A 56,199-nucleotide genomic window follows, 5' to 3' on the forward strand; every position below is an offset into this window, starting at 1 on the left:
GCCATCACGATGCCCCAGCCGTGGGCGCCCTCCCCGCCGGCGTTGATCGCGGTGAAGACGAGCGCCGGCGCGACCATGCCGGCGAACGCGGCGATCGCGGGGACGGCGGCGGCGCGGCGGTCGCGGAGCTCGCCGAGCTCGAGCTCGCGCCGGATCTCGAGGCCGACGACGTAGAAGAAGAGCGCCATCAGGCCGTCGTTGACCCAGTGCCGGAGGTCCTCGTCGACGCCGGTCCCGGAGAGCTCGATCCGCAGGTGCGCTCCCCACAGGTCGTCGTAGGCGTCCGAGAGCGGGGAGTTCGCCCAGACGAGGGCGACGATCGTCGCGACGAGCAGGAGGCCCGCGCTTCCGGTCTCGGTCGCGAGGAACTGCCGGAGCGTCCGCGAGCCGCGGTCGGTCCACGGCGTGCGGGCCGGTGGGCCCGACGCCGGGGCGGCGACGGGTGGCGAGTGCTCGGAGGTCATGGGGTTCCCGGGGTCGACGACGTGTGTCGACGACCAGGCTTCCCGTCACACCGTGGCCCATCGTAGAGGGCCATGCCTCGAGGGGCCCCGGCGCGACGGTCGCCGACGGCCCGCTCGACCCGGGTGGGAGCGGTCGTGCACCGTCCGCACAGCGCTTCTCGCGCCGGATAGGGTCGGCCGAAACGTCCGCCGTGTGGGGCGGAACGCATCGAGGAGCAGCACGTTGCCGCAGGAATCGCAGGTGGTCGACTGGCCGGGCCGGAAGATGGTCGATCGCGCGGGCGCGCGCATCGGCGTGGTCCAGGACGTCTTCGCGGACGAACGCACCGGCGAGGCCGCGTGGGCGACCGTGAAGACCGGCCGGTTCGGCGGGACCACGCGCCTGATCCCGATCGACCGCGCGCGGGCGGTGAAGAAGACCGTCGAGGTCCCGTTCACCGTCGACCAGGTCGAGTCGGCGCCCGACGTCGGCGGGGACGGCGAGATGTCGCTCCAGGAGGAGCGCGCGCTGCTCGACCACTACGCGCCGCCGGCCGAGGCCGCGGCGGCGGCCCCGTCGGCGATCGCCGACGACGCGCCGGGGTCGGCGGTGGCCGAGGACGCCCCGGACGACACCGCCGAGGACGAGCCGGACGCCGCGCCGGCGGACGCCCCCGCGTCGACCGCGCCGGCCGATCCCGCGCCGGCGGACCCCTCCGCCGAGCCCGAGGATCCCGCCGACGACGTGGACGCGGGCGCCTCCCCCACGGACGCCGACACCCCGGTGGCCGCGGTCGCGACGGCTCCGCCGGAGGACGACGCGCCTGCGGACGAGGTCCCGCCCACGGCCGACGCGCCGGTCACGGCCGACGCACCGGTGGCCGTCCCGGTGGCCGCGGCGACCGAGCCCGAAGCGGAACCCGCGCCGGAGGCAGAACCCGAGCGCGCCCCGGAGCCGGACCCCGAGCCCGAGCCCGAACCGGAGCCCGAGCCTGCAGCGGCGTCGGCGACCGGGGCACCCTCGGACGACGAGGCGGCGGCCACGGCGCCCCTGGACCCGAACGACCTGTTCGCCGGGGCGCACGGCGCCTCGGCCCTCGGACGCTCGGAACCCGCGCTCGAGCGGCGGACCGCCGTCCCCGAGGCCCCGCCCCGCGAGCCCGCGACCGAACCGACGGCCCCCGAGGCGCCCGCCGCCGAGGTCGAGGAGCCGGCCGCCGAGGCCGAGACGCCGGCCGCCGAACCCGAGGTCGCGTCCGTCGACCCGGCGCTGGAGGACGAGCCCACGGGCGACGACGACGCACCCGCCCCGGGCATCGCGTCCTCGTCGTTCGACCCGCCCGGCGCGGCCGCCGGCCCGGACGCCGACGACGATCCCGCCGACGACGATTCGTGGAGCACCGGGACGACCGACGCCGACCCGCCGTCCACCGGCACGGACGACCCGGCCGCCCCGGACGAGCCGGCCGGTTCCGCGACGCCGGGGTTCCCGGACCTCCTGCCGTCGCGCGGTGACGCGTCCTCCGACGCCCCCGCCCCGCCGGCGGACGAGACGTCCGGCGAGCCCACGGAGACCCCGCACGCGGCGGACATGCCGTCCGACGGGACGCCCGAGGTCCCCGAGGCGGCCGACGAGGACCCGATCCTCGCCGCTCTCGTGGGTCGCGACCCCGGCGCGGACTCCCCGGCCGCGGACGACGGGACCGACGACGAGCCCGTGACCGGCACCCCCGCGCCCGACGGCGCGGCGGACGAGTCCGACGCGAGCCCGGCGCCCGAGCCGATCGAGGCGATCGAGCCCGACGAGGACCCGGAGGAGGAGGAGCCCGAGGAGACCGCGGGAGGACCGGAGCCGATCGAGGCCCTCGAGCGCGACGAGACGGGCACGGATCCCGCACCGGCGGACGAGGAGCCCGAGGTCGCCGAGGAGCCCGAGGAGCCCGAGGACTCCGACGCCTCCGCGGCCGACGACGGGACCGGCACGCCGGAGCCCGAGCCGGACGAGATACCGGACCCCGAGTCCGAGTCCGAGTCCGAGCCGGACGTGACACCGGACCCCGAGTCCGAATCCGAGCCGGAGCCGGCGACGGACCCCGAGCCCGAGCCGGACCAGGCCGAGGAGCCCGAGCCGGCCCCGGAGCCCGCGGCCACCGCGACACCGCGCGCCGCGACGTCCGCGCCGCGGGACGCCCCGGCCGGCGGGACGACGCCCGGGGCGCAGGAGCAGGACGGCGGGACGTCCTTCCGCCCGGTCGGCCTGGCGATCGGCGCCGCCGGCCTCGGGTTCCGCGTCGCCCGCGGGATCCTCCGCGCGCGCCGCGGCCGCAAGGACTGAGCGACTCCCGGTGGGGCGCCGACGACGGCGCCCCACCCCCGCCGAGGCACCGCCGGATGGACGGACCACCCCCGACGCGCCAGGTTGCCCCGTACACGCATCTGATGCCCCCGAGGCGTCGTACCCTGAGGTCGAGACGCGCCACCCGGCGCCGGCGCCGCGCCGCGGCGCAGACCCTCTCGGAGGCACCCATGGGATCCGGACTGCTGCAGCCCACACACATCATCGTCCTGCTCGTCATCGCGCTGCTCGTGCTCGGGCCGAAGCGCCTGCCCGAGGTCGGCAAGTCGCTCGGCGAGGGCCTGAAGAGCTTCAAGTCGTCGCTCGACGGCCACGACGACGAGCCCCAGGTCCGCCGCGCGAGCGCCGAGCCGACGCCCGCGCCGACCGAGGCGACCGCCGCCCCGGCGCGCACCGAGGACTGAGTCCCGGCGACGCCCCGCGCCCCGCGAGCGCCGGGGCGCCATCGCTGAAGCGCGGCTCTGCGGGCCCGAAACGGCCCTCTTAGCCCGGGCTCAGCGTCCCCTCACCGGCGGCCCCTAGCGTCGTCAGGCGCCCGCGCCCCCCAGCGCACGGCGACCCGACCCGGGAGGCCCCATGCCCGTACACCGCAGGATCACCGCGCTCCTGGCCACGCTGACCACGCTGGCCGGCGGGTCGTTCGTGACGAGCGCCGCCGCCGACACCGACGGCGACGCCGGCGAGCGCGGCGCCAGGACCACGCTCCAGAGCGCGCCGCGCGACCACGCGAACGCCCACGTCCACCACGCTCGGACGCTCGCCGGCGCCCTGGGCGTCAGCGACCGGCACCTCGCCGTGGTCCTGCGCGAGCTCCGCGCCGAACGGCCGGCGTCGGACCTCGTCGGTGCCCGCCCGGCGGTCCGCTCCGCCGCCGAGCGCGCGCGGGAGCGCGCGGCCTACGCCGCGGCCCTGGCGGCGAAGGTGGGCGTCCCCGTCGACGTCGCCGTCGCGGCGCTCGACGGGACGTCGCGCCCCGCTCCCGCCGGCGGACCGCAGGGGCCTCCGACCGCCCTGCCCGTGCCCGCGACCCCTCCGCCGGGTACCTGACAGGAGATGCTCCGCCTCGCCGGCCCGATCGACACGCTGCTGGACCGGACGATCGCCCCCGGCTACACCCGGCTCGGCCTCGCCGTCCGCCGGCGGTTGCCGACCTGGCCGTCGGAGCTGCCGCGGATGGAGGGTCGGACCGTCCTGATCACCGGCCCGACCTCCGGGATCGGCGAGGCCGCGGCGCTCGATCTCGCGCTGCTGGGCGCCCGCGTCGTGCTCCTCGCCCGCAACGTCGACAAGGCGGCCGCGACCCGGGAGCGGATCGCCGCCGCCGTCCACGCCGCCGACGCGTCCCGCACCGCCGACCTCGCGGTCGTCCGCTGCGACGTCTCGTCGCTGCGGTCGGTGCGGGAGGCCGTCGCCACGCTCGAGGAGCGCGAGCCCCACATCGACGTCCTGATCCACAACGCCGGGGCGATGCCCGCGGAACGGACGGTCACGGACGAGGGGTTCGAGCTGGCGTTCGCGACGAACGTCCTCGGGCCGTTCCTCCTCACCGCGCTGCTCGAGCCGCGCCTGAAGGCCGACGCGCCGACCCGCGTCATCACGGTCTCCTCGGGCGGCATGTACGGCCAGAAGCTCGACGCGGAGGACCCGCAGCACGCGCACCGGAAGTACTCGCCCGCCGCCGTCTACGCGCGCAACAAGCGGGCGCAGGTGGTGCTGAACGAGCAGTGGGCACAGCGGCTGGCCGGCACCGGGGTCGTCGTCCACACGATGCACCCGGGCTGGGCGGACACCCCCGGCGTCGAGGAGTCCCTCCCCGGCTTCCACCGCGTGACGAAGCGGGTGCTGCGCTCGTCCGCCGAGGGTGCGGACACGATCGTCTGGCTCGCCGCGGCCGACGGGGCGCTCAGGGACTCGGGCGGCTTCTGGCACGACCGCAGCGAGCGCCCGACCCACTACGGCCCGTGGACGCACGAGACCCCGGACGCACGCCGGCGGATCTGGGAGACGTGCGCCGAGCTGGCGGGCGTCGAGGTCGCTGTCCCGGCGTAGCGTCAGTCGACGCCCGGCGCGTCGCCCTGCAGCGACCGGATCCCGGCGTCGACGAACCGCAGCGCGCGGTCGAGGAGCTGCAGGACCACGGGCTCGCCCGGCGCCTCGCAGACCGCGGCCTTCGACATCTGGCCCTTCGTGTCGTGCTCCGCGCCGAGGATGCCGAAGATCGCGAAGGTCGCCGCGGCCGCCATCCGCGGCTCGAGGTCGTCCGGCGACGCGCCCAGGTCCTCCGCGATCGAGGCGGCGATCAGCTCCTCGCCGAACGCGCGGAACCGCTGCTCGACCGCCTTCAGCCCGTCGTCGGAGTCGACCACCCGGCGCTGCATCCGCATCTCGGCGTCGCGCTCCGCCCAGCGCGGCAGCTCGGTGCGGATCCATCCGCGCAGCGCGTCGGCGGTCGTCTCCGCCGTCGTCCGGGAGCGCAGGCGGTCGGCCAGGCGGGCGAACGAGTCCTCCTGGTCCGGGAAGACGAGGTCCTCCTTCGCCGGGAAGTACGCCGACACGGTGCGCGGCGAGACGTCGGCCGCGGCGGCGATCGCGGGGATCGTCGTCTCGTGGAAGCCGTCCCGGTCGAAGAGCTCGAGCGCGGCACGGGCGATCGTCTCGCGCGTTCGCTGCTTCTTGCGCTCGCGGAGCCCGGGCTCGGGAGTCGAACCCGCCGCGGTCGCGGTGCCGTTCACCATGCCGTGACAGTAGCGCCTGTCACACGGTCATGCTGCAGGAGCCGCAAGTTCGCGCTTCCTGCATTTCTGCAAGACATGCAATTTTGCAGTGGCGGTGCTATCTTGCGACGCGGCGCCGGTCCCCCTGCGCCGGACCGACCCGTTCAGGAGCCCCCATGTCCTCCCTGTTGGCGCGCTATTCGCGCTCCCTGATCCACCACTGGAAGCGAACGCTCGGTGTCGCGTTCCTGGTGCTCGTCCTCCTCGGCGTCGCCTCCGGCGTCGCCGGCGGCCCGTCGGCCGACAACAACAAGATCCCCGGCGCCGAGTCGCAGAAGGCGATCGACCTCTTCCAGGCGCACGGCCAGGCGAACCTCGCCGGTGCCGACGCCGACGTCGTCTTCCAGGCGAAGTCGGGCAAGCTGACCGACCCGAAGGCCCGCGCCGACATCGAGAAGACCCTCGCCGCGGTCCGCAAGGTCGATCACGTCGCGAAGGCCGACTCGCCGTTCGCCAAGGGCGGCCTGGTGTCGAAGGACGGCACGATCGCCCAGGCGAAGGTGCAGTACGACGTCGAGGCGATCAAGCTCGACAAGAAGGACGGCACGAAGCTCGAGGACGCGCTGAAGACGGTGAAGGACCCAGCCGTCCAGATCTCCTCGCGTGGCCAGGTGGTGGACCTCGCGGCCGAAGAGAGCTTCCCGGTCGGTGAGCTCGCGGGCGTCGCCATCGCGATGGTCCTCCTGACGGTCCTGTTCGGCTCGAAGGCCGCGATGGGCGCCACGCTGCTCGGCGCGGTCGCCGGGGTGATCTTCGGCCAGGTGCTGATCGCCGCACTGGCCAAGCCGCTCGGACTGCCGAGCTTCGCGAGCCAGATCGCCCTGATGCTCGGCCTCGGCGCCGGCATCGACTACGCGCTCCTGATCGTCGGCAGATACCGGGAGCAGCTCGCGGCGGGCGACTCCAAACGCGACGCGGCGGCGAAGGCGGCGGCGACCTCCGGCGCGTCCGTCGTGGCCGCCGGCGCGATCGTCATCGTCGCGATCCTCGGCCTCTACGCCACCGGCATCCCGCTGATCGGCGCCATGGGTCTCGGCACCGCGCTCGGCGTCCTCGCCGTCGTCCTCGCCGCGCTGTTCGTGCTGCCGGGCATGCTCGGCGCGTGGGGCGAGAAGCTGCGCCCGCGGAAGATCGAGCACGTCCAGCCGTCGCCGTTCTTCGCCCGCTGGGGCGAGAGGATCACCCGTCGCCCGTGGCTGTCGATCGGCGCCGGCGTCGTGATCCTGCTCGTCTTCGCCGCGCCGCTGACGCAGATGCGCCTCGGTCAGCCCGACGACGGCAACAAGGGCGCCGACAAGACGCAGCGGATCGCCTACGACGCACAGGCGAAGGCGTTCGGCAAGGGGTCCAACGGCACGTTCCTCCTCGCCGTCGACATCGGGAACAAGAACGACCCGGCCCTCAAGGACCAGCTCGCGAAGATCGCGTCGGACGTCAAGAAGACGCCGGGCGTGGCGTCCGCGTCCCCCGCCGTGACGAGCCCCGACGGCGAGATCGCCACGATCGGCGCCGTCCCGACGACCGCGCCGCAGGACCAGAAGACCAGCGACCTCCTCTCGACGCTCCGCGACGACGTGCTGCCGCAGGCGACGAAGGGCACGGAGCTGAAGGTCTACGTCGGCGGACAGACGGCCGGGTTCGAGGACTTCTCCGACAAGGTCGCCAGCCGCATCCCGCTGTTCATCGCGCTCGTGATCGGGCTGTCGGTGATCCTCCTGATCGCGGCCTTCCGCTCGCTCTGGATCCCGCTGGTGTCCGCCGTCTTCAACCTGTTGTCGGTCGGCGCGGCCTACGGCGCGGTCGTCGCGGTCTTCCAGCAGGGCTTCGGGTCGAGCCTGATCGGGGTCGAGAACGGGGTGCCGATCATCTCGTTCCTGCCGGTGATGCTGTTCGCGATCCTCTTCGGGCTGAGCATGGACTACAACGTCTTCCTGCTCTCCCGCATCCAGGAGGCCCACCACGAGGGCGAGAAGCCCCGGCAGGCGGTGATCATCGGCCTCTCCCGGATCGGCAAGGTGATCCTCGTGGCCGGCCTCGTGATGGCGTCGGTGTTCCTGTTCTTCGCCACGGCGGACGACGTGATCGCCAAGATGTTCGGCGTCGGGCTCGGCGTGGCGATCCTCGTCGACGTGCTGATCGTCCGGCTCGTCGTCGCCCCGGCGGTCGTGCTCCTGCTCGGCGAGAAGGCCTGGTGGCTGCCGAAGTGGCTGGACCGGATCCTCCCGAACGTGTCGCTCGAGGGGCACCTGGTCAAGAACGAGGACCCGAAGGGCGAGCCGCTCCAGGGCTTCGAGGCGCCGCAGCCCCAGCGGGAGCACGCGGTGGCCGCGGGCGACTGAGCGCCCGGTCGGGCCGACACCCGGGCTCCGCAAGCGGGGCTCGACCCCCACGCAGCACCGCGACCCGGCTCAGGCCGGGTCGCGGTCGTTCCGCACCGGGGCGCGACGGCCCCGCGGAGCGCCAGGACCCGGCCCCCGACGGGATCGTCGCGCTACGTCGCCTCGCGCTCCGGCGCCGTGAACGTCGCGGCGGTGACGACGCACGCGATGCCCAGCAGCAGCAGGTTCCGGAGCGTCGGGCCGTTGTCGTGAGCGACGCTCATGAGGAGCACGAGCGCGACTCCGCAGGCGATCCACGTGATCGCCGCGGGCCACGCGACGGCGGGCCGCCCCGACTTCGCCGCCCACCACAGGACGATCGACAGCACGAGCAGCGCGACGCCCAGGGCGACGATCGCGGTCCACTGCCACGCGTCCGCCGAATCCGTCCACGCGGCGGCCGGACCACCGCACGACTCGTCGCACGCCAGCCCGCCGACGATCCACGCGACCCAGGCGGCGCAGGTCGACCACCCCACCGCGAGGGATGCGGCGATCATCGACGCCAGGCGACCGGGCATCACCGGCCCCCGCGCGTCGCGAACCACCCGGACACGGCCCGGAGGACGTGGGCGGTCACCGCACAGAGGAGCAGCACGGCGGCCAGCGGCCCACCGAGGACCACCGCGATGAACGGCCAGTCCTGCGCGCGGGTGCAGCCGGTCGCACCCGGTCCACCGCACACGCCGTCCGGGTCCGCGGGCTCCCCCGGGAACCACGTCCCGAGGAGCGCGAACACGAGGGCAGCCACGACGACCAGCGCGGTGGCGGCGTAGAGCACGCGCACGGCGTCCCACCGCCCGCTCGACGCAGCGTGCGCACCACGCTCCCGCCACTCGCGCGGGCTCCGGGGTGCCCCGGTGTCCAGACCGGTCACGACACGCCCCCGTCCCCGCCCGGCAGGCCGTCGAGCGCGCCGACGCCGAGCAGCACGACCAGCAGGGCGACGAAGCCGACGCTCGCGGCGGCGACGCAGAGCACGAGCGGCGAGAACCACAGGCCGTGCCGGGCGGCCCGGACGCCGATCGCGGCGATCGCCAGCGCAAGGACCACGAGGACCGCTCCGACCGCGAGGGTCCCGAGCGCCGTGCCCGTGCTCGCGACGACCGGGGATGCAGCCGCGAGGCCCGCCGCCGCGGGCACCACCCCGGTCATCGGATGCTCCCGGTGCGGTCGGAGAAGCGCGCGACGTCGGCCGATGCGCCTGCGGACCGGAGGTCGTCGACCGACGGTCCGTGGTCGCCGACGTCCTCGGAGGAGGTGGGCTTCAGCCGCGCGTAGAGGCCCGCACCGACGAGGAGCAGCGCGCCGAGGACGGCCCACGCGACGACGCGGCCGGCGGTGTCGACGTCGGCGAGGTCGATCAGGGCGATCTTCACGCCGATGCCCGCGAGGAACGAGAGCCCGACCATGCGGACCGGCGCCTCGGCGCGGACCAGGCCGGCGGCGAGGAGGCCGAGTCCGGTCGTGGCCCAGAGCACGTCGCGGGCGACCGCCGAGGCGTCCGCACCGCCGCCGAGGGCGCCGGCGACGTGGCCCGCGAGGATCGAGGAGGCCAGCAGCAGGGCGCCGCCGGCGGTCGCGACGAGCGTGGTCCGGAGTCCGGGGCCCAGCGGGCGCGGACCCGTCTCCTCGTCGGCGTCCGTGTCGGTCGCCGCGTCGCGCTCGTCGGTGTTCGCGTCGCCCGGGCCGCCTGCGTCGGCGTCGAACGCGTGGAGGACCAGCGTGTGCGCGCCGCGGAGCGCGAAGGCCCCGACCGCCGCGGCCGCGGCGACGGCCAGGATCGGCAGGACGAGGTCGCCGACCGTGCCCGCCGGGACGACGTCCCAGGTGGCCTGGGCCGGCGCACCCTCGTCGTGGAGCAGCGCGATCGCCGCCGAGATCGCGAGCACGGCGAGGCCGGCACCGCGGGCCACGAGGTCCGGGGCGCGGCGGTCGAGCAGCAGCAGCCCGGCGGCCTGCGCGGCGAGGACGAGCGACAGGTCGACGCCGTCGAGCGTCACGGCGGTCCAGACGAAGGCGACAGCGAGCGCCGACAGGTCGAGGATCATCCGGGCGTCCTCGCTGCGGGGCGCGATGACGCGGGCGGACACGCCGCAGACGGCGGCCAGGACGGCGCAGGCGACGACGAAGCTGTCGGGCCCTTGGCCGTAGGCGCCCGCGGTCTCGATCAGCGCCAGGCCGGCGTGCAGTCCGAGGCCGCCGATCAGGACCGGCATCTGCTGGCGGGCGGCGTGGCGGGCCAGGAGCGCGAAACCGACGGCGGTGACGGCCCAGCCGAGCAGCTGCAGCAGGCCGGACGCGGCGATCGCGAAGCCGAGGTCGAGGATCAGGACCGACGTCGAGAGGAGGACGAGCTCGACCGGCGTCGCGGTGCGGGCGCTGCGCCGGACCCGCAGGGCGGAGCCGGCGAGCAGCCCCGCCGCGAGGACGAGGGTCACGACCGCCGCGGCGGGCCGGTCGACGAGCGCGTAGCCGCCCGCCAGCGCCGCGGCGGCGCCGGCGTGGACGACGAGCAGCAGCGGCATGGTCCAGCGCTCACGGGCCTCCGGGTTGCGGAGCTCCCAGCCGGCGACCATCGCCAAGCCGGCGCCGAGGGTCGCGAGGATCGCGACGCCCGGGGCGACGAGCGTCCCGGAGGACGGGTCGGTCGACTGCAGGTCGTCGAGCAGGACGACGACGTGCCAGGCGATCTGCGGCAGCGCGAGCGCCGTGGCGGCGGCGGCGAGCCACGTCCAGGGACGGTGGCGCAGCAGCAGGCCCGTGGCGGCCATGGCGAGGACGACGACCGGCAGGACCAGGCCGTCGACCGGCGCGATGATCGGCGCCGCGAGCGCGCCGAGCAGGCCGATGCCGGCCAGCGGCGGGGCGTCCCAGCGGAGCGCGAGGGCCGCGGATGCGACGCCGAGCGCCGCGAGGGCCGGCAGGCCGAGGAGCGTCGGGACGAGCTCGTAGGTCGCGGTCGACACGGCGACCGTGGCGTAGAGCCCGGCCAGGCCGGTGCCCGCCATCGCCCAGGAGGCCTCGCGGGCGACCCCGTTCCGGGCGTTCCGCAGGCCGGCGGCGAGCAGTCCGACCGAGGCGGCGGCGCCGAGCAGGCAGCGCAGCGGCTCGCTCAGCCAGCCGTCGCGGACGCCGAGCCAGAAGAGGGTCCCGAGCGCGAACAGCAGCGCGGCGCCGCCGGCCCAGGCGAGCAGCCGGCCGCCGACGAGGGCCTCGTCGAGCCGGACGCGGACCGGAGCGGGTGGGGCCTCGACGGGGCGTGGGGCGACGAGCGGCCCGTCGACGCGCTCGACGACGGTCGGCCGCGCGACGGGTCGGGGCTCGGGCCGCGGCTCCGGGGCCGGTCGGCGGGGCTGGGAGCCCGCGGTCGGGACGCCGACGTAGGCCTCCACGCGGCTGAGCCGTCGCTGGAGGTCGGCGATCACGTCCGGCGGGACGCTCGGGGCTTCGGGGGTGGCGGTGCGGGACACGGTACGGCCTCTTCGGGACGATCTTCGGGGCCCTGTCGACCCCCGGTCAGGAGCGACCGTAGCAACGCTGCTGACCAAGAGTCAACACTTCTTGACCTCGGGTCTACAAGCTCCTGACCTCCGGTCGACACGGAATCGCCGTCCCCGACGGCGTTTCGCGTCGACCGGAGGTCGACAAGAAGACGTGCGTTCGTCGACCCGCGGTCGACAGGATTCGGCCGTCCTGCGGGGTCGTTCTGTCGACCACGGGTCGACAGCGCTATCCTCGTCGGGTGCCCCTGCCCCGCAAGGACCAGGCCGCCCGCACGAAGGGCGCGCGGTCGTACCGCCGCATGACCGTCGACGACCGTCGCGCGGAGCTCCTGGAGCGCGGCACCGCGCTGTTCACCGAGCACGAGTACGGCGATCTGACGATGTCGAAGATCGCCAAGGCGGCCGGCGTCTCCAAGCCGCTGCTCTACCACTACTTCCCCACGAAGCAGGCGTTCTTCCTCGCGACCGTGTCGGCGGCGACGGAGGAGCTCGCCGGCAAGGTCCGCCCGCGACAGGACATCCCGCTGGGCGACGCCGCGGTCGAGGCGCTCGGCGCCTACCTCGAGTGGATCGACGAGCGCCCGCTGGCGTTCCGCCGCCTGCTGACCGCCGCGGCGGCCGAGCCGGGGGTGCGGGAGATCCTCGCCGGCGTCCGCAACGACACGGTCGCGCGGATCGCCGACTCGCTCGGGCACCCCGACGTCCACGCGGCCCCGCCGGCACTCCGCGCCGCGCTCCACGGCTGGCTGCTGTTCATCGACGGCGCGATCCTCGTGCGCCTGGACCTCGGCGCCCCGACCCGCGAGGCGCTCGTCGAGCAGCTCCTCGGCACGCTCGCCGGCGCGATCCTGGCGGCGGGCGACGAGACGGCCGCGGCGAAGCTGCTCGAGGCCGACCCCGTCGGCGACCTGGCCGGCTGAGCGTGGCCCGCCGCCCCGTCGCGGGCCCGTCCCGGCACGCGGACGCCCGCGCCGCCGGCGCCTGATCGGTGGCGCGGCGCCGGAGCACCCGGGGCACCCGGCCCGTCGATCCCGTCCGCGTGGAGTCGGGGGTCGGCGTCCTCGAGCTGCAGCCCGACCGCGCGCGCCCCGGCGGCCGCCTCCTCCTCATCGACGGGCTCGCCCACGGCTACGTCGATCTCGACGATCCGACGCACCTGGAGCTGGACTACGTCGCCCGGATCGGCGCGGCGCTCGAGGTGCTCGTGCCGCGCGGCGCGGAGGCCGACGTCCTGCACCTCGGCGGCGGCGCGTTCAGCCTCCCCCGGTTCCTCGCCAGCACCCGCCCCGGGGTCCGGCAGACGGTCGTCGAACGCTCCGGCGCGGTCGTCCGGCTCGCCGAGAAGCACCTCCGGCTGCGCCGCGGCCCGGGCCTGAAGGTGCTGCAGGCGGACGGGCGCCGCGTCGTCGGGGAGGGCGCGGACGACGCGTTCGACCTCGTCCTCGGCGACGCCTTCGTCGGCACCGAGACCCCGGAGCCGATGGCCACCGCGGCCTTCGCGGCGCAGGTCGCGCGGGTGCTCCGTCCCGGCGGGCGGTACCTCCTCAACACGGTGGACCAGCCCCCGTGGCCGTTCGCCGCCGAGCAGGCGTCGCACCTCCGCGGCGCCTTCGCCCATGTCCTCGCGTTCGGTGGACGGGACGTCGTCCGCGGTCGGCACGCCGGCAACGTCCTCTTCCTCGCCTCCGACGCGCCCCTCCCCCGCGAGGCGCTCGCCCGCCGGATCGCGGGCGGCGCCCACCCGGCCGAGATCGTGCCGGCCGAGCGGCTCGCCGGCTGGGGCTGAGCGGCAGGCCGGGAGCCGACGCCGGCCCGCCGACCGCGACGGGCCCACCGCGCGGCGGGCGGGCCCGGGTCCCCGGTCCGCTAGGAATGAGCCATGCCGCGAGCGATCCCCCGTGACGAGGCCCTCGAGCTCCTGGAGTCCTGGGTGCAGGAGCCGAGCTCAGCGGGTTCATCACGGCGTGCGCGAAGGTCCGGCCGCAGGGCATCCACGGCCTGAACCCGAAGTCGGTGCGCAAGAAGCTGAAGACCGCGTCCTTCGCCGCGGCGGTCGACCGCGACGACGTGACGCAGGGCGCCGAGGAGATCGGCGTCGACCTCGCCGAGCTGATCACGACGATCGTCGACGCGCTCGAGCCGCTGGCGGACGAGCTGGGGATCGCGGGCCAGGAGGCCGGCTGACGGCGACCCCGGTCGGCCGGCGCGCCCGGCGCCGGCGCCACGCGCGCCGGCCGTCAGCGCGGCGGCAGCGTCTCCGCGATCCAGGCGGCGATCGCCGGGACGTGCTCCGGGGCGATGTGGTGCCCGCCGTCGTGGTCGAGGACCGTCAGGTCGAGCCCACCGGAGGTCACGAGCTCCCGTGCCGCGACCGCGAAGTCGAACCCGATGACCGGGTCCCCGTGCCCGTGGGCGTTCAGCACCCGCGTCGCGCTCCGCGGCGCCAGGTCCGGCGCCCAGCCTCCGACCGTCGGGACGAAGCCGGACATCCCGAGCACACCCGCGACGACCGGGCGCGCCGGCAACCCGCCGTCGGCCGCGAGCGGCCCGAGCCCGGTCGCGTGGCTCATCACCGAGCCCATCGAGAAGCCACCCAGGATCGTCCGCTCCGGCGCGACGCCCGTGCGCTCCCAGAGCGCGTCGTGGAACGCGGCGAGCGCCCGGAAGCTGCCCGCGAACGAGTCGGGGTCGGGGTAGCCGACGCGCGGGACCACGTACCAGTGCTTCCCCGGCCAGCCCTGGACCCGCAGCGGCGCCCCGGGGGTGACGACGTGGAGGCGCCGCTCCGGGTCGAGGACGTCGGCGAGGCCGACGAGGTCGTGCTCGTCCGCACCGCGCCCGTGATGGAGGACCAGGAGGCCGTCGGGGTCGCCGGCGGCGGGGCGCTCGCGGAAGACGAGCTGCGGGGTCTGGGAGTCGGGCACGATCGAAACCGTTCAGGTAGTTGTTTACGCAACTAGCGTAGCGCGTCGCGGGCTGCCCCCGTCGGCGAGGGTGCGGAACCCCCGGCGGAGCGCGCCGCCACGACCCGACCCGGACGGCCCGGGCGCCCGGCGGGCAGGGCGCGATGCGCCATCAGGGCGCCGCGGCGCCCAAAGATGCGGGTGGCCACCTGGATGCGGACACCGCACACGAGGACGAACGTCGCGGTACTCGCGCCGCCGTCGGGGCGGCGCACCACCGGAAGGCACCCATGCCCCGCATCAGCAGGCCCTCACCATCGATGGCCGTCGGCCTCACCGCGTTGTTCGTCGCCCTGGGCGGCACCAGCTACGCCGCGGTCTCGCTCCCGAAGAACAGCGTCGGCAGCAAGCAGATCAAGAGCTCGGCCGTCACCAGCGCGAAGGTCAAGGACGGCTCCCTCCTGACCAAGGACTTCAAGACGGGCCAGCTCCCGAAGGGCGCGACCGGGGCCACGGGAGCAGCGGGCGCCGCAGGCCCGGCCGGCCCGAAGGGCGACACGGGCGCGAAGGGCGACACCGGGGCCAAGGGCGACACCGGCGCGCCCGGCGCGCCCCCGGCCGTCGAGGCCCCGACGACCATCACCGGCTTCACCAACGGCTGGGTCGGCAGCTTCGCGAAGTACTACAAGGACCCCTTCGGCGTCGTCCACCTGGAGGGCCTGATGACGTCGGGCACGCTGAACACGACCGCGTTCGTCCTGCCGGCGGGCTACCGACCCGACATCACGAAGTACTTCGCGCCGCTCGTGACCTCCGCCGGCGACACGCCGATCCTCTCGGAGCTCCGCATCTCGCCGGACGGCTCGGTCGCGCCGGTCAAGGGCAGCAACTTCTACTACTCGCTGGAGGGCGTGACCTTCCGCGCCGCGCCGTAGCCGACGGGTGTCGCGCCGGCCCGGCCGGCGCGACACCGCAGCCCCCACCGGGGCGCTGCGGCCCCGCCGGGCGCCGACCGTCCGCGGCCGACGCCGAGCCGGTCAGACCTGCTCCGGGACCTCGATCTCGCGCTTGAGGATCTTGCCCGTCGGCCCCTTCGGGAGCGCGTCGACGATCCACACGTGGCGCGGGTACTTGTACGCGGCGACCTGGCCCTTGACGTACTCCTGCAGCTCGTCGGGCGTCACCGACTGGCCGTCCTTCAGCCCGACGGCGGCGGCGATCTCCTCGCCGAGCTCCTCGTGCGGGACGCCGATCACGGCGGCCTCGGCGACGGCGGGATGCTCGTAGAGGACCTCCTCGATCTCGCGCGGGTAGACGTTGTAGCCGCCGCGGATGATGAGGTCCTTCTTGCGGTCGACGATGAAGTAGAAGTCGTCCTCGTCGACCTTCGCCATGTCGCCCGTGGAGAACCAGCCGTCCTCGGAGATCGCCTTCGCCGTGGCCTCCGGGTTCTTCCAGTAGCCCTTCATGACGTTCGGGCCCCTGACCTGGAGCTCGCCGACCTCGCCGACGCCGACGACCTCGCCGTCGTCGTTCACGAGCCGCAGCTGCACGTCGTCGACCGCGACGCCGATCGAGCCCGGCTTCAGCGGCAGGTCGACCCGGCTGAACGACGCGACCGGCGAGGTCTCCGACAGGCCATAGCCCTCGAGGATCGGCGAGCCGAAGGCCTCCTTGATGCCCTTGAGGACCTCGACCGGGAGCGCCGAGCCGCCGGACACGAACAGCCGCAGCGAGCTCGTGTCGAACTCGTCGCGCTCGGGGTGGTGCAGGATCGCGCCGTGCATCGTCGGCACGCCCATGAAGATCGTGACCCCGTCGCGCTGGACGACCTCGAGCGCCTGCGTCGGGTCGAACCGGGGCAGCAGCGTGACCTCGGAGCCGGTGGCGACCGACACGTTCAGCGTGCAGGTCTGGCCGAAGACGTGGAAGAACGGCAGGCCGCCGAAGAAGACGTCCTCCTCCGTCGGGTTGAACAGCCCGAGCGACGCCTGCACGTTGGAGCCGATGCTGTGGTGCGTGAGCTCGGCGCCCTTCGGCCGGCCGGTGGTGCCCGACGTGTAGAGGACGACCGCGGTGTCGTCGCCGTCCTTGTGCGCGACTTCCTCGATCGGCGTCGCCTCGCCCACGCGCTTCCCGATGTCCTCCGGCTCGATCAGGAGCACCTGCGCGTCGATCTCGGCCTGCTCGGCACCGCCCTGCGCGGACTCGGCGAACCCGTGCCAGGCCAGGAGCAGCTTCGCGCCGGAGTCGTCGAGGTAGTACGCGACCTCGCGCTTGGAGAGCAGCGGGTTCATGGGCACGACGACCGCGCCCAGGCGCAGCGCCCCGTAGTACGCGAGCGGGAAGTGCGGCGTGTTGGGCAGCATGATCCCGACGCGGTCGCCGGGCTCGACCCCCAGGTCCTTCAGCAGGCCCGCGACGCGCTGGCTGCCGGCCTCGAGCGCCGCGTACGGCACCGCGGCGTCGTCCAGCCGGATCGCGACCCGCTCCGGGAACTTCGCCGCGGTGGTGGTCAGGAGCGTCGCGAGGTTCGCGTTCGAGGAGTCGGCCATGGAGCCATCCTGCCACCCGGGACGGGTCCGTGCACGCGGTTCGTACCGGGGGTCGCGAACCGCTTGGGTGCTGCATCGACGCGCGGGGAGGACCGATGTGCCGGGCGCACACGCGGGAGGACGCCGTCCACGCCGACGTGGCGCCTTGCCACTCGCACGCCGCCCCCGCCGACCACGACTATCCTCGGCCCCGGCCCGACCGCCCGGGCCCCGACCACCGGAGGTCCCCCGTGACGAGCACGCCCGATCCGACCAGCGCCACCGACGGCCGACCGCCGATCCGCACCGACCTGGAGCAGCTGCGCGGCGCGTTCGGCTTCGGGGTCGCCGGCAACTTCGCCGGGCACCTGGAGCAGGCCGGCGAGGCCTCGGACTTCGTCGGCGTCGTCGCCGAGCAGGGCGCCCCGAAGGGCATCTTCCCCTTCTACGTCCCGGGTGGCGACACGTTCCTCGGGGCCTTCCCGCTGTCGTCCGACCGCACGCCGCTGCCCGTCCAGGACGAGCCCGCGAACCTGCAGCTCGAGCCCGAGGTCGGCGTGCTCTTCCGCGCGGTCTACGGCAGCGACGGCGCCGTCGCCGCCCTCGAGCCGTTCGCCCTCGGCGCGTTCAACGACTGCTCGATCCGCCGCCCCGGCGCGACGAAGATCAGCCAGAAGAAGAACTGGGGCGCGGGCTCCAAGGGCGTGGCGGCCGAGCTCTTCGCCGTCGAGGACCTCGACCCCGAGGGCGCCACCCGCGAGTTCCGCCTGGCGAGCTTCCTGCGCCGCGACGGCGAGACGCACCCCTACGGCCAGGACAGCCCGCTGCCGGCGTACTCGTACTACGGCGCGCAGCTCGTCGACTGGATGGTCGAGCGCCTCGCGCACCAGGAGGGCGGCGACGGGACGCCGCTGGAGGACGTCGGGGCCCTGCTCCGCGCCGGACGCCCCGAGCTGCTCCTCGTCGGCATCGGCGCCACCCGCTACACCGAGTACGGCGAGACGACGTTCCTCCGCGAGGGCGACGTCTCCACCGTCGTGGTCTACGACGGCGCGGCCAGCACCCCGGAGCAGGTCCTCGCCGCGGTCGCCGCCGACGACACGTCGACCCTCGCCGGCGCGTCGGTGCTGCGCCAGGAGGTCGTCGCGGGCTGACCGCCCGGCCCGGCGACCGGCTCCACGCCGGTCACCGGTCCGCCCGTCGCGCTCAGCGCGTGACGGTGACCCGTGCGGTGCGGGTCGTCTTCTCGGAGCCCGCCGTCACGACGACGCTCAGGCTCAGCGTCGTCGAGCGACCCTTCGCGATCTTCGTGCCCGACAGGCGCGCGGCCTTCGGGGCGTTCGCGGACAGCTTCACTGTCGCGGTCGACAGCGTGCGGCTTCCGGATTTCAGCGTCACCTTCGCCGTCGCGGCCTTCGTCGCGACCAGCGAGACGGGGACGCCCTTGCGGGCGGCGCGGTTCGTCAGCGTGCTCGGCGCGGCGATCCCGGCGGCGAGCTTCACGGCCGGGGCCGGGCCGGGGACGGTGGTCGTCGGTCCGGCGACGGTCGTCGTCGGGCCGGGGACCGTCACCGTGGTGGCGGGCGTCGTGACCGTCTGCGTCGGGCCGGCCGGCAGCGTGCTCGGCGCCTGGCCGAGCATGATGTCGTAGAGGTCCGTCTGGTCGATGAAGCCGTTGACGTTCGCGGCCTGCGGCCCCTTGGCGGCGACGCGGATCTGCGAGCCGGTGTGGCCCTGCGAGCTGCCGGGGTTGGCCGTCGAGTAGCCGATCGTCATCGGATCGCCGTCGACCGTCTGGACCGTCGCGGTCGCCTTGCCGCCGCTGGTGCCGCCGACGATCTGCGTCGAGTGCGAGTGGTCGCCCGTGACGATGATCAGCGTGTCGGGGTTCGTCTTCTGGAACTCCAGCGCGATCTGCACGGAGCGGTCGAGCTCCGCGAGGTCCCCGATCGCGCCGCAGACGTCCGAGGCGTGCTCCTGCTTGTCGACCATCGCCGACTCGACCTGCAGGAAGAAGCCCTTGTCGTTGTCCTGCTTCAGCAGGTCGATGGCCTTCTGCGTCATGTCGCCGAGGCGCGGCTGGGTGTCGCGGGTCTCGACCTCGCACTTCGTGGTCGCACCGCCCGCACCGGCGGCCGTCGCGACGAGCGGCTTGTAGTACGGCAGCATGTTCTCGCCGGTGGTCGACTTCGGGTCCGCCTGCGTGCCGCCGGAGAACAGGCCGAGCACCGGGCCGTCCTTCAGCGAGGTCACGGCGTCGAGCTGCGCCTTGGTGCCGATGTCGCGGTAGCCGTGCGTGGTCTTCGCGCGGTCGAGCACCGTGCCGCCGGCGTCGGTCGTCTGGACGAAGCGGTTGCGGCCGCCGCCCATCAGCACGTCGATCTTGTTGTCGACGAGCTGCTCGGCGACCGAGCCCTTGCCGGCGGCGGACTTCTTCGCGGGCAGGCAGGCCGCCATGTCCTCGGGGCCCTGGCAGGTCCGCGCGTTGACGTGCGAGCCCGCGGCCGCCGGCGTCGCGTCGGTCAACGCGGAGGTCGTGATGTTGCCGACGCGCTTGCCGTCCTTCTTGAACTTCTCGAGGACGGTCTCGTAGTCCTCGCCGGGCGTGGCGGCGGTCTCGGACGGGCCCTGCGAGAGGCGGCCGTCGACGGTCTTGCGGCCGGTCGACCAACCCGAGGCGGTCGGGGCGGAGTCGGAGACGTACGCGAACGGGTACTGCCCGTTGGCCTTCTTGCCGACCTTCAGCCCGTGCGTCGTCATGTCGCCGACGAACGGCAGCTCGTCGAGGCCCGCGAACGCGCCGTCCGCGCCCTTCTCGTAGTTGCGCGCGGCGGTGATGATCGCCTCGTCGGTGCCGTCGCCGATCAGCAGGATGACGTTCTTCGGCTTCGCCGGGTCGATCTGCTCGGCGAGCGTGGCGGAGTGGTCGCCGTCGCCGGAGGGTGAGACGGCCAGCGCGGTCGCGCCGCCGGCCAGGGCGACGGCCGCCGCGGCGGTCGCGACGAGCGCGCCGCGGGTCTTGGGGAGCTGCATGAGGGTCTTTCGTCGTGGTCGTGGTTCGGGGAGGTCGGTGGTCGACGACCGGTCGTCGACCGGGGCGCCGGCCGCGGGCCGGGGATGCCGGCCACGGGTACGGGCGCCGGCCGCCCGGCGCGGGGCCGCCGCGGCGCCCGGGTCCCCGGACCGGCGGGGCCGGGCAGGGGCAGTCGCGCCGTGCGGGGCCGTCGGCGGGCGGGTCGTCTTCGGAGGGGTGGGACGTGGTCCCGGCGGGAGCCGGGCGGCCGCGTCAGACCGCGAGCGGGTGCGGTGGTGCCCGTCCGGCCGAGCGACCGGCGCGGGCGGGGCCCGGGCGCGGGAGGTCGAAGGCACGACCGGGGCGGGAGGCGACGTCCGTTCGCGACGCGGGACGCCGCAGCGGCGTCCCGGGTCGGCAGGCGAGCGCGAGGATCCAGGAGATCCCGATCGCCGCCACGACCGCCGGGCCGAGCAGCGCGAGCACGGGCGGCGCGGCGTGGAGCAGGTGCGCCAGCCCGTCGTCGTGGCCGTGCGTCGCGCTCTCGCGGACGGCCGCCAGGAGCTCCGGCCCGACGCCGGCGACGACGAGGACCGCGAGGAGCGTCCGCGTCCGCGGTGCGCGCCCGGCCAGTCGCGCCAGCAGCAGGTACAGGGCGGCGACCAGGACGGCGGGCGCGAGGTGCAGGAGCTCGCCCGCCACACCGTCGGCGGCGAGCCGGGGGGCCGAGGCGTGCAGCGCCCCGGTCAGGAGGAGCCCTCCCGCCGCGGCGCCGAGGGCCGCCGGCCACCGGCGGCTGTGGTGCGGATCGGCCACGAGCGCCGAAGATCGCAGCTGCCGCCGGCGCCCGGGTGAACGTCCTGAGACGTTGGAAGGCGCCCGATCAGCGCCGGGGCGCCACGACCGAGGCCCCGGCGTCCCTCAGGTCACGTGGAACGTGTCCGGGTCCGGACCCTGGCGCTCGTCCTGGTTCAGCCCGGTGATCTGGGCCAGGTCCTCCGGCGTCAGCTCGAAGTCGAAGACGTCGAAGTTCTCCTCGACGCGGGAGGCGGTGACCGACTTGGGGAAGATGATGTTCCCCTCCTGCAGCTGCCAGCGCAGGATGGTCTGGGCGGGGGACTTGCCGACGCGCTCGGCGATGCCGGCGATCGTGTCGTCCTTCAGGAGGTCGCCGCCCTGGGCCAGCGGGCTCCAGGCCTCGGTGTGGATGTCCTTCTCGGCGTGGAACGCCTTCAGGTCGACCTGGGTCAGCAGCGGGTGCAGCTCGATCTGGTTGACGGCGGGGACGACGTCCGACTCCGCGAACAGGCGCTCCAGGTGGGGCCGCTGGAAGTTCGAGACGCCGATCGCGCGGGTCCGGCCGCTCTCGAGGAGCTCCTCGAGCGCCTTCCAGGTCTCGACGTAGTCGTCCTGGTCGGGCAGCGGCCAGTGGATGAGGTAGAGGTCGAGGACGTCGAGGCCGAGCTTCTCCATGCTCACGTCGAACGCCTTCAGCGTCTTGTCCCGGCCGTGGTTCGCGTTCCAGAGCTTCGTGGTGACGAACAGCTCGTCGCGCGGGACACCGGAGGCCTGCAGGGCCGCTCCGACCTGGGCCTCGTTCTGGTACGCGGCGGCGGTGTCGATGTGGCGGTACCCGGTGGCGATCGCGTGCTCGACGATGCCCTGGGTGTCCTCCTCGGGGATCTGCCACGTGCCGAACCCCAGCTGCGGGATCGCGACGCCGTTGTTCAGCGTGATGACGGGGACGTCGGTGACCTGCGGCATGCGTGGGGGTCCTTTCTCGGGCTTCGCCGCCGGCACTGCCCGACGACGCTGACCCCGAACGGATACCCGAACGTCCCGCGCGCACCCTGCGGACCGGGGTCCTGGCGTTCTCCCGCGCCGGCGTGCGGCGGGACGCGATCACGATCCCGCCGCCCCGGCAAGCCGATCCTCGTCCCCGTCCGGCGAGCTCCGGGTCGGCTCGCGAGCGCCTCCACTGAGCTCAGTGTCGCCCCCACACCGGCGGGTCGGTCTCGCCGGTGAACGCGCGCAGACGCACATCGGCCTCGGCGGACCGGGCCGGTGCGGACGGGTCCTCCGCCGCGAACAGCCACGCGGCCGATGCGAGCTCGCGCACCCGGAGGCAGACGGCCCAGGACTCGTCCTCCGGTCGGCCGTACCCGCCACGGACGGCGTCCCACCACGCGGGGTCCGCGCCGTAGCGGCGGGGGTGCAGGGCCGCCGGGGCGAGGTCCCACGCCCGCGGCCCGCGACCGATGAGGTCGAAGTCGGCGAGCACGGTCCGCCCGGTGCCGGTCTCCGTGAGGACGTTGCCGGGGTGGGCGTCGCCGTGGACGACGCCGACGGGGGTCGTCGCCGACAGCTCCTCGAGCCGGCGCTCCAGCCCGCGTCGGACGTCGTCGAGCATCGCGATCTCGCCGGCCGAGAAGTGCGGGTTCGCGTGCAGGCCGCCGATGCGCGCGGCGATCAGCTCGAGCGCGCCCCATCCGGGGAGCGGCGCGTCGTAGTCGGCGGTGACGTCGTGGAACGCGCCGATGAGCGCCCCGAAGCCCGCGCCGTCCGTGACCGTCGGGGGATCGTGGGGCACCCAGACCCACGCGGTCGCCCAGTGCCCGCCGACATCGACGGGCTGCTCGACGTCCAGCGGGCGCACGGCGTCGAACCCGCGGCCGTCGAGGAACCGGGCGAGCGCGAGCTCCCGCTCGACGGCCTCCCGCTCGCGTCCCGCGGGCGCGACCCGGACGACGGCGTCGCCGACCCGGTGGCTGGCGTTCGTCCCGAGGCGCAGCAGCTCCGGGACGCCGGAGAGGCCCCAGCGCCCGGCCGCAGCCGCGACCAGCGGCGCGGCGGCCTCCGCGGTCCACGGTCTGCGTCGCGCGTCCATCGGTCGATCATGGCGGACCGGTGCCGCCACCCCGCGATACACCGTCCACCCGGACGGCACCCCCGGGTCGGACCGGGGTCATCCCCCGGTCGGCGACCGGGGCCGGGGCGTATATGGTCCGGCCGGCGTGGCTCCCGTCCCCGACGCCTCCGGCGCCGGGCCCGCCCCCGACCGTGCCGCGCACCGCCATGGAACCCGTCATCTCCCTGAACAACGTCACGAAGCGGTTCGGCCAGAACGTCGCCGTCGACGACGTCACGATCGACGTGCCGAGCGGCCAGTGCTTCGCGTGGCTCGGGCCCAACGGCTGCGGCAAGACCACGCTGATCCGCATGATGCTCGGGCTCGCCCGCATCTCGTCCGGGTCGATCAAGGTCCGCGGCCGCTCGGTCCCGGGCCAGACGCAGGAGGCGCTCGCCCGGGTCGGGGCGATCGTCGAGGAGCCGCGCTTCTACCCGTACCTCTCGGGGCGGAAGAACCTCGAGATCTGGGCCGCGCACCAGGGCGCGGACGCCTACGCGCAGATCGCTCCGTCGCTCGACCGGGTCGGGCTCACCAGCCGCGCGACCGACAAGGTCGGCGGCTACTCGCTCGGCATGCGCCAGCGCCTCGGCGTCGCGCGCGCACTGCTGAACGACCCCGAGCTGCTCGTCCTCGACGAGCCGACCAACGGCCTGGACCCGGCGGGCCTGCAGGAGTTCCGCAACATGATCAAGGAGCTCGTGCGCGAGGGCCGCAGCGTCTTCATCTCGTCGCACATCCTCAGCGAGGTCGAGCTCATGGCCGACCACCTGGCGATCATCGAGAAGGGCAAGATGCTCACGCACGGGTCGCTCGACGACCTCAAGCGCGGGGGCACCCACGCGATCGCGGTCCGCACGACCGATCCCGACGCCGCCGAGCGCCTGCTGGGCGCGCTGCCGTTCTCGCTCGGCGTGTCGCGGCCCGCGCCGGACACCGTGAACGTGAAGGTCCAGGAGATCCAGGACGACATGCTGCTCCACACCGGCCGCGAGCTGTTCCAGAACGGCATCGGCGTGATCGAGCTGCGCAAGGAGGGCGAGACCCTCGAGCGGCGCTTCCTCGAGCTGACCGGCGGACTCGCCGGCGAGCTCGGCGGCCGGATGGGCGACGTGACGCCCGGCGGGGCGAGTACCCCCGGCCCCGCGGCGAGGGAGCAGCGATGATGGTCCCCCTCCTGCGCGCCGAGCTCCGGCGCATCGTCGGCCGCCGCGGCTCCTTCTGGGGCGCCATCGCGTTCTCGCTGCTGATCACGATCATCGCCGTCCTCGCAGCGACCCCGGACCAGGACGACACCGCGGTCGAGATCGCGTCCGCGGCGGGCCGGTACTCGGGCATCCTCGGCATCGTCGTGATGGGCGCCCTCGCAGGCAGCTACGACACGGCCAACGGCACCATGCGGTACCTCGTCCTCACGGGCGTCCCCCGGTGGAAGCTCGCGATCGTCCGCCTGCTCGGCATGATGCTCGCGGTCCTGCCGATGGCGGTGATGATCCTCGTGATCGCCGTCGCCTGGGGGTCCTCCGAGGGCGGGATGACCGGCAAGGACGTGCTCGAGAGCGTCTGGGCGGTGCTCTGCACGCTCTGGGTCTGGGGCCTGGTCGCGGCGTCCGTCGGCATGCTGATGCGGTCCAACGGTCCCGCGATCGCCGTCGGCATCGTCCTCTTCTTCGGTGGCGCGCTGATCACCGGGCTCGTCTCCGAGTACATCTCGAAGTCGCTGGCCAACTATCTGCTGCCTGCGGTCTTCGAGCAGGTCGCCGCACTGGACACCCCGGACGACAACAGCGACATCAAGCTCGCGCTCGGTGGTGCCTTCGCCGTCCTGGCGATCTGGGTCGCCGCGCTCACCGCGCTCGCGATCGCCCGCACGAACCGCGACGAGTACTGAGGCCCGCTCCGCCGTCCCGAGGGCACCCTCGGGACGGCGGAGCCCCGGACCTCGGCGCGTCGCGACGACCACGCGAACGCCACCCGCACGCGGATCCGGGGACCGGATCCCTGGGGTCGCGGGACCACATCCCCAGGGTCCAGGACCAGGGAGTCCCCCGATGCCGAGCCGGCGCCGGCGCCGCAGGATCGGGGCATGACCGAGACCACCGATCGTCGCTCACCCCGCAAGCTCCCTCGCGCACCGGCCCCCGTCCTCGCCGTCCTCCTGCTGCTCTCGCTCGGAGGCGGCGACGCCGGGGCGGCCACCCCCGACACGTTCGACGGGCGCACCGTCGACGGCGGTCGGCTCGGCCTGTCGGTGAACGGGGGGACGTACGCCGGGTCCTTCCAGGCACGCTTCTCCGACGCCGACTCGAACCTCTTCTACGACGAGGAGGGTGCCGCCTTCGGCCTCCAGACCGACGGCGACGCCTACGCGGCGCGGCGCTCCGGGGCGGGGGGCAGCGCCCGCCCGGTGCAACAGGTCGACGCGCCCGTGCTCACCGGGACCGGCACCGCGGCCGACCCGTGGCGCATCACGAGCTCCTGGCGCCCCGCCGCCGCGGCCGGAGGACCGGACCTCCTCGTCGAGCAGACCGCCCGCCACGTCGCCGGCCGCAGCTCCGTCGCGTTCACCTGGAGGGTCACGAACCGGGACGCGGCGCCGGTGCCGTTCCGGGCCGCGCTGGGGGCAGACCTCTACGTGCAGGGCAGCGACGTCGGCACCGGCGTCCTGCACGACGGGCCGCCGCGCGAGATCGGCGGGCACGCCGAGGACGGCACCGAGGCCGTGATCGTCGAGAACACCCCGTGGGCCCACGCGTTCACGGGCGCCTACCAGGCGGCCGTGCGTCCGCTGGTGAACGGCACCGCGCTGCTCGCTGACGCCGTCGACCCCGCCGCGGTCGACAACGGCGTCGGGGTCCAGTGGGCGGACCACGACGTCAGCGCACCGCTCGCTCCCGGCGCATCGGCGACCTACGCCGCGACCTGGCGGTTCGCCCCGCCCGGCGTAGCCCCCGACGCGCCGATGGTCACGGGCGGCCCCGCCGAGGGCGCGACGTCCGGCACCACCACCGCCTTCGACCTCTCCTCCCCCGTGCTCGGCACCGGCGGGCGCCTGGAGTGCAGCCTCGACGGCGGCCCGTGGACGCCCTGCCCCGCACGCCACGAGCTGTCGGGCCTCGGCGAGGGCGACCACGAGCTCCGGGTCCGCGCCTTCGACGAGGAGGAGCGCGTCGGGGACGTCACGACCCGCCGGTGGCGCGTGGTCGCCGACCGATCGGTGCCGGTGCAGCAGGCCCACGACGCCGGGCCGGCCGTGGTGCCCCCGGCGCCCCGCGATCCCGTCTCGATCGCGGTGCCGCCCGTCGTGCGCACGCCCTGCGCGAGCCGCCGGACGCTCGTCTCGCGCATTCCGGCGCGCGCGGGCCGGATCACGCGGGCCGAGGTCGTCCTGGGCGGCGGCGAGGCTCGGCGCCTCCGCGTCGACGGCACCCGGGTGCGGATCGACCTCCGCGGCCTGGCCTCTCGACGCTACACCGTGAAGATCCGGCTGCGGACCCGTGAGGGCAGGACGCGGACGATCACCCGGAGCTTCCGCACGTGCGTGCGGCCGGGCGGCGGCACGTCGGCCCGCTGAGCACCGGGCCCGCCGGGTGTTCAGCGCCCGGCGGTCGCCTGCAGGTAGAGCAGGGCCGCCCGCACGCGCCGGTTGATCGACGGGTCCTCGCCGAGCCCGAGCTTCACGAGGATCCGGCCGACGTGCGAGTCGACGGTCTTCCCCGCGATGCAGAGCCGCTCGGCGATCGCCGCGTTCGACGCCCCCTCGGCGATCAGGGCGAGGACCTCGCGCTCGCGGCCCGAGAGGCCGGCGAGCGGGTCGGGGCCCCCGGCGCCACCGGCCGCGGTCCGTCCGACGTTCCCTGGATCGACCACGGTGCCTCCCATCGCCACGCATTCCACCGCTGCCACCAGCTCGGCCGCCGACGTCATCCGCTCCTTGCGGACGATCCCGACCCCGTCGCCGACGCCCTCGACCGGCGCGCCGGCGTCCTGCTCGCCCTGCAGATAGAGCACCGCGACGCCCGGCATCCGGCGCCGGACCCACGAGGTGACCCGCAGGACGTCGCCGTTGCGGACGGCCGGCATCCGCGGATCGACGAGCAGGACGTCGGGGCGGAGCCGGACGACGGCCTCGGCGAGCCCGCCGGCCTCGCCGACGAGGCCGACGACGTCGACGCCGGCGTCCCCGAGCAGCCGGGCGACGCCCGCCCGCCACAGCGTGGCGTCGTCCGCCAGGAGCACCCGCAGGCGCGCTCCGGTGCGGCGGGCCGGGGCCTCACCTCGTGGACGGAGGTCGCGAGCCGCACCGCGCGGCCGTGGTCGTAGGCGGCGGGCATCGGGCTCGGACCGGAGGCGCTCGACGGTCGACATCCCGCGCACCGTAGCCGCGCGCGGGACGGATCGAGTCGGGGTGTCCACCCCCGTCTTTTGACGACGCGGTGCTGCCGGCCGGCCCGGAGCCGGTCGCGATGCCCCCGACGGCGGGATCCGCGGCGCTCGCACGGTCGTGCTCCGCCCCGCCTCGACCCCGTGATCACCCTGCCTGGCGCGCACTGAGCGACCCTGCGCTACCGTCGTTCGATGATCTCAGTGTGTTCCGCTCAGATCATGTGGACACGCGCATCACCCCGTGCTACGGTTCACGAACCCAATCGTTGACCACGTCAACTACTCGAGGACCTCCCGTCTCATGACCACCCTGCCTCTCATCCCGCTGGACGACGTCGTCGTCTTCCCGACGATGGACGTGACCCTCCCGGTCGACCCGGGCGACGAGGAGCGCGTGCTGCTCGTCCCCCGCATCGAGGGCGAGTTCGCGGCCGTCGGCACCGTCGCCCGCGTCAAGCGCAAGGTCCGCCTCCCCGGCGGCGGCACCGGTGCCATGTTCGAGGGCATCGCCCGCGGCGTCGCCGGCGCGGCCCAGACCGGCCCGACGGGCGACCTCCGCGTCACCGTCGAGGAGCACCCCGACGACGTGCCGGTCGACGGCCGCACCCGCGAGCTCACCCGCACGCTGCGCGCCACGATCGACGAGATCCTGAGCGCCCGCGGCGACGACGGGTCGGTCCAGGCCGTCCTGCGCGCCATCAAGGAGCCGGGTGCCCTGGCGGACTCCGTCGGCTACGACCCCGAGCTCTCCGTCGAGCAGAAGGTCGAGATCCTCGCGACCCTCGACGTGACCGACCGCCTCGAGAAGACGATCGAGCTCCTGCAGGAGCGCCTGAGCGACCTGCAGCTGCGCCAGAAGATCCGCGAGGGCGTGGAGTCCGGCGCGCAGAAGCAGCAGCGCGAGTACCTGCTGCGCAAGCAGATGGACTCGATCCGGCACGAGCTCGGCGACGACGACGCGTCGGTCGTCGAGGAGTACCGCGAGAAGATCGAGGCCGCCGGCATGCCCGAGGCCGTGAAGGAGCAGGCCGACAAGGAGCTCGGCCGCTTCGAGCGCATGGGCGGCGAGGGCTCGGGCGAGGCCCAGATGATCCGCAACTACCTCGACTGGCTGCTGGCCGTGCCGTGGTCCGAGCGCTCCGAGGAGAACCTCGACCCGGTCCACGCCCGCGAGACGCTGGACGGCGACCACTACGGGCTCGAGGACGTCAAGGACCGGATCGTCGAGTTCCTCGCCGTCAAGAAGCTGCGGGCCGACCGCGGCCTGGACGACGAGTCGGCGAGCGACCGCCGCCGCGGCGGCGGGTCGATCCTCACCCTCGTCGGGCCTCCCGGCACCGGCAAGACCTCGATCGGCGAGTCCGTCGCGAAGGCGACCGGCCGCGAGTTCGTGCGCATCGCCCTGGGCGGCGTGCGCGACGAGGCCGAGATCCGCGGCCACCGCCGCACGTACATCGGCGCGCTGCCGGGCCGGCTGGTCCGCGCCCTGCGCGACGCGAAGACGATGAACCCGGTGATCCTGCTCGACGAGGTCGACAAGGTCGGCGCGGACCACCGCGGCGATCCGTCGGCGGCGCTGCTCGAGGTCCTGGACCCCGCGCAGAACCACAGCTTCCGGGACCACTACCTCGACGTCGAGATCGACCTCTCGCAGGTGCTGTTCCTGGCGACGGCGAACTCGCTGGACACGATCCCCGGCCCGCTGCTGGACCGCATGGAGATCATCCCGTTCGACGGCTACACCGTGGCCGAGAAGCGGGCGATCGCCCGGGACCACCTCGTGCCGCGCCAGCGCAAGGCCAACGGCCTGAACGACGACGAGGTCGTCGTGCCGGAGGAGCTGCTCGCGACGATCGTCGACGAGTACACCCGCGAGGCCGGCGTCCGCCAGCTCGAGCGCACGGTCGGCAAGCTGCTGCGCAAGACGGCCACGTCGATCGCGTCGGGCAAGGACGAGGCGCCGGTGACGGTCGACCTCGACCGGGTCCGCGACGCGCTGGGCCGGCAGAAGGTGTTCCACGAGTCCGCGGCCCGCACGGCGGTCCCGGGCGTGGCGACGGGCCTGGCGGTCACGGGCGCCGGCGGCGACGTGCTCTTCATCGAGGCCACGCGCGTCCCGGTCCCTGGCTCGAAGGGCTCGCTCGTCCTGACCGGACAGCTGGGTGACGTGATGAAGGAGTCCGCGCGGATCGCCCTCTCCTGGACCCGCGCGAACGCCGAGAAGCTCGGCATCGACCCGGCGAAGTTCGAGGACGCGGAGTTCCACGTCCACGTGCCGGCGGGTGCGATCCCGAAGGACGGGCCGTCGGCCGGCATCACGATGGTGACGGCGTTGGTCTCGCTCCTGACGGGCCGTCCGGTCAAGCACACGGTCGGCATGACCGGTGAGGTCACGCTGCAGGGCCGGGTGCTCCCGATCGGCGGGCTGAAGCAGAAGTCCCTCGCCGCGCACGCGGCCGGGCTGACGGACATCGTCATCTCGGAGCGCAACCGCGGCGACCTGGACGACGTGCCGGACGAGGTGAAGGCGGCCGTGACGTTCCACCCCTCGATGAGCCTCGACGAGGTGCTCGAGGTGGCGCTGGAGACGCGGGTCGCCGAGGTGGCGCAGACCGCGTAGGGATGGGGTGCGGGCCCCGCCCCGAGCGTCTCGGGCCGGGGTCGGCCCGGACGTCGACGGGGCTCGGGGCACCCGCAGGGGGTGCGGGCCCCGCCCCGAGCGTCTCGGGCCGGGGTCGGCCCGGACGTCGACGGGGCTCGGGGCACCCGCAGGGGGTGCGGGCCCCGCCCCGAGCGTCTCGGGACACCCGCACGACGGCGGCGCACGCGAGGCAGCCGGCCCGGGAACCCCGGGCCGGCGGACCCCCTCGCTCGCCACCGACCACCCGTCCGCGATGTCGGGCGATGCGGAGGCGCGGGAGGCGCCTCCGCATCGCCCGGCCACCGGCCGGACGGGATCCATCGGGGGATGGCCGGAGGGCCCTGGGCGACCGGGGCCCTCCGTGCGGCCGGGGTCGCCGGGACGCGACCTCGCGTCACACCGGGCATCGGTGCAGGCACCGAAAGCGCCTACGACCCGGCACCCTCCACCGATCGACGGATGGACGCACCCACCATTTGGGGGATAGAATCGGCGGGTGGTCCGGAAGAGCCAGCGCGCACGAGCGCCCAGCACCGATTGCGGCGCCGCCGCCGACGGGGGTGTCGCGCGGACCGCAGGCGAGGCGGCCGAGGCCCGCCGCCTCGCGGCGGTGCGGTCCACCGGACTGGTCGGCGTCGAGGCGGGCGAGCGGATCGACCGCATCGCCCGGCAGGCCGCGCTGATGACGGGGGCGCCGCTGGCCCTGGTCTCGCTGGTCGACGAGGAGCGGCAGTGGAACCCGGGGGTCTACGGCGCGGACGCGCCCCGCGAGGCCCCGCGCAGCCTCTCGATGTGCTCCGCGGCGATCGCCACGCCCGATCCGTTCGTCATCCCGGACGCCTCGAAGGACCCCGACTGGGCCGACATGCCGGGCATCGCCACCGATCCGAACGTCCGGTTCTACGCCGGCCAGCCGATCGACGACGGCGACGGCAACCTCATCGGCGTCCTCTGCGTCATCGACACGGTCGCGCGACAGGCCGACGCCGAGCTGCTCCGCACGCTCTCCGACCTCGCGGTGTGGGCCCGGCACGAGCTGCTCGCCGACCGGACCGCGCTGGAGCGGGACCCGCCGCCCGGCGGCGCGGACCAGGAGGCGCTCGACCGGCTCGAGGAGCTCGAACGGCTCCAGTCGCTCGTCGTCTCGACCACCGCCCACGAGCTGCGCACCCCGCTGACCGTGCTGCGCGTCCACGCGGAGCTCCTCGCCTCCGCCGCGACGGTGCTGGGCCCCGAGGAACGGGAGTCGCTCGAGGCGATCACCCGCGCGGTCGCGCGCCTGCAAGACGTCTCGGAGGATCTCGTGTCCGATCTGCGCAGCTCCGCCGGTGGTGCCGAGGAGGCCCTCAAGCGCTGGCTGAGGCTCGAGGAGGGGTCCCGCCGGATCCGTCCGATCGTGGACGACTGAAGGCGGCCCCCGCCCGCTCTCCGCGTCCCTGGGGCGCAGCACCGCGATGCCCCGGGGCCCGGGTCGCCCCGGGGCCCGGGCCCGCGATCAGTCCAGGCCGACCGGGCGCGGCAGCGTGTAGGTCGGGAACAGCTTCGTGGTCCCCGGGCTCTCGATGACGTGCGTCTGGGCCCGGTAGATCCCGGCCCCGAGCTTCGACGGGGCGCTCATCCGCACCTGGAAGCGGCCGCTCGCGTCGGGCACCACGCGCTTGATCGTGCGGTACGTCTTGCACGTGACGCGCTGCTTGATCAGGATCGGCTGCTGCCGCGCCTGCCGCGGGCCGAGGACGCGGCCCTTGAACGTCACGCGCCGCCCCTTCGACGTGATGCTCGTGGTCGCCATGCGGCGGGCGAACTTCAGGGCGCGCGTCCGCCGGCCGCTCACGACCGCGAAGTACCGGGCGCTGTTCGTGTACCGGATGGAGGACGGCGGGAGGGCCACGCGCGTCGAGAACATCCCGTTCTTCAGGACCTTCGCCGAGCCGACCCGCTTGCCGCCGTGGCGCAGGTAGATCTTCGCGGTCTTCCCGACAAACCGCTTCTGCGCGACGCCCTGCACGAACGTCCGCCCGTGCGTGCCGTAGACGTCGATCAGCTGCGCGGGCCGCGTCGAGCACTTCAGGACCTCCTTCGCGACCGGCGAGGGGTACTTCTTCTTCGGGGTCGGCTTCGGCTTCGGCGCCGGGGCGTCCTTCTTCGGGGGCTCCGCCTTCGGTGCCACGGGCGGCGCGCAGCCCGCGGCCCCGGAGCTGACCCGCGCGCGTCCGACCCCGGCCGCCAGCACGGGCTGTCCGAGCAGCTGGACGCCGACGGCGAGGACCTGCTGCGAGAGCTGGTCGCCGGTGATCGTCTGGCGATTGGCGTCGATCGTCACGCGCAGCAGGCCGGGCGGCAGCTGGATGCGGATCTGGTCCAGCAGCGGCTGGAGCGTGTTCGCCAGCGACGTGGCGAGCGACCCGAGGGTCTGTCCGCCGAGGAGCCCGTTGACGAGCCCGACCACGCCGGCGTCGCGGGAGTGCAGGAGGTCGTAGAGCGTCGTCTCGGTCGACCCGCCGTTGGAGCCCGCGAGGAGCTGGCCCAGGAGGCCGGTCGTCCCGACCTTGATCCCCTTCAGGAGGTCGGTGACCGAGAGGAGCTTCCCGAGCTGCAGGTCGGCGGTGTCGAGCGAGAGCGCGCGACCGGCCGCGCTGTTGACGTCGATCGAGGTGCCGAGGATCTTCAGGTCGGCGATGCTCGAGCTGCCCGAGAGCTTCGCGGTGCCGCTCACGCACTGGGCCGTCGCGGTCGAGCGCAGCACGCCGACGTCGAGGATGTCCGGCAGGGCCGCCGCGAGCGCCCCCGGGAGCGCGTCGGTGATGCTCGAGAGCAGGGTGCTCGTGCTCGTGCCCTGGAGCTGGAGCCCGCCGAGCACCGGCAGCCCACCGGCCGCACCGCCCACGACGGGGAGCCCGCCGAGCAGCCCACCCAGGCCCGCCGGGAGCGCCGCCACCGGGTTCGCGCCGGCCGCGCCCGCACCGAGCAGGCCCGCCAGCGGCCCGGCCCCGAGCGGCCCGAGCAGGCCGTCGACCTGGCGCGTGACCTGCCCGACGATGCTCGACGGGCCGCTCAGGAGCTTCGACCTCAGGAGGTCGCCGAGGGCCGCGTCGGCGCCGAGCCGGACGCCGGCGATCCGGGTGTTCGAGACGGCCTCCTTGCCGGCGGTGACCTTCGTCGACGCCTCCAGCGCGCTGACGCGGGCGAGCCCGAGGATCGGCAGGTCGACGAGCGTCCGGTCGTCCGTCGCGCACGGGGTGAACGCCGCATTGGCGCGGAGCGGTTCGATCGCGGGTGAACCGAGCAGCGACAGCTGGACGGCGCTCGCGTCGCAGGCGTTCGTGGTGGTCGCGGCGGACGCGGCCGACGGGATCGCGGCGAGGGCGCCGATGCCGATCGCCGCGGCGGCGGTCGCGCGCCGGGCGACCTTGGAGGTACGAGGTGCAGACATCGAGGTCCCCTGGGACGTTGTTCGTGTTCGGCCCACGCGCCGGGGGTGCGCGGACATCGGTTCTGTCGATCACGGAACGAGCGGGGACCTCGTATGTGACCTCGCGCACGGAATGCGCCCGGAGAACCTACACCCCTCCCGACCCGACATTCGTCGGGTGTGCTTGACGGGTGCGCCTCGCCTGGATCACGCCCAGAGCCGGCGCCTCGCCCAGCCGTCGTCGGTGCGCGCGTAGGCCAGCCGGACGTGCCTGCGATCGGGATCACCCTGCTGGAACTCGACCTCGTCGGCCACGATCTCCCAGAGGGTCCACGCGGGCGCGACGCGCTCCGGGTCGTCCTCGATCCGGGCCGTGGCGTGCCGGAGCGCGACCTCGACATCCTCCTCGTGGTCGAGCGTGTCGCCCTGCCGGCCGACGAGCGTCTCCGCCCGGGCGCCAGGGCCGCGGGCGAGGAAGTCGGCGGCGCTCGCGGCGGCCCCGGCGTCACGGACCGGTCCGCGGAGCCGGACCTGCCGACCCTGGTCGGGCCAGTAGAACGTCGCGGCGGCGACGGCGGTGGCGTCGAGCTCCGCGCCCTTCGCGGTCCGCCGGCTGCCGGCGAACCACCACGCGCCGTCGGGCCCGACGCCCTTGAGGATCAGGACCCGCACGTTCGGGCGTCCCTGCCGGTCGACGGTGGCGAGCGTCATCGCGTGGGGCTCGCGGACGCCGGCGTCGATCGCGCCGGTGATCCAGGCGTCGAACAGGGCGACGGGATCGGCGGGGGCGGCACCCGCGTCGAAGGCGGGCAGTGCGCCCGCGAAGACGGGGAGCGCCCGGAGTCGGGCGGCGAGATCGTCGGGCGCCGTCATGGGCCGATCCTGCCAGCGACGGCGGACCCGCCGGGAACGACGAGGGCCCCGGAACGGATCCGGGGCCCTCGGGGTCCTGCTGCGTGGACGCCGCGCGGCGTCCTGCGGGGGATCAGCCGCCGCAGACGGGCCACGGGCTGGAGCCGCGCTGCGCCTGGAGCTGCTGGGCGCGCTGGTCCTGCTCGGCCTCCGGGGCCGCGGCCGGGTCGCCGGAGCCGCCGACCGACTCCCAGGTCCGCTGGTCGAACTGGTACTTGCCGCGGTACTGGCCGTCGGGCGAGACCGCGCCCGGGTCGCCGCCGGACTCGCACTGCGCGACGCCGGAGAGGTCGCCGCCGGAGCCGCCGGAGGACTGGGCCGGGGCGGCCTGGCCGGAGCCCGTCGCCTGGCCCGAGCCGACGCCGGTCTGGCCGGTCTGCCCGGCCGACCCGGACGCGCCGGTCGACGTGGAGGCCTGCTGGGCGGGAGCGGCGGCGCTCGCGACCATGCTGCGCAGGGTCCCGAGGGACTCGCGCAGCTCGGCGCTCGTCGCGGCGCGCGCCTTGCCGCCGTCCTGCACGCCGTCGTCGGCGATGTTGCGACCCGGCTGACCACCGGCGTCGACGACCCGTTCGTACGCGGCGTCGTAAGACTTCGTGAGACCACCGGACGGCGCGGCCGACGCGGCGGTGGGGACCGCGGCGAGCGCGACGGACGCGGCAGCGGCGGTGAGGAACGTCTTCTTCGTGCCCATGGAGTGATCACCTCTCGGTGGTCGGATGCGTGGCGCGCCGCAGCGTGGGCCGGAGCTCTCCGGCACGACGACGGCGCGGGCACCGCCGGTCGGGCGGTGCGCGGCAGGCGCGGAGGGTGCCGGGGTCTCCCGGCGGGCCGCGTGGCGTCCTGACACCACGCCCCTTCAGCGCCACCGGGAACGCTAGGGGCTCGCGGCGGGGAGTCCTGTGGGCGTCCTCACAGGGGTCGGGCAGGCCCGCACGCCCGCGCCGGGCCCTTGGCGGACCGGGCCCCGCACCGGAGGATCGCCCCGCCGTGCGACGCTTCCGCCGTGACGTCGACCGCCCACCCGGACGCCCCCCGACCCGAGGCCGCCGGACGCCCGCTCCGCGTCGCCGTGCTCGGCCAGGGCTCGATCGGCAGCCGCCACGCGGGGCTGGCGCTGGCCGAGGGGTGCGACGTCGTCGCCTGGGACCCGCGCGGCGTCCACGCGCCGGGGACCACGGGTGCGGCCACCCCGGAGGACGCGCTGCGGGACGCCGACGTCGCGGTCGTCGCGAGCCCGTCCAGCGAGCACCCCGCCCAGGCCCGGCTCGCGCTGGAGCACGGCTGCCACGTGCTCGTGGAGAAGCCGGTCGCCATCACCGCCGACGGTGCGCGCGGCCTCGCGGAGCTCGCCGCCGAGCGCGGGCTGATCGCCGCCGTCGCGATGAACCTGCGCTTCCACGACGGGCCGCGGACCATCCGGCGGCTGCTCGGCGCGGGGGAGATCGGCCGCCCCGTCACGGCGTTCGCGACCTGCGGGTCGTGGCTGCCGGGCTGGCGGCCGGACAGCGACTACCGGCGGTCGTACTCGGCGCGCCGCGAGCTCGGCGGGGGCGTCGCGCTCGACGCGATCCACGAGATCGACTACACGAGCTGGATCCTCGGCGGCGTCGCCGACGTCGACGCACGCCTCGCACGCCTGTCGGACCTCGAGCTGGACGTCGAGGACGTCGCCCTGTTCACCCTCGGGCACCGCGCGGGGACGATCAGCACGATCGCCCTGGACTACGTCGACCGCGGGTACCGCCGCGGGCTGCGCGTGGTCGGCACCGAGGGCTCGCTGGCCTGGGCCTGGGAGGACGCCGAGGTCCGCCTGACGACCGCGGACGGCGAGCGCAGGATCCCCGCGCCGTCGCCGGCGGCGGAGACCTACGCGCGGCAGATGCGGCACCTGCTCGCGGCCGCGGCCGGGGGTCCGACCGATCCGCTCTGCTCGCTGGACGAGGGCCGCGACGCCGTCCGGGTGGTGGACGCCGCGCGGGTCGCGTCCGCCGACGGGCGCCGCGTGACGCTCGGCTGACGACGGGCGGTCCGCGGGTCGCGCGGGCCGCCTCCCCCGGCCGTCACCGTCGTCCCGGGGCGGGCGCCGGCGCGCCACGACGCCGCCGCGGGGGTCGCGCGGGCGGCCGGACCCGGGAGCTATGGTGCCCCGCGTGGCCCGGACGACCTCCGCCAGCACCTTGGTGCGCAACACCCTGGCCAACGGGGCGGGCGCGTCGGTCGGCATGGCCATCGGCATCCTGATCACGCCGTTCACGATCACGCAGCTGGGCCTCAGCGCCTACGGCGTGTGGAGCCTCGCGCTGACCCTCTCGTTCGCCGGCGGCTACGCGGCGATGTCCGACCTCGGGATCGAGGCGGCGACGGTTCGGTACGTCGCGGAGGCGGAGGGCGACGACGACCTCGAGGGCGTCAACCGCACCGTCGCGACGACCCTGGTCTTCTTCGCCATCGTCGGAGGCGTCCTCGCGATCGCGATGGTGGTCCTCGCGTCCAGCCTGACGACGCTGTTCGACGCGCCGGACGGGCTGAAGCACGCGTCCACGATCGCGTTCGCCCTCGTCGGCGGGCAGCTGGCGATCGAGATGCCCTCACGCGCGCTCACCGCGGTGCTCGAGGGCACCCAGAACTTCGTGGCGTACCAGGCCGTCGAGCTGTCGAAGGCCCTGTCGTTCGCGGTCATGACGATCGTCGTCCTGCTCACCGACCACGGGATCATCGGGCTCGGGATCTCGTACGTCGCGACGTCGATCGGGGCGTTCTTCGCCTACTGGTTCCTCGCGCACCGGGCCGTGAAGGGCCTCAGGGTCTGGCCCGGCAACGCCTCGAAGTCCGAGCTCAAGCGGCTCCTGAGCTACGGCTCGAGCGTGTTCGTCTTCCGGCTCACCGGTACCGCGTACCGCCAGATGGACCGCCTGATCCTCGGCGTGGCGACGGAGCCGAAGCTCGTCGCGATCTACGAGATCGCCAACAAGGTGCACCTCGCCGCCGCGCTCGTCCAGTCGATGTCCGTCTCGGCGCTCGTGCCCGCCGTCGCCAAGGCCAGGCGCGACCTGGCGCTGCTGCGCGACATGCTGCTCCGCGGGACGTCCTACACCGTCGCGGCGTCGCTGCCGTTCACGACGGCGGCGATCGTCTTCGCCGGACCGCTCCTGCGCGACTGGATCGGCCCCGACGCCGACGGAGCGATCACCTCCGCCCAGCTGTTCCTGGTCTACCTGACGATCGCGGTCTTCCACATGGTCTCGACGACGATGCTGGTGGCCCTCGGGAACGTGCGGCCGATCCTGCTCACGAACCTGGGGATGCTGGCGGTCAACGTCGTCGTGTCCGTCGCCCTGGTCGGCCCGCTCGAGGTCGAGGGGGTGCTCCTCGGCACGCTCGTGGCGACGATCGTGGGCTGGCCGCCGCTGCTCCTGATCGCCCTGCGCCGGTTCGACGTCGACGCCCGCGACTGGGCCCGCAGGATCGTCCTGCCCCAGATCCTGCCGACGATCGTGCAGGTCGCCGTGCTGCTCGTGGGCCTGTGGCTCCTGAACGACGTCGGGAGCCTGATCCTCGACGGGCTCTGGATCCTCCTCTCGGTCGCCGCGTACCTGCTCGTCTTCGGCCGGTTCAGCCTGCCCGCCGAGGAGCGCTCGGTGCTCGTCGCGACCATCCGGCGCGCCGTGAAGCGCAGCGCCCCGCCGACGGATCCTCCCGCCGATCCGCCGCCCCCGGCACCCGGCGACTCGTCGACGCCCGCGGTCCCGCCGGCGACCACCGGTCCCGGGATCGCGACGCCCTGACCGCGCGCCGCCGGGCCGGAGGAGCGCCCTCGGGGCCCAGCCTCCCGCACGGAGGCCCGCGATAGGCTGGGACGCTCCTGTCCGCGACCTCCGGGGACCCCGGCACCTCCATGCCCCCACCCACGAGCATCTCCGCGTTCGACCCCCGCTTCCTGCGGCCCTGCATCTTCCCCGTCATGCGCCGCATGGGCTACGGCACCGCCGTGTCCGTCAACAACGGCATCGCGTCCGGCCCGCACGCGACCGACATGGTCATCTCCCTGAGCGTCTTCGACGCCGACGGGCACCTGATCGGGACGCTGGACGACATCGGCCGCCTGGCGCCCGGTGCGATCACGAAGATCGACACCCGCCCGCTGATCACGCAGCTCGGCGCGCCCGAGGACCAGGACCTCCTCGGCGTCATGCACCTCGTGCCCGTCGACCTCGTCGGCGTCGCGACGACGGACATCGACACCGCGGTCCTCATGGAGCACATCCGGGTCTCCGACGACTTCATCGAGTTCCGCCAGGAGCCGCGCGGCGTCATCACCGGCGTGGCGTACCAGACGGGTCCGCTGAACGACCCGCGTCTGTCGTCGACGCGCACCACGGTCGTGCAGGCCCCGAAGGTCATCGTCTCCGAGGGCGTCGACACGCTCTTCACGCTGCTGAACGTGTCCACGTCCTTCGACTACGCCGACCCGGTCACGCTCGACTTCTGGATCATCCTGCCCGACGGCACGCGGGTGACCCGCTCGCAGATCACCGTCCCCGCGTGGACGTACCGGCAGATCAGCGTCACCGAGGTCCTCGAGGCCGACGGGACGCTGCAGCGCGTCCGTGACGCAGGCGGACTCGGGCTGCTGATCGGCTACTCGAAGGACGGCACCGTCGTCCCCGTGTCGCTGACGCGGAACACCGCCAGCGGCGGCATCGCCTGCGACCACACGCTGCCGCCGGTCTTCTACCTCTCCACCTGGGGCGGCCAGAAGCGACTGGAGGCCAACGCGCGCCTCGAGCAGGAGCTGTTCGACGGCGACGCCTTCACGTCGGCGAAGCTCGCGACGGCGGGGGCGCGGTCCTGATGGTCGGCGTCCGTCAGCGCATCGTCGAAGGCACCCACGAGCGGGCGGTCCGCGCCGGCCGCGTGCCGCGCCGCCCGTACGCGCACTACTTCGTCGAGACCGAGGGCCTGCACTCCCGGCTGCACCTGCAGAACTTCTGGTCGACGTTCTGGCCCGGGGCCGACGCCACCGCGACGGCGCACGTCAGCGCCTACGACCAGACCGGCCGCGCGCTCGGCACGACCGACGTGCAGCTCCCCGCGTTCGGGTCGATGTTCCTCGAGGTCGCCGACCTCCTGGAGCGCCTCGGCGCGACATCGTCCACCGAGGGCCTCGTGGCCGTCGACCTGGAGCCCGCGCCCGCGCTGCGCGCCCGCATGGCGGACCTCCCGTCGCCCGAGAGCGTCGGGGTCAACACGCCGTTCTGGATGGCGTACCGCGACGCGACCGAGAACTACATGTACGTCCACTCGATCGAGGTCCTCGGCGGCGTCGTCGAGGGCACGACCGCGCCGCTGGCCTGGCACCTGCGCCGTGCGCCCGCGCAGCGCGAGCCGTGGCGCTCGTGGCGCCTGTTGGACGCCGACCTCCTCGACGAGGTCCAGGTCGTCGCCGTCAACCACGGCACCGAGGCCGGCGAGACCGGCGTCGGGATCTTCGACGCCGACGGCCCGCTGCTCTGGGAGGAGCGCGTGACGCTTCAGCCGCGCGAGCTGCGGCGCGTGCGGGTCCCGCAGGAGGCGATCGAGGAGTGGCGCACGGCCGGCCCCGGCCGCCAGGTCCGCATCGGTCTGGACCCGCTCCTGACGACCAACGGCAAGCCCTACGTGATCATGCGGTACGCGGGCGGCCCGCTGTCGCTGCACCACGGCTGAGCGTGACCGACGCCCCGGCGCCGCTGCGCCTCCTCGCCCTCGACCACTTCTTCGACCAGGACCTGGCGGCGCTCCGCGCGGCGCTGCGTCCCGGCGAGTCGCTGCGGGTCCTCGACTACCGCGCCCTGCGCGAGGAGGCGATGCGCGTCTTCCCCGAGGAGGTCGCGTCCGGCCTCGAGGCGTTCGCCGCCGACGAGCACGCCGGCGCGCGCGAGCGCTGGGCTGTCGTCGTGCGCGAGATCCTGGAGGACGAGTTCACGAAGGAGCCGTTCGACGCGCTCGTCCTGCCGTCGGACATCTTCTTCTACGTCCGCGCGGCGAGGGAGGCCTGCCACGCGCTGGGCGTCCCGTTCTTCGTCGTCCAGAAGGAGACGACGATCTCGCCGAACACGATGCGCGAGCACGCCGCGCACGTGCGGCGCTACGCGCCGCCGATCGCGGACCACATGACGGTCTGCAGCGCGCACCACAAGGAGTTCTGGCTGAACGCGGGCGCCGACGCGTCGACGATCACCGTCACCGGACAGCCCCGGTTCGACGTCTTCGCGCACCCCGACCGGTGGCCGGCGAAGGACCCGTCGGCCGCGCCGACGGTGCTCTTCCTCTCCTACATGGTCGACGCGTACCACCCGACCGACGGTCAGGGCGAGCCCGCATGGGAGCGCCTGCACCGCCAGACCGAGGAGGGCCTGCGCACCCTCGCCGACGACGGCTGGCGCGTCCTGATCAAGCCGCACCCGCAACAGGACGTCTCCGGCATGCGCGAGCGCCTGACGCAGACGTTCGGCGACCACCTGGGCGAGCGCGCGATCCTGGTCGACGGCGCCGCCGACGTGCGTCCGCTGATCTTCGGCGCCGACGCGGTCGTCGGGTTCCAGAGCACCGCGATGCTCGAGGCGATGCTCGCCGGCGGCCCCGTCGCGTACACCGCGTGGGACCCGGAGGCCCGGAAGCTCGCGGGCGAGCTGCTGCCGTTCGCGGAGTGGCCGGAGCTGCTCGACGTCCTGGACGACCCGGCGCAGCTCGCGCCGGCGGTCGCGGGGAAGCTGGGGTGGCGCGCGGACGAGGCCACCGCCGCAGGGCGCCGTGCGGTGTCCGAGACGTACCTCGGGCCGCTCGAGGGCCACGCCGCCCGCGACGCGCTGGACGTCGTCGCGGAGCACGCGCGGGCGGCCGCGGAGGCGAGAACACCGGAGGTCCAGGAGCGGCGCCGGGCGTTGTCCGCGCGCCGGCGGCCGATCCGTCCCGGGCGGCTGCTGCGCACGACGCGCCGCGGCGCCGGTCGCGCGTTGCTGCGGTACCGGCAGCGCCGCGCGGCACGCGCCTGGGCGCCGCCGGGCTCCTAGCCCTTGCTGCGCCCCGCCCGGAACACGAACGCGTAGAGGCGGGCCTCGACCGACGCGGGGATCGGCCGCGGGCCCCAGTACATGCGGTGGACCAGGCGCCCGAACGCGCCGAGGTCGGACTCCTTGGCGAGCTCGCGCCGCCGGGCGTAGACGGCGGCGTGCTTCTCGCGCAGGCGGCGGTACCAGTGGCGGTACTCGAGCCTGGCAGCGGTGTTCACGGTCGCGCCGTGGCGGCGGTACTCGAGCGTCACCGCGTCGACGCGTCGCCCGCGCCAGCCGGCGGACAGCGCGTGGAGCCAGTGCTCCCAGTCCTCGTAGCCGCGGAACTCCGGGTCGAAGCCGCCGGTGGCCTCGAAGACCTCGCGACGCATCAGCGCGGTCATGCCGATCGTGTGGCGGTAGAGCAGGGCGTAGGGGTCGTAGCCGGGCATCACCATCTCGCCCTCCCAGTCGCCGAAGAACCGCATCCGGCCGTACGCGAAGCCGAGCGCCGGGTCGGCGTCCAGCGGCGCGCGCATGGTGACCAGCGCATCGGCGGGCAGGCGGTCGTCCGCGTCGAGGGCGAGCAGGTACCGCGTGTCCGCCAGCCGCATGCCGGCGTTGCGGGCACCCGCCGCACCGGTGTTCTCCTGCCGCACGACCCGCAGGCGGGCGTCGCCGCGTGCCTCGAGCCGGTCGACGACCTCCAGCGTGTGCGGGTCGGTCGAGCCGTCGTCGACGACGATCACCTGCGGCGGACCGCCGTCCTGGCCGAGCGCGCTGTCGACGGCCTCCTCGAGCGTCTGGCCGTAGTCGTGGTTGGCGATGACGACCGTGACGTCGTCGTTGCCGGACGCGGCGGTCATCGCGACCGGAGCACCCGGATCCAGTCGCCCCAGTGCGACGGCCGCGTGAGCGCGACGCCGATCAGGACGGGCGCGGCCTTGACCGCCGCCATGAGGTCGCGGTGAAACCACGCCTTCGCGGCGGCCTCCATCGCCCGGTTGTAGCGGACCTCGCGCTTCGCGATCCGCCGCGCGGCGGGCGTCAGGTTGCCCCGCTCCAGCGCCCGGACGTACGTCTTCTGGTTGTTCACGCCCTGGCTGGCGATGTTCGACGACACCGAGCCCGCGGAGTGGTGATAGGTCGCCAGGAGCTGCCGGGAGAGCACCGCGCGGCGACCGGTCTCGAGGATCCGCACCCAGAAGTCGTGGTCCTCGGTGCCGAAGAGCTCGGGGGCGAACCAGCCGAGCTCCTCCCCGACCGGGCGCGGGACGACGGTCGCGACGTAGACGCAGTTGCGGCGCAGCACGCGCTCCAGCGTCATCGGCTCGGGGTCCTCGTGGAACTGCGCGAGGTACGTCTGCCCGTTGGGGACGCCCTCGCCGACCACGCGGGCGTCGCAGGCGAGGAGCCCGACGTCGCCGCGGCCGGCGTCCAGCTCGTCGTCGTAGCGGCCGACCTGGACCGTCAGGAACTCCGGGGCGAGCTCGTCGTCGGCGTCGAGGAACGCCATCAGGTCGCCGTCGGCGTCCTCGATCGCCCGGTTGCGCGCGGCGGCCGGGCCCTGCGCGGTCTCGTGGCGGACGATCGTGATCCGGTCGCCCAGGACCTTCCGCGCGACCTCCGCGGTGTGGTCGGACGACCCGTCGTCGCAGAGCACGACGTGCCAGTCGTCGTACGTCTGCGCGGCCACCGACCGCAGCGCGCGCCCGATGGTGGCCGCGGAGTCCTTGGCCGGGACGATGACGCTGACGCGGGGCACGGGCGGGAGCCTAGGGGACCCCCGGTGCCGGTGATCCGTAGCGTGGCGGCCATGCTGATCGCGTTGCGGTGCGACGGGGGCGACGTGCTGGGGGCCGGGCACGTCGGCCGGTGCCTCCCCGTCGCGCGGGCGCTCGTGCGCGCCGGGCACGAGGCCGTGGTGGTCGGCGACCACGACGGCGTGGCGCTGGCGATGCTCGAGCGCGCCGGGATCGCGCGCCGCCCGCCCGCGCCCGGGGAGCCCTGCGGGATCCCCTCCGACGTCGGCGCGGCGCTCGTCGACGTCTACGGGATCGGGGCCGACCAGCGCCGCGACGCCGCGCGGCTCCGCCCCCTGGTCGTCGTCCGCGACGCCGTCGACCCGACCCCGCCGCCCCCCGGCGCGCTGCTGCTCGACTACCACCTCGACGCGGTCCTCCCGCCCGGTGCCGAGCACGCGCTGCTGGGCCCCGACCACGCGCCGCTCGACCCGCGGGTCGCCGCCTGCCGCCAGGGTCCGCACGACGGCGAGGTGCTCGTCGCGCTCGGCGGGTCGACGGTCGGCGGACGCGCGCTGGAGCCGCTGCTCGACGGCCTGCTCCGCGCGGGCCACGAGCGGCTCCTCGTCGCCGGGGCGCTCGTCCCGGAGCCCCGCGCCGGCGTCGAGCACGTGGGGCCGCTGCCCGGACTGCAGGACGTCCTCGGCGAGGTCTCGGGGATCTGCTGCGGCGCGAGCGTCACGGCCTACGAGGCGAGCGCCGCCGGGACCGCCGCGCTGCTCGTCGTGCTCGTCGACAACCAGGAGCGGGTGGGCCGCGTGTTCGCGCCCCTGACGCCGGTCGTCGACGCGCGCGACGGCGCGGTCGCGGACGCCCCCGGCGTGGGGGTCGGTCCGGACGCGGTGTCCGCCGCCGCGGCCCGCCTGACGGCGTCGGCCCTCCCGTCGCGCGGCCCGGCGCTCGTCGACGGGCACGGCGCCGCCCGCGTCCGCGACGCCCTGCTGGCGCTCGCGGACGGGGCCGCTCCCCCGCCCGTGCTCCGCCAGCGGCCCGCGACGGAGGACGACGCCGCGTTGCTGCTGCGCTGGCGCAACGACCCGGCGGTCCGCGCCGTCAGCGTCACCTCCGATCCGATCGCCCCGGACGAGCACCGCGGGTGGCTGCGGCGCGTGCTCGCCGACCCCGACCGCACCCTGCTGGTCGTGGAGCGCGCGGGCGTCCCCGTGGCCACCGTGCGCTTCGACCGGGACCCCGCGGCGGGCGACGCCGAGATCTCGGTGACCGTCGACCCGCAGGCCCGCGGCGGGGGCCTGGGCCGTCGCGTGCTGCGGGAATCCACCGAGCGCGAGCTCGCGAGCCGTCCCGGGCTCCGCCGCGTACGGGCGCTCGTGCACGCCGACAACACGGCGTCCCTGCGGGCGTTCGAGGCGGCCGGGTACGGGCCGGCGGGCGCCGACGGGGCGTGGCGCACGCTCGAAGCGCTTCGATAGGCTCCCGGGTCGGTTTGGGTGCATTCCCGACCCCTCCCCAGCCGCACGCCCATGGACCTCAACGGCAAGACCATCCTCGTGACGGGCGGGACCGGCTCCTTCGGCTCCCGTTTCATCGACCGCCTGCTCGCCGAGCACGACCCCAAGGCCATCCGGGTCTACAGCCGGGACGAGCTCAAGCAGTTCGAGATGCAGCGTCGCATCGGCGACGACCCGCGTCTGCGGTACCTGATCGGGGACATCCGGGACCTCCCGCGGCTCGAGCGCGCGACGAAGGGCGTCGACGTGATCATCCACGCCGCCGCGATGAAGCAGGTCCCGGCGTGCGAGTACAACCCGTTCGAGGCCGTCCAGACGAACGTCCTGGGCGCGGAGAACATCGTCTCCGCCGCGCTGACCAACGAGGTCCCGATCGTCCTGGCGCTGTCGACGGACAAGGCCGTCAACCCGGTCAACCTCTACGGCGCGACGAAGCTCTGCATGGAGAAGATCGTCGTCCAGGGCAACGCCTACGCCGGTGACGTCGCGTCCCGCTTCGCGTGCGTCCGGTACGGCAACGTCGTCGGCTCCCGCGGCTCCGTCGTGCCGATCTTCAAGGCCCAGGCGAAGACGGGCAAGCTGACGATCACCGACGAGCGCATGACGCGCTTCTGGATCACGCTCGACGGCGCCGTCGACTTCGTCCTCGCCGCCCTGGACTCGATGGGCGGCGGCGAGATCTTCATCCCGAAGATCCCGTCGATGCGCGTGACCGACATCGCGGACGCCCTCGCGCCCGACGCCGAGATCGAGATCACCGGCATCCGCCCCGGCGAGAAGCTCCACGAGGTGATGATCACCGAGGACGAGTCGCGCCACTCGATCGAGCAGGCCGAGCGCTTCGTGATCCTCCCCGAGTACGCGTCGTGGCCCACGGTCGAGCACGAGGGCACCACGCCCCCGGTCGGCTACCGCTACTCCTCCGACAACAACACCGAGTGGCTCGGCGTCGAGGACCTCCGCGAGTGGGCGGACGACGTCACCGCCGCCGTATGACCTCCGGGGGCCCGCTGCCCTACGCCCGCCAGGACATCGACGACGCCGACGTCGCGGCGGTCGTGGAGGCCCTGCGGGACCCCTTCATCACCCAGGGGCCGCGCGTCGCGTCGCTCGAGCGCGCGGTCGCCGAGCGGGTCGGCGCCAAGCACTGCGTCGCCTACAGCTCCGGCACCGCGGCGCTCCACGGCGCGGCCTTCGCGGCCGGCGTGGGCCCGGGCGACGAGGTGATCTCGTCGCCGATCACGTTCGCGGCCTCCACGAACGTCGCGCTCTACCAGGGCGCGTCGCCGCGGTTCGTCGACATCGACCCGGCGACGTGGAACCTCGACACCGCCGCGGCCGCCGCGGCGGTCACCGAGCGCACGCGGGCGATCGTGCCGGTCAGCTTCACCGGCCTGCCCGTCGACCTCGCGCCGCTGGACGCCGTCCGCGACCGCGTCACGGTCATCGAGGACGCCGCCCACGCGATCGGCGCGCACCGCCACGGCCGCCCCGTCGGCGGTCCCGGCGGCGCGGACATCACCTGCTTCTCGCTGCACCCCGCCAAGACGATCACCTCCGCCGAGGGCGGCCTGGCGACGACCGAGGACGACGAGCTCGCGCGCCTGCTGCGGCTCTTCCGCACGCACGGCATCACGAAGGAGGGCATCCACCCGTCCCCGGACGAGGGTGCCTGGTACTACGAGATGCAGGAGCTCGGCTTCAACTACCGGATCACCGACGTGATGTGCGCGCTCGGCGAGAGCCAGCTGCGCCGCCTCGACGACTTCGTCGACCGCCGCAACGCGCTGGCCGCCCGCTACCGCGAGCTGCTCGCCGGCGAGGACCGCATCTCCCTGCCGCCCGAGCCGCCGGCCGACTCGCGGCACGGCCGCCACCTCTTCGTGATCCACGTGAAGGGCGGCGGCGCGAACCGCCGCAGCACCTTCGAGGGGCTGCAGGAGCGCGGCGTCGGCTGCCAGGTCCACTACGTCCCGGTCTACCGGCTGCCGTACTACCGCGACCGCCTCGGCGTGCCGCAGGACGCCTGCCCGAACGCCGAGGACTACTACTGGGGCGCGATCTCGCTGCCCCTGTTCCCGCTGATGACGGACGACGACGTCCTGCGCGTCGTCGCCGACCTGAAGGACAGCCTCCCCGCATGACCGACGCCCGCCTGCCCGAGTCCGCACGACTGCGCGAGCGGGCGGCGTCGCTGGTCCCCGCGTGGACCCACACGCTGTCGAAGAACCCGACGCAGTGGATGCAGGGCACCGCGCCCGCGTTCCTCGCGCGGGGCGCGGGCGCGCACGTCTGGGACGTCGACGGCAACCGCTACGTCGACCTGCCGATGGCGCTCGGGCCGATCATCCTGGGCCACGCCCACCCGGTGGTCAACGAGGCCATCACGAAGCAGCTGCAGGACGGCATCACGTTCACGCTGCCGCACCCGATCGAGCTCGAGGTCGCCGAGACCGTCCTCGAGCGCGTCCCGGGCGCCGAGCGCGTCCGCTTCGGCAAGACCGGCTCCGACGCCACGAGCGCCGCCGTCCGCCTGGCCCGCGCGGTGACCGGCCGCGAGCACGTCCTCGCCGCCGGGTACCACGGCTGGCACGACTGGTTCATCGCCACCACGACGCGCGACATCGGCGTGCCGAAGGCCGTCAAGGAGCTCTCCGGCACGTTCGCGTACGGCGATCTCGAGAGCCTGCGCGCGCAGCTCGAGGTCCGCGAGGGCAAGGTCGCCGCCGTGGTCCTGGAGCCCAGCGGCGCGGAGGTCCCCGCCGACGGCTACCTGCAGGGCCTGATCGACCTCGCGCACGAGCACGGCGCGCTCGTCGTCTTCGACGAGGTCATCACCGGCTTCCGCCTCGGCCCGGGCGGCGCGCAGGAGCGCTACGGCGTGCGGGCCGACCTCGTCGCGTTCGGCAAGGCGCTCGGCAACGGCATGCCGATCAGCGCCCTGGCGGGCCCCGCGAAGTACATGGACGTCCTCAACGACGTCTTCTTCTCCGGCACCCACGGAGGCGAGGTCCTGTCGCTGGCCGCCGCCCGCGCGACGCTGGGCGTCCTCGACGCCGCCGCCTACGAGCGGCTCTACTCCGCCGGCGCGTGGCTGCGCGAGCGGGTCGAGGCGTCCGTCACGGCACACGACGTCGGGCACCTCGTGACGGTCTCCGGCGAGGACCCGCGCACCCTGGTCCTCGTCAGCGAGCCCGAGGGCGCCGAGGGGCTCTGGGCCAAGTCGCTGGTGCAGCAGGAGATGGCCCGCAAGGGTGTCCTCTACAACGGCAACAATTTCATCTGCCTCGCCCACACGGACGAGGACCTCGAGCAGGTCGCCGACGCCTACGACGCCGGCCTCTCGGCGCTCGCGAAGGGCCTGACGGACGGCCCGCAGGGCGTCCTCGCGCTGCTGGAGTCCGAGGCCGTCTCCCCCGCCTTCCGGGCGGTCCGATGACGTCGGCCGCCCGCGTGGCCTCCCCCACCGCCGGAGCCCCCCGATGAGCACGTTCCACGAGACCTTCGAGATCGGCGGCACGCCCGTCGGCGGCGGCGCGCCGTGCTACATCATCGCCGAGGCCGGGGCCAACCACGACCGCGACCTCGACGTCGCGCGCGAGCTGATCGACGTCGCCGCGGACGCCGGCGCGGACGCCGTCAAGTTCCAGACGTACACGGGCCAGGACCTCTACTCGAGCCGGACGCCCGCGTTCGACTACCTCGAGGACGACCGCACGCCGCAGCAGCTGCTGGACGACATCGCGCTGCCCCGTGAGTGGCAGCCGCTCCTGGCCGACCACGCCCGCGAGCGCGGCATCCACTTCTTCTCCAGCCCGTTCGACCGCGCCGCCGTCGACTCGCTGAAGGCCCTCGGGGTCCCGGCGATGAAGATCGCGTCGTTCGAGATCGTCGACCTCGGACTGATCGAGCACGCGGCCGGCGCCGGGGTGCCGATCATCCTCTCGACCGGGATGGCCACGTACGGCGAGATCGAGGAGGCGCTCGCAGCCGTCGCCCGCGCCGGCAACCCGGACGTCGCCCTCCTGCGCTGCGCGTCGGTCTACCCGTCCCCGCCGGAGATCATGAACATCCGGGCGATGCCGACCCTGCGCCGGGCGTTCGGGGTCCCGGCGGGCCTCAGCGACCACACGACGGGCATCGCGACCGCCACCGGCGCCGCGGCCCTGCAGATGGACGTCCTCGAGAAGCACTTCACGCTCTCCCGCGACCGCGAGGGCCCCGACCACCCGTTCGCGATCGAGCCGGACGAGCTCAAGGCGCTCGTGGCGAACGTCCGCGAGGTCGAGGCCGCCCTGGGCACCGGCCGGATGGAGGGCCCCTCCGCGCTGGAGGCGCGCGAGATGCACGGCAACGCGCGCCGCTCGGTGATCGCCGCGGTCGAGATCCCCAAGGGCACCGAGATCACCGAGGCGATGCTCACGGTCAAGCGCCCGGGCTTCGGCATCAAGCCGCGCGACCTGCAGCTCGTCGTCGGCCGCACCGCGCGCGTCGACATCCCGTTCGACGAGATCGTCACCTGGGAGATGGTGTAGCGGCGATGGCCGCCGGGCCCCTCCGCGCTCGTCTCGGCGCGCGCGCACCGGGCTCGCTGCTGTCCGCCCTGCGCCCCGCCCCGGGGCGCAGGCCAGAGCTCGACGGGCTCCGCGGCATCGCGGTGCTCCTCGTCGTCATCGCGCACGCCTGGAACGGCGTGTCGCCGCACAACCGCCCGTTCTACTCCGGAGCGCCGACGTTCCTGCCGGGCGGCGGCGAGATGGGCGTCCAGCTCTTCTTCGTCCTCTCCGGGTTCCTCATCACCGGGATCCTCGTGCGGAGCTGGTCCAGTCGGGGCGTCCGGAGCCTGCCGACGTTCTACGCCCGGCGCTTCCTCCGGTTGCTGCCCGCACTCCTCAGCGTCTGCTTCGTCTACGGCGTCGCGATCGTCCTGACGAAGGACCAGGGCCTCGAGCGGCACCTGGCCGCGAACTCGGTCTGGGCGGCGCTGACGTACACGACGAACTTCCCGCTGTTCCCGAACGACAACTTCCTCGGGCACACGTGGACGCTGGCGGTCGAGGAGCAGTTCTACCTCGTGTGGCCGGCGGTGCTCTTCCTGGCGCTGCGCCTCGGGGGCGCCAAGCACGGCCTGAAGGTCGCCGGTGCGGTGGCGCTCGCGTCGGTCGTCGCCACCGTGCTGGCGCGCCACGCCCCCGGGGTCACGGACGAGACCATCGTCACGCGGCTGCGGTGGGACGCGCTCGGCGTCGGGGCGCTGCTCGCGCTCTTCCCGATCCGCGTCAACCGCTGGATCGGGCTGGCCGGGCTCGCGGTCGTGCTCTACGTGTCGCTGCGGGAGGGCGCGATCGACCCGGACGTCTACCTGCTCACCGCGGTCGCCTCCGCCGCGGTCATCGGGGCCTCCGCCCGCCTGCCGTGGCTCGCGTGGCGGCCGCTCCAGTTCCTCGGGCTGATCAGCTACGGCCTCTACCTGTGGCACATGTTCGTGCTGCGACTGGGCTGGCCGGGCCCCGTCTCGGTGCTCGTCGCCGTCGTGATCTCTATCGCGTCGTACGTGCTGCTCGAGCTGCCGATCATGCGGCGCGGTGCGGCGTACCTCGCGCGCCGCGCCGGGGCCCGCGAGCAGTCCGAGACCGAGGCGGCCGCCCAGACCGCGGCCGCCGTCGCCGCCGGCGGACGGCGGAGCTCGTGAAGACGTTCCTCAGCGGGCTCCTGCACCCCGACGGCCGCCTGGAGGCGGCGTCGAAGCAGGGGCGCTCCGCCAACAACTTCGACCTGCTGCGCCTCTTCGGGGCGACGGCGGTGCTCTTCGCGCACTCGTTCGCGCTCACGATCACGAAGCAGCCGCAGCCGCTGAACCTCGACTGGGGCAGCTTCGGCGTCCTGATCTTCTTCTCGATCAGCGGCTTCCTGATCGCCCGGAGCTGGGCGTACGAGCCGAAGCTCCTGCCGTTCCTCTTCAAGCGGGCGCTACGCCTGTGGCCCGCGCTCCTGGCGTCGCTGGTGATCTGCGCGCTCGTGCTCGGGCCGCTCGTGACGAACCAGCCGTTCCGGATCTACATCGACACGTCCGCGACGAAGCAGTTCATCCTCCAGAACGCGACGCTGCAGACGAACTACGTCCTGCCCGGCGTCTTCACCGACAACGTCTACCCGAACGCCGTCAACGGCTCGCTCTGGACGCTGCCCCTGGAGTTCAAGGCGTACCTGTTCGTGGCGATCCTCGGGCTGGTCGGGTTCCTCCGCCCGCGGTTCCGCCTCGTGATGGTCCCGGTCGCGATCCTCGGGGCGCTCCTGGTGCTCCCGGGCGTCCGCGACGCGGTCCCGGGGATGAACCACCTGGTCGCGATGCTGTCGGACATCCAGGCGTCGCCGGCGGCCACGTACCAGGCGAAGCTCGGGTCCTACGACATGCAGCTGCGGCCCTTCGCGGCGTTCATGATCGGCGCCGGGATGTTCGCCGCCGCGCGCTGGATCCCGATGCGCTGGTCGATCGGCGCGGTCGTCGCGATCGCCTGGCTCTGCTGCCTCTTCCTCGGGTCGCCGTCCCTGATCGAGAACGGCACGGTCTGGTGCGTCCCGTACCTCGTGCTGCTGCTCGCCTACCGGACGCACCACCTCGTGCGTCTGCCGAAGCGGATGGGCGACTACTCCTACGGGCTCTACGTCTGGGCGTTCCCGGTCCAGCAGACCGTCTCGCACGTCCTCGACCTGACGAGCGGCTGGGCCATGTTCGCGATCTCGCTGCCGCTCACCGCCGTGCTCGCCGTGCTCTCCTGGCACCTCATCGAGGCCCCGGCGCTGACGCTGAAGAACCGCCTGAACCCGCCGCTGGCGTCGCCGCCGTCGGTCGCCGCGCACCCGGACGGGCGCGCGGAGTTCGACCCGGCGACGCAGCCGCACCCGGCGGCGCCGGCCGGCGACCGGGCCTGACGCGCACCCGGGCGCGCGTCGGCGGGCAGTCAGTCGCGTCGCCCGCCGGCGCCGACCAGCCGCAGGACGAGCCGGCGGTAGAGCCGGAGCGGCGGCGCGGTGAGCCTCGCGGCGGCCTGCGGGAACATCGGGGAGTCCAGCGCGGGGTGCATCAGCCGCAGGTACGTGGCGTCGCCGGTGACCCGCGCGAAGCGGAGCTCGGCCCGGCGCGCCCGCAGCGCCTTCCGCGACCGCCACAGCTCCCGGTAGGCCCCGAGCTTCGGCCGGATCCACCCGCCCTGGACGGCGCCCAGGAGGATCGCCAGCTCGACGGCGATCAGCAGCGGGGCGAGCAGCGCGAGAGTCCGCGCCTCGAAGTGCGACAGCACGCACCACAGGCGGTTGCGCTCGAGCCAGCGCCACTTGTAGTCGCCCTTCTCGAAGACGTAGTCGTGCTCGACGGTCGCCCGGGGGACGAACCACACGCGCCAGCCCGTCAGCCACGCGCGCCACGCGAAGTCGACGTCGTCGTAGTACATGAAGAACCCGGGCGTGAAGCCGCCGAGCGCCTCGAACGCCTCGCGCCGGACGAGGATCGCAGCGCCCGATGCGGAGGCGACCTCGCGCGGGTCGCCGTCCTCCGGCGCCTCGCCGTAGCGACCGGCCCAGGCGATGCCGGTCAGGTGCACGGGGTTGTCGCCCGCGTTGACCGCCCGGCCGCCCGGCAGCAGGACCTGCGCGCCCGCGAGGGCCGCCGTGGGGTCGTCGTCCAGGCACGCCGCGAGGTGCTCGAGGCAGTCCGGGGCGGCGGAGGCGTCGGTGTTCAGGAAGAGGATGCGGTCGCCGGACGCCCCCGCCACGCCGGCGCGGCAGGCCTCGACGTAACCGGCGTTCTCGCCGAGGGCGACGATCACGGCCTCCGGCGCCAGCTCGCGGACCTGCGCCGCCCAGGCGTCGCCGGGACGCTGGTCGACGTAGACGAGCTCGGGCGTGCCCGCGGTCTGCGCGCGCAGCGACTCGATCGCGGCGCGGAGGTCGCCCAGCTCCTCGTGGTAGCCGACGAGGACGGCGCTGACGGACGGTGTGGGGAGGCTGGAGTCGGGGCGCATGGAGGGGCCTGGCCGTGGAGGTCCGGGAGCGGGCCGCGGCACTAAGCTGCCCCGGTGATGCTGCCATCCTCCGTGCGCAGCCGCCTCTCGGCGGCCGGGAACGCCTACGTCTTCGAGCGTCCCGACCTCGTCGACCGCGCCGCGGCGCGCCTCCGGCGCCCGCTGGACCGCGCGTTCCTCCGCCGCGTCACCGCCTTCGAGGACCTCGAGCGGCTCGGGGCGGTCGTCCGCGAGCACGCGCCGCCGGCGACCGGCCCGCACGTCCTCCTCGTCGCCCTGCGCGGGTGGCCGGACCACAACGCGTTCGAGGCCGTCGTCGCCGCCGCCCTGCGGATGCGCGGCGCCCGGGTCACGCTCCTGACCTGCGGCGGCGGCATGCCGCTCTGCGAGATGGGCTGGGGCCGCCGCGCCTGGCCGCGCCCCTGCGACCGCTGCGCGCCGCAGACCGCCGGCGTCGCCGAGCGCCTGGGCCTCGACCACGTGCGGCTCTCCGAGCTCCTGCCGTGGGGTGCGGACGGGCGGAAGGCCCCCGTGCCCACCTCGGTGTCGTCCGACGCGGTCGAGATCTCGCGCGCCTGGATCCTCCGCACGAGCGTCCCCGGGGACGCGCCCGACGGCGAGGCGGTCGGCCTCGACCTCCAGGCGAGCGTCGACGCCGTGGCCGCCGCGACGGAGACGCTGCTCGACCGCCTGCGGCCCGACGTCCTCTTCTCCGTCAACGGCCTGTTCGCCGCCGAGCAGCGCATGCGCGAGATCGCCCTGTCGCGCGGCATCCGCTGCCCGACGTACGAGATCTCCCCGCGCGCCGGCGCCCTGGCGTTCTCGCAGGAGGCCCCGGCGCCGGAGTACGACACCGACCACGCGTGGGACGTCTGCCGCGACCTGCCGCTCGAGCCGGAGCAGCGGGCGGCCGTCACGGAGCTCCTGGACGACCGGGCCAGCGGCAAGGGCGCGCACGAGACGTACTTCACGTCCGTCGAGGACGACCACGAGCGCCTCCGGGCCGCCGTCGGGGTGCCCCCCGGCGCGCGGCTGGCGAGCCTCTTCACGAACCTCACGTGGGACTCCGCCGCGCTCGGCCGGAACGTCGGGTTCCCGGGGATGATGGACTTCATCGAGCAGGCGGTCCGCGAGGCCGCCGCGATCGACGACCTGCACCTCGTCGTCCGGATCCACCCCGCCGAGACCCGCTGGCGCACCCGGGAGACCGTCGAGGCGGCGCTCCTGGAACGCCTGGGGGGCACGCTCCCGGACTCCGTGCACGTGATCGGCCCGGACCAGCCCCTGGGCTCGTACGCGCTCCTGGACGCCTCGGACCTCGTCCTGGGCTACACGACGACGATCGGCCTCGAGGCCGCGACGGCCGGCTTCCCGGTGCTCGTCGGCGGCGACGTCCACTACCGCGACCGCGGCTTCACGCACGACGTGACCGGACCCGAGGACCTCCGGCGCCTGCTGCAGGACCCGCCGGGCCGGCTGAGCGACGAGCGGCGCGAGCTCGCCCTGCGCTACGCGTTCACGTTCTTCTACCGCGGCTTCGTGCCGCTGCGGTCGGTCACCGTCGCGGCCGGGAAGGTCAGCGCGATCGACACGACGCTCGAGCGCCTGACGCCGGGCGGCGACCCGCACCTCGACTGGGTCGCCGACCGCCTGCTCGACGGCGCGGACCTGCTGCTCCCCGACGAGCTCGCGCTGGCGTGAGCACGACGCGCGTCACGCGGCGCAGCGACCGGAGGACCACCGCATGACCCCCGCCCCCGCACTCGCGGTCGTCCAGGCCCGTGCGTCGTCCTCGCGGCTGCCGGGCAAGGTCCTCGCCGACGTCCACGGCGAGCCGATGCTCGCCCTGATGCTGCGGCGGCTGGAGGCCGCGACGAGCCTCCGCGGCGTCGTCCTCGCCACGAGCGACGAGCCCTCCGACGACCCCGTCGCCGCCCTGGGCCTGGAGCTCGGCGTGCCGGTCTTTCGCGGCCCGCTCGCCGACGTGCTGGCCCGCTACGTCGGGGCGCTCGAGGACTGCGCGGACGACGACGTCGCGGTGCGTCTGACCGGCGACTGCCCGCTGATCGACCCGGCGGCGGTCGACGCCGTCGTCGCGCTGCTGACCGGCGACCCGTCGCTCGCGTACGCGCAGAACGTCCTCCCCCGCGCGGTGCCGGACGGCAGCGACGCCGAGGCGTTCCGCGTCCGGGCGCTGCGCGAGCTCGCGGCGTCCGGCCCGACCGACGACGAGCGCGAGCACGTGACCCTCGGCCTGCGCAACGACGCGGCGCGCTGGCCCGCCGCCGCGGTCCCGGTCACCGACCCGACGCTCGGCCCGCTGCGCTGGACGGTCGACACCGCCGAGGACCTCGCGTTCGTCCGCGAGGTCGTGGACCGGCTCGGAGACCGTCGCCACGTGGCCGACACGGCGGAGATCCGGGCGGTCGTCCACGCGACCCCGAGCCTGGCCGAGGACGGCCTGCGGGGCTGACGCCGCCCGGCCTCCGGCCGGTCGCCGGGCCCCGAGCAGCGTCGCCGTCGGGCCGGGTCGTCGGTCGCTCAGTCCGCGCGGCGCGCGGTGACGACGAGCAGCTCGCCGTCGTCGTACGGTGCGCCGTCCCAGCCGGCGAACGTTTCGACGTCCGCGAAGCCGGCCTCCCCCAGGAGCGTCGTCAGCTCCTCGGTCGAGTAGAGCCGCAGCGCCTCGCGCCGGCCCTCGTCGATCTCGCCCGTCGTGCGGTGCACGAACGTCTTGCGGTGCGTGAGGACCCCGGTGTCGCGGTCCAGGTGCAGGTCGCTCAGGTAGAAGCGCCACGGGTCGCCCTCGGGCAGCTCCGACCACAGGCGCGCCCGGCCGTCCTCCGCGTCGTCCAGCATGCGGCGCCACGACGGGTGCGGGTAGAGCTCGAGCACCAGGCGGCCGCCGGGCTTCAGGCCCTCGCGCAGGCGGCCGAGCATCCGCCGCGCGGATCCCGGGACCACGGCGTCGAAGTACGCCAGGGCGGCCGTGATGACGACCGCCGCGTCCCACGCGGCGGCCTCGCCGAGGTCCATCGCGAGCGCGTCGCCCGCCGCGAACCGCAGCTGCTCCGCGCCGACGTCCTGCGCCCACCGCTCCGCGAACGCGATCCGCGAGTGCGCGAGGTCGACACCCAGGGCGGACGCGAGCCGGCCCCGTTGCGCCAGGTCGATCAGCAGCCGGCCGTTGCCGGTCCCGATCTCCAGCACCGCGGCGTCGTCCGGCAGGAGCGCCCCGACGAGGTCGGCCTGGGCGGCGTGCCGCTCCAGCGCGGAGCGGCGGTAGGCCTGCAGCGCCGCGTCGTCGGCGAAGGCCGTCTCCAGCCCCTCGTACGCCGCCGCGATGCCGTCCATGCCCTCGAGGTCGCCCATCGGGGCATCTTCGCGGACGGGCGGGGATCAGTGCGCGTCGGCGGTCTCGTGCTCGGCGTCGCGCTCGTCGGCCTCGGCGAGGAGCCGCTGCCGGTCGGACTCGAGCCGGTCGACCTTCTCGCGCAGGCGGCCGACCTCCTGCGCCAGGACCTTCGACTGGTCCGACAGCCGGGACAGCACGAGCGAGAAGTGCAGCAGCAGCATCAGGACGAACCCGAACGCGACCGCGAACAGCGCCGACGGGCCGTACCGCACGCCGATCGCGTCCGAGAGCCGCGAGAGCGCGTCGGACCAGATCGACAGGCCGAGCAGCACGACGGTCGAGAACAGCCAGA

The 56,199-nt window shown here is 74.6% G+C and carries 50 protein-coding genes (2 of these 50 only partly in view); 29 read left to right on the plus strand and 21 right to left on the minus strand.

The window, feature by feature from the left end; genetic code table 11:
- A protein-coding gene (gene nhaA / locus PATMI_RS26610) for a Na+/H+ antiporter NhaA (RefSeq protein ID WP_051470938.1) crosses the window boundary here: on the minus strand, window positions 1-464 show its start. Its footprint begins 1,414 nt before the window's first position; only the first 464 of its 1,878 coding nucleotides appear in the window; the start codon lies at window positions 462-464; its stop codon lies off the left edge, out of view.
- Window positions 465-687: 223 nt separating this feature from the next.
- Here nhaA and PATMI_RS0101965 point away from each other — a divergent pair, with 223 nt between their 5' ends.
- The 4 genes from PATMI_RS0101965 (at window position 688) to PATMI_RS0101980 (ending at window position 4,848) form a co-directional block, all read left to right on the plus strand.
- Window positions 688-2,778 carry a PRC-barrel domain-containing protein gene (locus PATMI_RS0101965; protein ID WP_169738312.1) on the plus strand — a complete coding sequence of 697 codons (2,091 nt, stop codon included), beginning with the start codon at window positions 688-690 and terminating at the stop codon, window positions 2,776-2,778.
- A gap of 191 nt (window positions 2,779-2,969) precedes the next feature.
- Window positions 2,970-3,203, plus strand: a complete 234-nt coding sequence (gene tatA, locus PATMI_RS26615; RefSeq protein ID WP_036725083.1) for a twin-arginine translocase TatA/TatE family subunit — start codon at window positions 2,970-2,972, stop codon at window positions 3,201-3,203.
- 172 nt (window positions 3,204-3,375) lie between these two features.
- Window positions 3,376-3,846, plus strand: coding sequence for a hypothetical protein (locus tag PATMI_RS0101975; protein ID WP_026909653.1), 471 nt, complete (start codon window positions 3,376-3,378; stop codon window positions 3,844-3,846).
- 6 nt (window positions 3,847-3,852) lie between these two features.
- Window positions 3,853-4,848, plus strand: a complete 996-nt coding sequence (locus PATMI_RS0101980) for an SDR family NAD(P)-dependent oxidoreductase (protein WP_026909654.1) — start codon at window positions 3,853-3,855, stop codon at window positions 4,846-4,848.
- A gap of 2 nt (window positions 4,849-4,850) precedes the next feature.
- Here the strand turns inward: PATMI_RS0101980 and PATMI_RS33650 are convergent, their stop codons facing one another.
- On the minus strand, window positions 4,851-5,534 hold the full coding sequence (locus tag PATMI_RS33650; protein WP_051470939.1) for a TetR/AcrR family transcriptional regulator: 684 nt from the start codon (window positions 5,532-5,534) through the stop codon (window positions 4,851-4,853).
- A gap of 155 nt (window positions 5,535-5,689) precedes the next feature.
- Here PATMI_RS33650 and PATMI_RS26625 point away from each other — a divergent pair, with 155 nt between their 5' ends.
- Complete coding sequence (locus PATMI_RS26625) at window positions 5,690-7,912, plus strand: MMPL family transporter (protein WP_084269493.1); 2,223 nt, start codon at window positions 5,690-5,692, stop codon at window positions 7,910-7,912.
- A 152-nt stretch (window positions 7,913-8,064) separates the two neighbouring features.
- Here PATMI_RS26625 and PATMI_RS0101995 read toward each other — a convergent pair whose 3' ends face one another.
- The 4 genes from PATMI_RS0101995 to PATMI_RS0102010 form a co-directional block, all read right to left on the minus strand.
- A complete protein-coding gene (locus tag PATMI_RS0101995; protein ID WP_157260569.1) occupies window positions 8,065-8,451 on the minus strand; it encodes a hypothetical protein in 387 nt (128 codons plus the stop codon).
- Window positions 8,452-8,471: 20 nt separating this feature from the next.
- The gene (locus tag PATMI_RS0102000; protein ID WP_036725084.1) at window positions 8,472-8,732 is read right to left on the minus strand and encodes a hypothetical protein; all 261 of its coding nucleotides are present in this window, start codon (window positions 8,730-8,732) and stop codon (window positions 8,472-8,474) included.
- Window positions 8,733-8,824: 92 nt separating this feature from the next.
- Window positions 8,825-9,106, minus strand: coding sequence for a hypothetical protein (locus PATMI_RS0102005; RefSeq protein ID WP_026909657.1), 282 nt, complete (start codon window positions 9,104-9,106; stop codon window positions 8,825-8,827).
- Window positions 9,103-11,424, minus strand: coding sequence for a DUF2339 domain-containing protein (locus PATMI_RS0102010; RefSeq protein ID WP_026909658.1), 2,322 nt, complete (start codon window positions 11,422-11,424; stop codon window positions 9,103-9,105). Before PATMI_RS0102010 ends, PATMI_RS0102005 begins: the two co-directional genes overlap by 4 nt.
- A 272-nt stretch (window positions 11,425-11,696) precedes the next feature.
- On the opposite strand from PATMI_RS0102010, the gene PATMI_RS33655 reads away from it, so the two are divergent.
- The 3 genes from PATMI_RS33655 to PATMI_RS36355 all read left to right on the plus strand — a co-directional run bounded on the left by PATMI_RS33655 (window position 11,697) and on the right by PATMI_RS36355 (window position 13,641).
- Window positions 11,697-12,377, plus strand: a complete 681-nt coding sequence (locus PATMI_RS33655; RefSeq protein WP_026909659.1) for a TetR/AcrR family transcriptional regulator — start codon at window positions 11,697-11,699, stop codon at window positions 12,375-12,377.
- A gap of 119 nt (window positions 12,378-12,496) precedes the next feature.
- Window positions 12,497-13,243 (plus strand): spermidine synthase, encoded by a 747-nt coding sequence (locus PATMI_RS26635; RefSeq protein WP_051470940.1) that lies wholly within the window; start codon window positions 12,497-12,499, stop codon window positions 13,241-13,243.
- Between the two features lie 227 nt (window positions 13,244-13,470).
- Window positions 13,471-13,641, plus strand: coding sequence for a hypothetical protein (locus PATMI_RS36355; protein ID WP_157260571.1), 171 nt, complete (start codon window positions 13,471-13,473; stop codon window positions 13,639-13,641).
- A gap of 53 nt (window positions 13,642-13,694) precedes the next feature.
- On the opposite strand, the gene PATMI_RS0102030 is transcribed toward PATMI_RS36355, so the two are convergent.
- Window positions 13,695-14,381, minus strand: a complete 687-nt coding sequence (locus PATMI_RS0102030; RefSeq protein WP_036725086.1) for an alpha/beta hydrolase — start codon at window positions 14,379-14,381, stop codon at window positions 13,695-13,697.
- Between the two features lie 299 nt (window positions 14,382-14,680).
- On the opposite strand from PATMI_RS0102030, the gene PATMI_RS0102035 reads away from it, so the two are divergent.
- Window positions 14,681-15,295, plus strand: coding sequence for a hypothetical protein (locus PATMI_RS0102035; RefSeq protein WP_026909661.1), 615 nt, complete (start codon window positions 14,681-14,683; stop codon window positions 15,293-15,295).
- Window positions 15,296-15,397: 102 nt separating this feature from the next.
- Here the strand turns inward: PATMI_RS0102035 and PATMI_RS0102040 are convergent, their stop codons facing one another.
- Entirely contained in the window at window positions 15,398-16,915 is a 1,518-nt protein-coding gene (locus PATMI_RS0102040) for a long-chain-fatty-acid--CoA ligase (protein ID WP_026909662.1), read from the minus strand.
- A gap of 230 nt (window positions 16,916-17,145) precedes the next feature.
- On the opposite strand from PATMI_RS0102040, the gene PATMI_RS26645 reads away from it, so the two are divergent.
- Window positions 17,146-18,048 carry a DUF5718 family protein gene (locus PATMI_RS26645; protein ID WP_245604051.1) on the plus strand — a complete coding sequence of 301 codons (903 nt, stop codon included), beginning with the start codon at window positions 17,146-17,148 and terminating at the stop codon, window positions 18,046-18,048.
- Window positions 18,049-18,100: 52 nt separating this feature from the next.
- Here PATMI_RS26645 and PATMI_RS26650 read toward each other — a convergent pair whose 3' ends face one another.
- The 4 genes from PATMI_RS26650 to PATMI_RS33660 all read right to left on the minus strand — a co-directional run bounded on the left by PATMI_RS26650 (window position 18,101) and on the right by PATMI_RS33660 (window position 22,794).
- Window positions 18,101-19,927, minus strand: coding sequence for an alkaline phosphatase (locus PATMI_RS26650; RefSeq protein WP_051470941.1), 1,827 nt, complete (start codon window positions 19,925-19,927; stop codon window positions 18,101-18,103).
- A gap of 253 nt (window positions 19,928-20,180) precedes the next feature.
- Entirely contained in the window at window positions 20,181-20,723 is a 543-nt protein-coding gene (locus PATMI_RS0102055) for a hypothetical protein (protein ID WP_026909663.1), read from the minus strand.
- Window positions 20,724-20,828: 105 nt separating this feature from the next.
- Entirely contained in the window at window positions 20,829-21,671 is an 843-nt protein-coding gene (locus tag PATMI_RS0102060) for an aldo/keto reductase (protein ID WP_026909664.1), read from the minus strand.
- Between the two features lie 220 nt (window positions 21,672-21,891).
- The gene (locus tag PATMI_RS33660; protein WP_051470942.1) at window positions 21,892-22,794 is read right to left on the minus strand and encodes a phosphotransferase enzyme family protein; all 903 of its coding nucleotides are present in this window, start codon (window positions 22,792-22,794) and stop codon (window positions 21,892-21,894) included.
- A 188-nt stretch (window positions 22,795-22,982) separates the two neighbouring features.
- On the opposite strand from PATMI_RS33660, the gene PATMI_RS26660 reads away from it, so the two are divergent.
- The 3 genes from PATMI_RS26660 (at window position 22,983) to PATMI_RS0102080 (ending at window position 26,389) form a co-directional block, all read left to right on the plus strand.
- A complete protein-coding gene (locus tag PATMI_RS26660) occupies window positions 22,983-23,981 on the plus strand; it encodes an ABC transporter ATP-binding protein (protein ID WP_051470943.1) in 999 nt (332 codons plus the stop codon).
- Window positions 23,978-24,706, plus strand: coding sequence for an ABC transporter permease subunit (locus tag PATMI_RS0102075; protein WP_026909665.1), 729 nt, complete (start codon window positions 23,978-23,980; stop codon window positions 24,704-24,706). The genes PATMI_RS26660 and PATMI_RS0102075 overlap by 4 nt, the downstream gene beginning before the upstream one ends.
- Before the next feature lie 195 nt (window positions 24,707-24,901).
- Window positions 24,902-26,389, plus strand: coding sequence for a hypothetical protein (locus PATMI_RS0102080; RefSeq protein ID WP_026909666.1), 1,488 nt, complete (start codon window positions 24,902-24,904; stop codon window positions 26,387-26,389).
- Between the two features lie 20 nt (window positions 26,390-26,409).
- Here PATMI_RS0102080 and PATMI_RS0102085 read toward each other — a convergent pair whose 3' ends face one another.
- A complete protein-coding gene (locus PATMI_RS0102085) occupies window positions 26,410-27,183 on the minus strand; it encodes a LuxR C-terminal-related transcriptional regulator (protein WP_084269498.1) in 774 nt (257 codons plus the stop codon).
- Between the two features lie 319 nt (window positions 27,184-27,502).
- On the opposite strand from PATMI_RS0102085, the gene lon reads away from it, so the two are divergent.
- On the plus strand, window positions 27,503-29,821 hold the full coding sequence (lon, locus tag PATMI_RS0102090; protein WP_026909668.1) for an endopeptidase La: 2,319 nt from the start codon (window positions 27,503-27,505) through the stop codon (window positions 29,819-29,821).
- A gap of 517 nt (window positions 29,822-30,338) precedes the next feature.
- Complete coding sequence (locus PATMI_RS33665; protein ID WP_051470944.1) at window positions 30,339-31,250, plus strand: GAF domain-containing sensor histidine kinase; 912 nt, start codon at window positions 30,339-30,341, stop codon at window positions 31,248-31,250.
- An 87-nt stretch (window positions 31,251-31,337) separates the two neighbouring features.
- Here the strand turns inward: PATMI_RS33665 and PATMI_RS0102105 are convergent, their stop codons facing one another.
- The 3 genes from PATMI_RS0102105 to PATMI_RS33670 form a co-directional block, all read right to left on the minus strand.
- The gene (locus PATMI_RS0102105) at window positions 31,338-33,275 is read right to left on the minus strand and encodes a hypothetical protein (RefSeq protein ID WP_026909669.1); all 1,938 of its coding nucleotides are present in this window, start codon (window positions 33,273-33,275) and stop codon (window positions 31,338-31,340) included.
- 186 nt (window positions 33,276-33,461) lie between these two features.
- Window positions 33,462-34,127 (minus strand): pyridoxine/pyridoxamine 5'-phosphate oxidase, encoded by a 666-nt coding sequence (locus PATMI_RS0102110; RefSeq protein WP_026909670.1) that lies wholly within the window; start codon window positions 34,125-34,127, stop codon window positions 33,462-33,464.
- 112 nt (window positions 34,128-34,239) lie between these two features.
- Window positions 34,240-34,860, minus strand: a complete 621-nt coding sequence (locus tag PATMI_RS33670; RefSeq protein ID WP_026909671.1) for a transglycosylase family protein — start codon at window positions 34,858-34,860, stop codon at window positions 34,240-34,242.
- Between the two features lie 312 nt (window positions 34,861-35,172).
- Here PATMI_RS33670 and PATMI_RS26675 point away from each other — a divergent pair, with 312 nt between their 5' ends.
- The 5 genes from PATMI_RS26675 (at window position 35,173) to PATMI_RS0102140 (ending at window position 41,221) form a co-directional block, all read left to right on the plus strand.
- Window positions 35,173-36,186, plus strand: a complete 1,014-nt coding sequence (locus PATMI_RS26675) for a Gfo/Idh/MocA family protein (RefSeq protein ID WP_051470945.1) — start codon at window positions 35,173-35,175, stop codon at window positions 36,184-36,186.
- A 133-nt stretch (window positions 36,187-36,319) separates the two neighbouring features.
- Entirely contained in the window at window positions 36,320-37,954 is a 1,635-nt protein-coding gene (locus tag PATMI_RS0102125; RefSeq protein ID WP_026909672.1) for an oligosaccharide flippase family protein, read from the plus strand.
- Window positions 37,955-38,064: 110 nt separating this feature from the next.
- Window positions 38,065-39,021: a hypothetical protein gene (locus PATMI_RS0102130; protein ID WP_026909673.1), complete on the plus strand. Its 957-nt coding sequence runs from the start codon at window positions 38,065-38,067 to the stop codon at window positions 39,019-39,021.
- Entirely contained in the window at window positions 39,021-39,875 is an 855-nt protein-coding gene (locus PATMI_RS0102135; protein ID WP_026909674.1) for a hypothetical protein, read from the plus strand. The genes PATMI_RS0102130 and PATMI_RS0102135 overlap by 1 nt, the downstream gene beginning before the upstream one ends.
- A 2-nt stretch (window positions 39,876-39,877) precedes the next feature.
- Window positions 39,878-41,221 (plus strand): hypothetical protein, encoded by a 1,344-nt coding sequence (locus PATMI_RS0102140; RefSeq protein WP_026909675.1) that lies wholly within the window; start codon window positions 39,878-39,880, stop codon window positions 41,219-41,221.
- Here PATMI_RS0102140 and PATMI_RS26680 read toward each other — a convergent pair.
- Together PATMI_RS26680 and PATMI_RS37140 are read right to left on the minus strand one after the other, a co-directional pair.
- Entirely contained in the window at window positions 41,218-42,066 is an 849-nt protein-coding gene (locus PATMI_RS26680; RefSeq protein ID WP_051470946.1) for a glycosyltransferase family 2 protein, read from the minus strand. The two genes, PATMI_RS0102140 and PATMI_RS26680, sit on opposite strands and share 4 nt — an antisense overlap.
- Window positions 42,063-42,965: a glycosyltransferase family 2 protein gene (locus tag PATMI_RS37140; protein ID WP_026909676.1), complete on the minus strand. Its 903-nt coding sequence runs from the start codon at window positions 42,963-42,965 to the stop codon at window positions 42,063-42,065. Before PATMI_RS37140 ends, PATMI_RS26680 begins: the two co-directional genes overlap by 4 nt.
- A 51-nt stretch (window positions 42,966-43,016) precedes the next feature.
- Here PATMI_RS37140 and PATMI_RS37770 point away from each other — a divergent pair, with 51 nt between their 5' ends.
- From PATMI_RS37770 to PATMI_RS0102185, 7 genes are read left to right on the plus strand one after another with little or no spacing between them, the layout of a single operon-like run.
- Complete coding sequence (locus tag PATMI_RS37770) at window positions 43,017-44,432, plus strand: bifunctional UDP-2,4-diacetamido-2,4,6-trideoxy-beta-L-altropyranose hydrolase/GNAT family N-acetyltransferase (protein ID WP_051470947.1); 1,416 nt, start codon at window positions 43,017-43,019, stop codon at window positions 44,430-44,432.
- A 51-nt stretch (window positions 44,433-44,483) separates the two neighbouring features.
- Window positions 44,484-45,467: a UDP-N-acetylglucosamine 4,6-dehydratase (inverting) gene (gene pseB, locus PATMI_RS0102160; protein WP_026909677.1), complete on the plus strand. Its 984-nt coding sequence runs from the start codon at window positions 44,484-44,486 to the stop codon at window positions 45,465-45,467.
- Entirely contained in the window at window positions 45,464-46,615 is a 1,152-nt protein-coding gene (gene pseC / locus PATMI_RS0102165) for a UDP-4-amino-4,6-dideoxy-N-acetyl-beta-L-altrosamine transaminase (protein WP_026909678.1), read from the plus strand. The genes pseB and pseC overlap by 4 nt, the downstream gene beginning before the upstream one ends.
- Complete coding sequence (locus PATMI_RS0102170; RefSeq protein ID WP_026909679.1) at window positions 46,612-47,910, plus strand: aminotransferase class III-fold pyridoxal phosphate-dependent enzyme; 1,299 nt, start codon at window positions 46,612-46,614, stop codon at window positions 47,908-47,910. The genes pseC and PATMI_RS0102170 overlap by 4 nt, the downstream gene beginning before the upstream one ends.
- A gap of 43 nt (window positions 47,911-47,953) precedes the next feature.
- The gene (locus tag PATMI_RS0102175; RefSeq protein ID WP_051470948.1) at window positions 47,954-49,006 is read left to right on the plus strand and encodes an N-acetylneuraminate synthase family protein; all 1,053 of its coding nucleotides are present in this window, start codon (window positions 47,954-47,956) and stop codon (window positions 49,004-49,006) included.
- 5 nt (window positions 49,007-49,011) lie between these two features.
- A complete protein-coding gene (locus tag PATMI_RS0102180) occupies window positions 49,012-50,163 on the plus strand; it encodes an acyltransferase family protein (protein ID WP_026909681.1) in 1,152 nt (383 codons plus the stop codon).
- Entirely contained in the window at window positions 50,160-51,404 is a 1,245-nt protein-coding gene (locus tag PATMI_RS0102185; RefSeq protein WP_026909682.1) for an acyltransferase family protein, read from the plus strand. Before PATMI_RS0102180 ends, PATMI_RS0102185 begins: the two co-directional genes overlap by 4 nt.
- 29 nt (window positions 51,405-51,433) lie before the next feature.
- On the opposite strand, the gene PATMI_RS33685 is transcribed toward PATMI_RS0102185, so the two are convergent.
- Window positions 51,434-52,492, minus strand: coding sequence for a glycosyltransferase family 2 protein (locus PATMI_RS33685; protein ID WP_051470949.1), 1,059 nt, complete (start codon window positions 52,490-52,492; stop codon window positions 51,434-51,436).
- Window positions 52,493-52,549: 57 nt separating this feature from the next.
- Between PATMI_RS33685 and PATMI_RS0102195 the strand changes: the two genes are divergently transcribed.
- Together PATMI_RS0102195 and PATMI_RS26700 are read left to right on the plus strand one after the other, a co-directional pair.
- A complete protein-coding gene (locus tag PATMI_RS0102195; RefSeq protein ID WP_157260573.1) occupies window positions 52,550-54,193 on the plus strand; it encodes a hypothetical protein in 1,644 nt (547 codons plus the stop codon).
- Window positions 54,194-54,236: 43 nt separating this feature from the next.
- Complete coding sequence (locus tag PATMI_RS26700; protein ID WP_036725088.1) at window positions 54,237-54,965, plus strand: cytidylyltransferase domain-containing protein; 729 nt, start codon at window positions 54,237-54,239, stop codon at window positions 54,963-54,965.
- A gap of 68 nt (window positions 54,966-55,033) precedes the next feature.
- Here PATMI_RS26700 and PATMI_RS0102205 read toward each other — a convergent pair whose 3' ends face one another.
- Together PATMI_RS0102205 and PATMI_RS26705 are read right to left on the minus strand one after the other, a co-directional pair.
- Window positions 55,034-55,864 (minus strand): class I SAM-dependent methyltransferase, encoded by an 831-nt coding sequence (locus tag PATMI_RS0102205; protein WP_026909684.1) that lies wholly within the window; start codon window positions 55,862-55,864, stop codon window positions 55,034-55,036.
- 27 nt (window positions 55,865-55,891) lie between these two features.
- Window positions 55,892-56,199, minus strand: partial view of a DUF2304 domain-containing protein gene (locus tag PATMI_RS26705; RefSeq protein ID WP_051470950.1) — the 3' portion only. The gene runs 106 nt beyond the window's last position; only the last 308 of its 414 coding nucleotides appear in the window; its start codon lies off the right edge, out of view; it ends in the stop codon at window positions 55,892-55,894.

Source organism: Patulibacter minatonensis DSM 18081 (genome assembly GCF_000519325.1).
In the GTDB taxonomy this organism is placed as follows: Bacteria; Actinomycetota; Thermoleophilia; order Solirubrobacterales; family Solirubrobacteraceae; genus Patulibacter; species Patulibacter minatonensis.

Coding starts and splice junctions, on each gene's coding strand:
- tatA (WP_036725083.1), top strand. CDS start 2,970: ATGGGATCCGGACTGCTGCAGCCCACACACATCATCGTCCTGCTCGTC.
- PATMI_RS0101975 (WP_026909653.1), top strand. CDS start 3,376: ATGCCCGTACACCGCAGGATCACCGCGCTCCTGGCCACGCTGACCACG.
- PATMI_RS0101980 (WP_026909654.1), top strand. CDS start 3,853: ATGCTCCGCCTCGCCGGCCCGATCGACACGCTGCTGGACCGGACGATC.
- PATMI_RS33650 (WP_051470939.1), bottom strand. CDS start 5,534: ATGGTGAACGGCACCGCGACCGCGGCGGGTTCGACTCCCGAGCCCGGG.
- PATMI_RS26625 (WP_084269493.1), top strand. CDS start 5,690: ATGTCCTCCCTGTTGGCGCGCTATTCGCGCTCCCTGATCCACCACTGG.
- PATMI_RS0101995 (WP_157260569.1), bottom strand. CDS start 8,451: ATGATCGCCGCATCCCTCGCGGTGGGGTGGTCGACCTGCGCCGCCTGG.
- PATMI_RS0102005 (WP_026909657.1), bottom strand. CDS start 9,106: ATGACCGGGGTGGTGCCCGCGGCGGCGGGCCTCGCGGCTGCATCCCCG.
- PATMI_RS0102035 (WP_026909661.1), top strand. CDS start 14,681: ATGGCCGTCGGCCTCACCGCGTTGTTCGTCGCCCTGGGCGGCACCAGC.
- PATMI_RS0102040 (WP_026909662.1), bottom strand. CDS start 16,915: ATGGCCGACTCCTCGAACGCGAACCTCGCGACGCTCCTGACCACCACC.
- PATMI_RS26650 (WP_051470941.1), bottom strand. CDS start 19,927: ATGCAGCTCCCCAAGACCCGCGGCGCGCTCGTCGCGACCGCCGCGGCG.
- PATMI_RS0102060 (WP_026909664.1), bottom strand. CDS start 21,671: ATGCCGCAGGTCACCGACGTCCCCGTCATCACGCTGAACAACGGCGTC.
- PATMI_RS33660 (WP_051470942.1), bottom strand. CDS start 22,794: ATGGACGCGCGACGCAGACCGTGGACCGCGGAGGCCGCCGCGCCGCTG.
- PATMI_RS26660 (WP_051470943.1), top strand. CDS start 22,983: ATGGAACCCGTCATCTCCCTGAACAACGTCACGAAGCGGTTCGGCCAG.
- PATMI_RS0102075 (WP_026909665.1), top strand. CDS start 23,978: ATGATGGTCCCCCTCCTGCGCGCCGAGCTCCGGCGCATCGTCGGCCGC.
- PATMI_RS0102080 (WP_026909666.1), top strand. CDS start 24,902: ATGACCGAGACCACCGATCGTCGCTCACCCCGCAAGCTCCCTCGCGCA.
- PATMI_RS0102085 (WP_084269498.1), bottom strand. CDS start 27,183: ATGTCGACCGTCGAGCGCCTCCGGTCCGAGCCCGATGCCCGCCGCCTA.
- lon (WP_026909668.1), top strand. CDS start 27,503: ATGACCACCCTGCCTCTCATCCCGCTGGACGACGTCGTCGTCTTCCCG.
- PATMI_RS0102105 (WP_026909669.1), bottom strand. CDS start 33,275: ATGTCTGCACCTCGTACCTCCAAGGTCGCCCGGCGCGCGACCGCCGCC.
- PATMI_RS0102110 (WP_026909670.1), bottom strand. CDS start 34,127: ATGACGGCGCCCGACGATCTCGCCGCCCGACTCCGGGCGCTCCCCGTC.
- PATMI_RS33670 (WP_026909671.1), bottom strand. CDS start 34,860: ATGGGCACGAAGAAGACGTTCCTCACCGCCGCTGCCGCGTCCGTCGCG.
- PATMI_RS0102130 (WP_026909673.1), top strand. CDS start 38,065: ATGCCCCCACCCACGAGCATCTCCGCGTTCGACCCCCGCTTCCTGCGG.
- PATMI_RS0102135 (WP_026909674.1), top strand. CDS start 39,021: ATGGTCGGCGTCCGTCAGCGCATCGTCGAAGGCACCCACGAGCGGGCG.
- PATMI_RS26680 (WP_051470946.1), bottom strand. CDS start 42,066: ATGACCGCCGCGTCCGGCAACGACGACGTCACGGTCGTCATCGCCAAC.
- PATMI_RS37770 (WP_051470947.1), top strand. CDS start 43,017: ATGCTGATCGCGTTGCGGTGCGACGGGGGCGACGTGCTGGGGGCCGGG.
- pseB (WP_026909677.1), top strand. CDS start 44,484: ATGGACCTCAACGGCAAGACCATCCTCGTGACGGGCGGGACCGGCTCC.
- pseC (WP_026909678.1), top strand. CDS start 45,464: ATGACCTCCGGGGGCCCGCTGCCCTACGCCCGCCAGGACATCGACGAC.
- PATMI_RS0102170 (WP_026909679.1), top strand. CDS start 46,612: ATGACCGACGCCCGCCTGCCCGAGTCCGCACGACTGCGCGAGCGGGCG.
- PATMI_RS0102175 (WP_051470948.1), top strand. CDS start 47,954: ATGAGCACGTTCCACGAGACCTTCGAGATCGGCGGCACGCCCGTCGGC.
- PATMI_RS0102180 (WP_026909681.1), top strand. CDS start 49,012: ATGGCCGCCGGGCCCCTCCGCGCTCGTCTCGGCGCGCGCGCACCGGGC.
- PATMI_RS33685 (WP_051470949.1), bottom strand. CDS start 52,492: ATGCGCCCCGACTCCAGCCTCCCCACACCGTCCGTCAGCGCCGTCCTC.
- PATMI_RS0102195 (WP_157260573.1), top strand. CDS start 52,550: ATGCTGCCATCCTCCGTGCGCAGCCGCCTCTCGGCGGCCGGGAACGCC.
- PATMI_RS26700 (WP_036725088.1), top strand. CDS start 54,237: ATGACCCCCGCCCCCGCACTCGCGGTCGTCCAGGCCCGTGCGTCGTCC.
- PATMI_RS0102205 (WP_026909684.1), bottom strand. CDS start 55,864: ATGGGCGACCTCGAGGGCATGGACGGCATCGCGGCGGCGTACGAGGGG.